The organism is Clostridium sp. BJN0001, from assembly GCF_022869825.1.
Lineage (GTDB): Bacteria > Bacillota > Clostridia > Clostridiales > Clostridiaceae > Clostridium.
Map to the genome: position 1 here is coordinate 2,500,001 of NZ_CP094971.1, position 52,500 is coordinate 2,552,500.

Below are 52,500 nucleotides of genomic sequence, written 5' to 3' on the forward strand. Positions count from 1 at the left end.
TGAATCAGATGTTTTTATATTTCTTATAATTATATCTCTGCCTTTTATGTTTATTCCTACTTTTCTTAAAGATACATTATGCTTTTTCTTCGTAATTCCATAAATAACTTGATCAATATATTTATTATTTATGAATTCATTTTCTTTGAGTATTCCCTCAATTTCAAATCCATATTCAATGAAAACTTCAGCATTAATAATAATGTCTGTTATAATATTAACTTTATAAATATTATTATTCGCAAAAATAGAATACAATATAGTAGAAATTATTCCTTTTAAGAAATCATCATCAACCAATTTATATAATTTTAAATTTAAATAGCATGTTTTATGAATTTCATCTATTTTTACTAGTTCAAACATTCCAATGCTAATTTCATTTTGATCTTTTATAATATATTCTCTATCATTGCATTTGCTTCTTACAATTTTTGATTTGTTTTTTAGTAGATTCAGTTCAATAACTTCCTTCCTAATTAATAATATTTATTTCATTCCTATTATGCTTTTAATAACCTCTCCTGCAATAATCATTCCTGCAACAGGTGGAACAAAAGACATACTTCCTGGTATCTGCCTCTTATTTGCGCATTTTCTGCTACTTTCTCCTATACATACACATGCTTCTTTGCATGTAACAACATCTTCAGTGTATGGTTTTACTGGAATTTCTTCAGAATATAACACTTTAAGCTTTTTTACATTTCTCTTTTTTAATTCATGTCGCATAACTTTTGCAAGAGGACAAACCTTTGTGTCATAAATATCCGCTATTTTAAACTGTGTAGGATCAAATTTGTTTCCAGTTCCCATACAGCTTATTATATTTATGCCATTATTATAGCAATATTCTGCTATTGAAAGTTTTGCAGAAACTGTATCTATTGCATCTACAATATAATCAGCTTCTTTGTCTACAAGTTCTTTTATATTTTCATTTGTAGCGAGTATTCTTTTATCTATAACATTGCAATCCTTATTTATAGATAAAATTCTTTCTTTCATAACTTCAACCTTAGGGCGACTTATTGTTTTATATGTCGCATGAATTTGTCTATTTAAATTTGTAAGGCATACTGTATCATCATCTATTAATGTTATTTCTCCTACTCCAGATCTTGCTAATGCCTCAATTGTATAGCTTCCAACTCCACCGACTCCAAAAACTATAACTTTACTTTTCTTTAATTTATCTATTCCCTCTTTTCCTATTAATAATTCAGTTCTTGATAAATAGTTCTGTTTTAGCAATTTAATTCTCTCCTTAAATATTAAATAAATTAGAAATTTGAATTTAAAAACTTAGTAAACGCTTTTATAGTATATTCATTATCTTTTACTGCCATAAGTTCACGTATAGAGTGCATACTTAAAATAGGTGATCCCATATCTATAACTGGAATATTTAATTTTGAAGCACTTATTGGTCCTATAGTAGTTCCCCCTCTCATATCAGAGCGATTAACAAATTCTTGACATGGCACACCTATATCCATACAAATTCCTTTAAACACAGCACTTGTAAAACCATCAGTTGAATAGCTTCCTGATGCAGCACTTTTTATAACTGGTCCTTTCCCTAAAGTTGGTCTATTCGTAGGATCCGCTTTTTCTAAATAATTTGGATGAACTGCATGAACAAGATCTGCAGATATCATTATAGATGAAGCAAGTGCCCTTTTAAATTCTTCTTTTGTTTTGTTAAACCCAAATGCAATTCTTTCAAGAATATTATATAGAAGTAGAGAATTAGCTCCCTGACTTGTAAGACTTCCAATTTCTTCATTATTAAATGCAGCAATAATCTTTGTATGTTTTGTTTTTTCTGAATTATTAATTGCTTTTAATGATGAAAAAAACATCCATAAATCATCTAATCTTCCTGAAGATACGAATTCATTTTTAGCTCCTACATATTCTGCTTTGGTTGTATCATATAAAAACAAATCAAAATCTAATATTTTTTCTTTTTTTACTTTTAATTCAGAAGAAATAAGGTCATATAAAAAATTCTTTTTAGAAGAAGATTTATTCTCCAAGTCATTTAATGCACATAAAGGAAGTGTGTCTTTTTGCATATTATATTCATAACCACTATTTACATTTCTGTTCATATGAATGCATAAATTTGGTATTATAACAACTGGTCTTTCTACTTTTAGAAGTCTTGTTTCTGGCCTAAGTGGATTTTTACCTTTCAAAATAACTCTTCCTGCAATTGAAAGTGGTCTATCAAACCATGTACTTACTATAGGTCCACCATATACTTCTGTATTAAGTTTTATATAATTATGTAAAACTTCCATCTCAGGATTAGGTTTTATTTTAAAGCCCGGGGAATCTGTATGTGAACCTATTATTCTAAAACCATCTTCTTCAATATCTCCGCTTCCAGTTACAAAAGCAATTATTGAAGATTCATTTTTTTCAATATAATATTTTTGTTCTTTTTTTAGTTCCCATTTTTTTCTTTCATCTAATCTTATAAATCCATTAGACTCAAGAATATTTTTAGCAGTATCTGCTGCATAATATGAACAAGTACTGTTATCTATAAAATTCATTAATTCTTCTATATTTTTATTCATAAAAATTTCATGGTAAAAACCATAAATTCCTCCTTTTAAATAATATTTTATTAAAACTTAAAATTATTATATCATATGAGTATAATATTAATGATGTTATTTAATATTATGCTCTTTAAAAATAACCTGATTTTATATTGACATTTTCTAAATAAGCATATATTATATTATCATAACGTGTTACTGTTAGATCAGGCATAAGTTTATTATAAGCTTATGTCTTTTTTAATATAATTTAATATATTTTTGAAAGGATATGAAATTTAATGTTTAATTTTTTTAAGAAAAAGGAAACAACTGAAAATAATAACACTTTAGTATGTCCAATAGATGGAAAAACAATTCCATTATCAAAAGTACCAGATCAAGTTTTTGCTGAAAAAATGGCTGGAGACGGAATTGCAATTGATACTACTGGAGATACAGTAGTTGCACCTGCTGATGGTGAATTAACTCTTGTATTTAAAACAAAACATGCTTTTGCAATTACTTTAAGCAATGGAATAGAATTATTAGTTCATATAGGTCTTGATACCGTTTCATTAAAAGGTGAAGGTTTTGAACAACTTGCTCAGCAAGGTGATAAAGTAAAAGCTGGTCAGCCTATTATTAAAATAGACAGAAACTTTATTAAAGAAAAAGGTTTCTCATTAATTACACCAGTATTAATAACAAATGTTGATAAAGTATCAGAAATAAAACCTTTTGAAAACATAGATGCAAAATCTGGGGAAACAGTAGTTGCAGAATATACATTAGCTTAATAAAAAGCATACCCGGATAAATATCCGGGTATTTTTTTTATATTAATTATTGACAAAACATTATAATTAAGGCTAACATTGTAATAGTAAATTTTTTAACTAGTGGAGGTTTTTTATTATTATGAGTACAACTTTACAAAGTGATCAAATCGTATCAAAAGTCTTTAATAATAATATAATACTCGTAAATTCAGAACAAAACGAAAAAATTCTTTTTGCAAAAGGAATAGGTTTTGGGAAAAAATCAGGCACTAGAATTCCAAAAGGAACTGTTATAGACAAAGTTTTTATGATTTCAGATAAACAGAATGTATCAAATCTTAATGATCTTATAAAAAAGATAGATCCTGAATTTATTGCCCTATGCGAAGAATCGATTTACTATATATCAAAAGAACTTAATACAGACTTAAATGAGCATATCCATATAGGACTTATAGATCACCTTTTTATAGCAATACAAAGACTTAAAAATAATGATAATATTGAAAATCCTTTTTTGCTAGAAACAAAAACTCTATACCCTATTGAATTTGAACTAGCAAGATATGTTGCAAAAAAAATAGGTTCATTTAGTAATGTAGAATTTCCAGAAGACGAAATAGGCTTTATAACTCTTCATATTCACTCTGCTAGAAATGATGGTAAAATATCAAATACAATAAAACTAACAAGTTTATGGAAAAGAATTCTTATATTCTTAGAAGATGAACTAAATATAAAAATAGATCCACAATCTCTTGATTATACAAGATTTTTAACTCATATAAAATTTGCAATAAAGAGAATATTAAATAACCATCCAGAGAAAAATGAATTAACTGATGTTATAAAGAAGAAATATCGTACTTCTTATGAAATTTCACAAAAAATCGCCATAATTATTAAGGATGAATTTAATATTGAAGTATCTGATGACGAAATTGCATACCTTGCAATTCATGTTGAAAGGTTTAGAATTTATAATGCATAAAATAATTAATTTATTTTTTCAAAAACCTTTACATATCGACGTTATTGTGATATTATAATAATGTAAACGAAAGACAAACAAATACATTTATTAAGGTGTAACTGGTAGAGCAGGCAAGACTTAATATAGTTTTAAAAAATTAACTTTATATGTAGGTTGATTCTTTAAGACTATAATAAGTCTTTTTTATTTATATAATTTATTTGTAGGAGGTCTTTTATATGCTTAAATACTTACAAAGAATAGGTAAAGCGATCATGCTTCCAATAGCAGCATTACCTATAGCCGGAATTTTACTTGGTCTTGGTGGAGCATTACTTGGAATTGCAGGTTTAAAGGAACCACCCGCAGTTTACGCTCCGCTTATTGCATTCGTTAATATCCCATTTGTTACAGCTGTCTTAACAGTTATGAATAACATAGGTAATGTTATATTTGGAAATCTTCCAATATTATTTACCGTTGGTGTTGCTGTAGGACTTGCCAACAAAGATAAAGGTACAGCAGCCTTATCTTCAGTATTTGGATATATCGTAATGAATGAAGTTGTTTCTACATTACTTGCTCTTGGAGTTACTCAGCTTGGAACATTAACAAATGCTGCAGAAGCTGGACAATACTCTTCATATGTTACAACAAGTTTAGGAATATTTACATTAAACATGTCAGTATTCGGAGGTATCATAACAGGTATTGTTACTGCAATATTACACAATAAATATCATGAAATTCAATTACCTCAGATAATTGGTTTCTTCTCAGGTTCAAGATTCGTTCCAATAATTACTTCTTTAGTAATGGCTGTAGTCGGAGCTATCTTAGCTTTTGCATGGCCAGTAGTTCAAAATGGTATCTTAGGACTTTCAATCTTAGTAAAAGAAGCTGGTCCAATCGGAACATTCTTCTATGGAGTAATTGAAAGAGCATTAATTCCTTTTGGTTTACACCATGTATTCTATACACCATTCTGGTATGGTTCATTCGTAAATGCGAACATACTTATAAATGGTGAATGGACTCAGGTAGCAGGAGCTAACACAGCATACTTTGCTCAGATTTCTAGTCTTTCAAGCTTAGTTGGTGCTTCTACAGATACAATGAGCACTATAGTTAGTGGTACTACAAGATTCATGGCAGGTAAATTCCCATTCATGATGTTTGGTTTACCAGCAGCAGCATATGCAATGTATAAAGCTGCTAGACCTGAAAAGAAAAAAATTGTAGGTTCATTATTATTCTCAGCTGCATTAACTGCAATGCTTACAGGTATTACTGAACCAATCGAATTTACTTTCTTATTCGTTGCACCATTATTATATGGAGTTCACTGCTTACTTGCAGGTTTATCATTCTTATTAATGGATGTATTAAGAGTATTCGTTGGTATGACATTCTCAGGTGGTATTATTGACTATACATTATTTGGTTTACTTCCAGCTGGTGCCGGAGTTCCAAACAACTGGTATATGATTCTTGTAGTTGGTGTATGTTACGCAGTAATTTACTACTTCTTATTCTCTTTCATGATCAACAAGTTTAACTTAAAAACTCCTGGTAGAGAAGCTGATGATGAAGAAACTAAATTATATACAAAAGCTGATTACAAAGAGAAAAAAGCAAACGCAAAAAATGAAGTTAAACAAAACGCTCCTGAAGTATTAGAAGCTTTAGGCGGTGAAGAAAATATCGTAAGTGTAGATGCTTGTATTACTAGATTAAGAGTTGAATTAAAAGATAACGCTAAAGTTAATAAAGCTAAGATAAAAGCTTTAGGTGCTACTGGAGTTATTGAAGTCGGAAACAGTGTACAATGTATCTTCGGTGCAAAAGCTGATGCTTACAAAAATGCAATCAATGATATTATAGGTGAAGAATAATATCAAAATATATTAATAGGAAATGGTTTAGCTTAAAAGCTATACCATTTCTTTTTTTTATTATTTTTATGTTATAATAACAAGTAAATACTTATGTTAATTTTAGGAGGATTTTTAATGATTGGAATAATTGCTGCTATGTCAGAAGAACTAGAAATTTTATTAAAAGATATTAAACTTGAAGATAAAAAAGTAAATGCTAATATGACTTTTAACAAAGGAACTCTTCATGGCAAAGACATCGTTGCTGTTGTATGTGGAATAGGTAAAGTAAATGCTGCTATCTGCACTCAGATACTTATATCAGAATACAAAGCAGACAAAATAATAAATGTAGGCGTTGCTGGAGGAATAGGTAAAGACATATATCCAGGAGATATTATTATAGCTGAAAATCTTGTTCAGCATGATATGGATACATCTGCATTTGGAGATAAAATAGGTCAGATTCCAAGACTTGATACATATGATTTTAAATGTGATAAGACAATGATTGATATTGCAGAAAAAGCATGTAAATCTATTGGAAATTTAAAATATTTTCGTGGAAGAATTGCATCAGGTGATCAATTTATTGCAGATATCGAAAAAATAAAATGGCTTTACAAAGAATTTGGTGCTATATCATGTGAAATGGAAGGTGCAAGCATAGCACAGGTATGTTATCTTAGCAGTATTCCATTCGTTGTAATAAGATCAATATCTGATAATGCTAATAATGGTGCTCATATGGATTATCAAAAATTTATACCTATAGCCGTTAAAAATTCAACACAGATTATAAATAAAATGATTGAATTAATATAAAAAAATAGCTTCTGATATAAGTTCAGAAGCTATTTTAAAAATTCTATTTATAATTTATTTTTAAAAAAGTTGTGCTACTTTCTTAGCAATTCTTTCTCCAAATATTCTTGCATCTTCATCTTCATTTTCTGAAATTTCATTTATATGAACATAACCTATATGAGTTTTAGGTTTTCCAAATGCTACTCCACCTGAATAAATTACCATTCCTTTTACCATCATATGATTTACTACTGCTAAAAGAGCTATATCAGCTCCTCCTGTAACTACATTTGCTGTTGAGAATACAGCACCAAGTTTTCCTTCAAGATTTAATGAGCCTGACTCATCAAACCATTTCTTTAATTCCCATGACATATTAGCATAATATGTTGGTGTTCCAAATATTATACCATCTGCTTCTTTTAAGTAATCTTTATCTATATTATCTATATTCATTGTTTTAACTTCAATATTATCTACTCTTTTAGTACCTTCTGCAATCAAATTTGCAACCTTTTCAGTTTTTCCTGTTCTACTTACATATAATATTGCAATTTTCATTTATATATTTCCCCCTCTAAGTTTATAATATTTTCATATTAGCATACTATAAATAATTAATCAATTTTACTCTACTATATATTATATCCTAAATCTCACTTAATTATTTTCTAAGAGTTAAAAGCTTATCTTTTAGCTGATTTTCTATATCTGTTAATTCTTTTTCTGCTTCTATTCTCTTTTGCTTACCTTCTGTCTGAATTCTAAGCACTTCATCAAGTGTTGATATAAGAGATTCATTAGTATTTTTAAGAGTCTCAATATCTACAATTCCACGTTCAGATTCCTTAGCAGTTTCAATTGTTGACATCTTTAATACTTCTGCATTCTTCTTTAAAAGCTCATTTGTCATATCTGTTACTTCTCTTTGTGCCTTAGCTGCATTAGCTGAATGAGCAACACCGAGTGCCAAAACCATCTGGCTCTTCCATAAAGGAATTGTATTTACAATTGTAGACTGTATCTTCTCTGACATAAGCGAATCGTTATTTTGCACAAGTCTTATCTGTGGAGCCATCTGTATAGAAATCATTCTTGTAAGTTCAAGGTCATGTATTTTTTTCTCAAAGCGATTACACATAGATAAAAAATCATTCATAGTCTGAGCATCTTCTGGCAGACCGCTACTTTCAGCTTTCTGTTTAAGAATTGGGAGTTCCTCATTTTGAACTTTTTCAATTTTTTTCTTTCCTGCTAAAATGTACATTGATAATTCTTTAAAATAAACCTTATTTGTATCGTACATTTTGTCTAGCATCGCAATATCTTTTAAAAGCTGAATTTGATGTTTTTCAAGCATATTGCATATATTATTTATATTTCCTTCTACTTTTGTATATTTTGTTTTAAGTGCTGCAATTTTATTTTTTTGTTTATTAAAAAAGCCAAATATTCCTTTTTTCTGATTATCATCTTCAAATGTTTTTAATTGACCTACAACATCAGTAAGCATATTTCCCACTTCGCCAAGATCTTTTGTTCTAACATTATTTAAAGCTGTTTCAGAAAAGTCAGCAATTTTCTTCTGTGCACCAACACCATATTGAAGTATAGAATTTGAATTTTTAATATCTATTTTTTCCACAAAATTATCAACCATCTGTTTTTCTTCATCTGAAAGATACTTTTCATCATCAAACTTTTTAATCTGAGTTTTTTCATTTTGTGTTTCAATCACATTTTCTTCCTGAACAAATGGATCATCGAATTTAAGCTCAGGAACTTTCATTTCCTTCTCATCATTCATAATAAAATTTTCCTTTCATTAACCAGATTTTACTTTTCAAAATCTCCTTTAGTAAGTCCTTCCTGCTTAAGTAATGTATACATAACAGAAATATCAGTAGACACGTCCATTGCAACATCTTCAAATAAATTGTCAAAAAGCTTTAAGAACGAATCATTTATAACATCTAACATGTTTTCTATTTCTTCCTTTGTCTTTACTATATTGTCAGATTGAACATCTTCGGCGTCTAATGATTTATACTCATTTAAAAGTTTTAATGTAGTAGGAAGATAATAATTTATAAACTTATCCACCTCATTAACTTTTTCAGGATTTTCTTTTATACACTCTAGTATTCTTCTTATAATATTCTGAAGTTTATTAAGCTTTTCATTCACTTTTTCATTTTTGATAAAAGAATTTATATCACTTATCTCTTTAATATACTTCTCTCCTGTTTCAACTACTAAACGAAGCTGCTTTTTTTGAGGATCAGCCATCTCTGCTTTTTCCTGCTCTTCCCTTTTGATTCTTTCTTCCTTTTCTTTTTCAAGATTATTTTGAAGGTTTATATATTCATCATAAGCACTATCATTTAGCATAAAATAAGTCTCATCTTCTGAAATATGTCCTTCAGGAAACATCTCAAGTCTAATCATATCTCTTACATCTTTTACTATAAATTTCTCTTTCTTATTTACAGATTCAGAAAATTGTTTTATAGTACAATATTCATGGCTTTGAAGTATTTCTACATATTTTTTAAATCTTTTTATTCTATTTCTTGTTTTTAATCCACTACCTATTAAAATCATACCAACTAAAGAAAATATAATAGATAAACTCATACCAGCAACTAACCACCAAAAGAATTTCATTTGCAATATAAAAAACAATACTCCTATACTTAAAATTGACAAGAAAAATAAAGTAAAAAGTATCCATCCAAAAGTCAAGTATAATATTGATGCTACATTTCCAGGAATCTTTGAACATATATAAGCTGATATTTTTACATCTTCAGGTTCAGATGAAGAATTATCATTTGTATATTCGTTTTCTTTATTACACCTATCATTAAATTTATTTTTATATCCTTTAAATGTATGCTTTATATCATGAAAAGTAGATGAATCTAAAGCCCTATCAACAGAGTTTAATATCTGCTCCTCTAAATCTCGAAAATATCTTCTATACATCTAGACGTGTTCTCTCCTCTCACTTCTTTGAATAAATTCCGTATAATTTTATTATATATTTGATTACTATTTATGTAAATAAGAAAAAAAGTCTGAATATATATAAGTAGGCAATAAATACTACGTACATAAATACATAGAGTCACCATTATCTAGCGACTTACATTTATTTTGTTTTTTACATTCATCTAGAAATTTTATAAGTGGTATTGGAAGGTTTCTAATACCTTGTTTCCAATATAATTAATTCAACCGCTTAAAATTAAAATTTATCTTTTCTTAATACACATCCCTACAATCATGCCAAGGAGAATACCAAAACTTATTCCATAAGAAAGTGTCACAATCCCTAATAAACTCAATACACTTCCAAAGCATATTCCTAAACACGTTCCAGCAGACATATAATTATTTCCATCTTCTTTATTAATTGATTTCTCCCCATTCATACCTTTCTGTTTTTTGATACTTAATTCACCTTTTTTGTTCAAATTTGATAACGCAACTGCAGCTGCAATTCCCATAACAACCCAAGGCAATGCTTCCAATAAAAAATCTGCCATTTTATTATCCTCCTTAAAATTATAATTTGTACTTTCATCCACAAAGTTTACTTTCTCATTTGAAATGTTTTGATTTTTAACAAAGCTTTATTTTCTCTTTGGGAAATGTAAAATTATTTAAGTAAATCATTTTTTCTTCTTTACATAAATTGGGGTTAAACTTCCACCCCTTTTGACTTATAGTTAAATACTTTCCTATTATTATCAATGCAAAAAATATAAAACTCCGGGCCTCGAAGGTTTCCGGAGTATGATCCAATATTATTATATTTACTTTAATTCGTGAATGAATAATCCACTTCTAAGCTTAGGTTCAAACCATGTAGACTTAGGAGGCATTACTTCACCAATATCTGCAACATTCATTATGTCGTGAACTTCAGTAGGATACATTGAAAATGCAATTTTCATATCAGAATTCACTCTTTTTTCAAGTTCCTTAATTCCTCTTATTCCACCTATAAAATCAATTCTATCAGATGTTCTTACATCTTTAATTCCTAAAATAGGAGTTAAAATATTGTTTTGAAGTATCGCAACATCTAATTGATCTATAGCATCATCAGGATCAAATGAACCTTTCTTTGCCTCTAAAGTATACCATTCATTTTCAATATCCATACCAAAAGTATGCTTCTTTTCAGGCTTTACTGGTTTATTTCCTTCAGATTTTTTAACAATAAAGTTCTCACTTATTTTGTCTAAAAGCTCTTCTTTTGTATATCCATTTAAATCTTTAACAACTCTGTTATAATCCATTACCATTAAATCATTATCTGGAAATGCAACTGCTAGAAAATAATTAAATTCTTCATCGCCAGTATAGTTAGGATTCTGTTTTCTTCTCTTTAAACCAACTTTGACAGCAGAAGCACTTCTATGGTGTCCATCTGCTATATAAAGATTATCTATTTCTTTAAATAAATCAATAAGCTCATTTATTATGATCTCATTATCTATAACCCATACAATATGAGTAATTCCATCATCAGAAGTAAAATCATATATTGGCTTTCTCTTGCTTTCATTTTCAACCCATGCTTCAATAATTTCAGAAGCTATCTGATCTTCTTTATAAGTTAAGAAAATTGGTCCTGTATTTGAATCACAATAGTCAACATGATTTATTCTGTCTTGTTCTTTATCCGCTCTTGTAAATTCATGTTTCTTTATTACATTGCTTAAATAATCATCTATTGATGCACAGAAAACTATTCCAGTCTGAGCTCTTCCATTCATTATCTGTCTATAAATATATAAACATGGCTTTGCATCCTGAATAAATTGTCCCTTATCTATCATTTCATTAAGATTACTTTTTGCTTTTTCATATACTCTTTTATCATGAACATCTATTGATGGATCTAAATCAATTTCCGCCCTGTCAACATGTAAAAATGAATATGGGTTTCCTTTAACCATCTCTCTTGCTTCTTCACTATTCATAACATCATATGGAAGTGCAGCAATTTTTGATGCAAGTTCGGGTATCGGCCTTATTGCTCTAAATGGTCTTAGTACTGTCATTTATTATTCCTCCAATCATTTAAATAAAATCAGTAAAAGATATTCTTTTACTGATTTTTAATAGCTAATATTAAAGCTTAAAAAATTCTTTTAATACTGAAACTACTTCTTCACCAATTCTTGTTTGTGCTTCTTTTGTAGAAGCTCCAATATGTGGAGTAACACTTACCTTTGGATTATTTATTAATTTTTCATTATTTGTAGGTTCTTTTTCATAAACATCGATTCCTGCTCCTGCGATTTCATCATTATCTAAGGCTTCAAGAAGTGCTGCTTCATCAACGACCTTACCTCTTGCACAGTTTATTACAAATGCAGTCTTTTTCATTAATGCTAATTCTCTCTTGCCGATTAATGATCCAGCATTTTTATCATAAGGTACATGAAGAGATATAAAATCTGAAACTTTTAATAAATCTTCTAAAGATTTAAATTCATATGGAAGCTTATCATCTTTTCCAAATATGTCAGTATAGACAACTTTCATTCCTAAAGCAGTAGCTTTTTCTGCTAAAGAACGACCAATTCTTCCCATTCCAACTATTCCTAATGTTTTTCCTAAAATTTCTACGCCTTTATACTTTTTCTTATTCCATTCACCATTTCTCATGGTAACATTTGAAATTGCAACATATCTTGCTAATGCAAACATATGAGCAAGAGCTAGTTCTGCAACTGAGTTAGAACTTGCATGTGGAGTATTTCTTACAGTTAATCCCTTACTTTCAGCATACGCTTTATCAATATTATCAATACCTACGCCTGCTCTTACTACTAACTTTAAGTTGCCCCCATTTTCAGAATCAATTACATCTTTTGTGATTTTTGTAGCTGATCTTATAACAACAGCATCAAAATCCTTTAACTTTTCTCCTAAAGAATCTTGATCAATATGATCATTTACCACTTCTACTCCTAAGTTTTTTAGTGTCTCGATAGCTTGATCCTGAAGTCCATCATTTGTCAATACTTTTAACATTTAAAAATCCCCCTCTAAAATTGCTAAAACTACTCGCTCAATACTTAAAAACTTATTACTAATTTAAAACTTAAAACTTATTCTATATTTTACTCCTTATTTGTATTAACTTCAATATCTATTTTCATTTTGATCTTCATCAAAATATAATACTGATTCTGTTTCTCTACAATATTTTACACATATACATTGTCCAAAATTTCTAGGACACTTATAGCATAAACATCTAATATCTTTTCCATCACATTTTCCACTTTTTAAATCAGGGCAATATTTACAATTCACCCCATTACCTGCTGCCATATTTATTCCTCCTTTGTTTTATATATAGTAAAACTGCTTATGATAAATATTCATAAGCAGTTCTTATTTGCAAATATTCTCAACTTTCCAAAGTCCTCTGTCACATAAATAATTGTATCACGATTAGCATTATTATACCAGGTATTCCTAAAAATCCAGCTATAAGAGCAGTTATCGCATTTATCGGAAGTGAAAAATTTATTAAACTTCCTGCAAAATTAAACGCAAAAAGCATAATAACACCAATAACTCCATTGAGTAATATTTTTATCGGCCACTTTATAAACTTTATAAATACATATAATAAAAGTATGCCAGCCAGTCCATAAATTAAATATTGTTCACCCATAAAAATCTCCTATTTTTTCTAAAGAGTATACATCCTATCAACTATATAATCTGTACTTACAGTAATACCACGTTTTCTTGCAACAGATATAAGATACTCATATCGCTTTTTAGCTGCTTCTTCCGTAAAGATAGCAAGTTCAATTAGTTTAAAATCATTAACATTATTAAACATACTTCTTGCAACATCAAGTTCCATCTTTGCATTTTCCATATCAGAAATAAGTTTCCTATCCGCATCTAGTACTGTCGATTTATTAAATAGAAATTTAAAAACGCCATCTCTATTCATAAATATCCCTCCAACATTTCTTATTATAAGTTTATCCATAATATTGGAGAAATATGACTTATATTATTTCATAATTTTTATTATATCTCTTTTCTTCCTTCAAGAGCCTTTGAAAGTGTAACTTCATCAGCATATTCAAGGTCTCCTCCAACTGGTATTCCAGCTGCTATCCTTGTAACTTTTATATCAAGAGGTTTTAATACTTTAGATATATACATAGCTGTGGCTTCGCCTTCAATAGTTGGATTTGTTGCTATAATCACTTCTTTAACATTCTGGTTCATTCTTGCAACAAGTTCTCTTATATGTATATCCTGAGGGCCTCTTCCCTGCATTGGAGATATGTTTCCATGAAGTACGTGATATACTCCATTATATTCCTTTACTCTTTCCATAATCATTATATCTTTTGGCTGTTCAACTACACATATTGTTTCCTTATCTCTATTAGGATTAGAACAGATAGGGCATGGATCTGAATCTGTAAAATTTCCACATACAGAACAGTATTTTATTGTTCCTCTTGCTTTGACTAAAGCTTCTGCAAATTCTCTAACCTCATCCTCTGGAAGATTCAGTACATGAAGAGTAAGCCTTTGTGCAGTTTTCTGACCTATGCTTGGAAGCTTAGCAAATTCTTCAATAAGCTTTTCTATAGCCACAGGATAAAAATCTAGCATATATAAATCTCCTTTTCTTTTTATAAAATTTTAAAAAAGGCTGCCTAATAGCAGCCCTTATAGATTAATATCTATTAAAATAATCCACCTGGCATTTTTCCTGTAATTTTGCCCATCTTATCTGCAGTTTCTTCATCAGCTTTTTTAAGTGCTTCATTAACTGCTGTCATAATTAAATCTTCAAGCATTTCAACATCATCAGGATCAACTGCTTCTTTCTTTATTCTTATAGATGTTATTTCTTTCTTTCCTGTAGCTTTAACAACTACAGCTCCACCTCCAACAGATGCTTCAAACTCTTTTTTTTCAAGTTCTTTCTGAGTTTCCTCCATCTGTTTTTGAAGTTTTTGAGCCTGCTTCATAAGATTATTCATGTTTCCTCCCCCAAAACCTCCTGGGAATCCGCCTCTTGCCATAAAAAGTCCTCCTTCTCAATCTTTTTAAAAATCATTTTTATTATAAATCATTTCGTTAAATTTAACAATTATTCATCAATAACATCTATAGGAAGACCTGCCATTTCATTTTTTATAAGCTGCTCAGTATTTTGAGCTGTATCTTCAGAATCTTCTATTATATATTCTATATGCAAATTTTCTTTAAGCACTTCTGAAAATACATCATCTACGATATGGCTGTTTTCCTTTTTTTCTAATCTATTTTTATTAAATCCATACATTTTATCATACTTAAGCGTAATGACCCCATTTTTAGCCTCTACAGGCTTTGCAGTAACAATTGAAGCATATACTATCATTGCCCTCTTTACTTTAAACCGTTCTAGAATTTCAGTCCACGCTCTTCTTACATCATCTATCTGTATTTTACTTTCAGAATTTTTTTCTTTCTTATTTAAATTCTCTGAACTAACTTCTTTAATATTGGATTTAATTTTATTTTTACCTGTATCAGGAATATTATTAACCTTTTTGTTTTTTATATCTTCATCTTCATCTTTTTTTGTTTCTGTCTGTACTTTTATAGCTCCTGATTTAATTTCATTCTCAAGTCTATTTATTCTAAGCAAAATCATCTCATTTGAAGTATCATATTCAATTTTACACATTTTTACGAGTGCAAGTTCTAAATAAATCCTACTTTGTTTACTTGCCTTAGAATTTGATTCTGCAGACTGAAGAATTCTTATATGTCGCATTATTTCTTCTACTCTAAAATTCTTAGACTGCTTTTTTATCTTTTCTATATTTTCAAGTGACATATCAAGCACTTCTTCTGGATTATTTGTGACCTTAACCATAAGAAGATTTCTAAAATGACTTATTATTTCTTTTATAAAAAGATACATATCTTTACCTAAAGATACCATTTTTTCTGTTATAACCATTACTTTTTGAATATTTCTTTCAGCTATACCATCTGTTATGTCAAATAAATATTCATTATTTACAAGTCCAAGCATATTAACAAGATATTCATAAACGATCTCATTTTTGCCCATAGATATAGCCTGATCAAGAATACTTACTGCATCTCTCATTGCTCCATCTGATACTCTTGAAATAAGCTCAAGGCTTTTCATATCATATGATATGTTCTTAGCTTCTGCAATCTCTTTAAGCCTATTTGTCATAGATTCTTTATTTATTCTTTTAAAATCAAATCTTTGGCATCTTGAAAGTATAGTTACTGGAAGCTTTTGAGGATCTGTTGTAGCTAATATAAAAACGATATTAGAAGGTGGTTCTTCTAATGTTTTTAAAAAAGCATTTACAGCTCCTTGAGAAAGCATATGCACTTCGTCTAATATGTAAATTTTATATTTTGCATCTTGTGGAGGATAATTAGTATCATCAATTAAATCTCTTATATTTGATACTCCATTATTAGATGCTGCATCAAGTTCTTTTACATCAATGCATGTTCCTTCATCAATTTTTTTGCACATCTCACATTCATTGCATGGTTCTCCATCTTTTAAATTATTGCAATTAAGAGCCTTTGCAAGAATTTTAGCTGTAGTAGTCTTTCCTGTTCCTCTTGTACCACAAAAAAGATATGCATGTGCTATTCTACCAGTTACTATTTCATTTTTTAAAGTTTCTGTGATATGTTCCTGACCTACTACGTCTTTAAAAACACGAGGTCTCCATTCCCTATATAACGCTTTATATCCCAAAGGCTGTCACCTCACTAGTTTTATTCTTTATTAAATATATTATACACCAATATAGTATCAATATAACGAAAATTTAATTCAAAATTATCTTCTCATTATTCCATATTCTTAATATTTTATCTTGATTTATATTATATTTCATGCTCAATTCAATTACTGTATCTTCAAGTGAACAATGATTTAGCTTTCTTTCCCTAACCTCTGATATTATTTGTAAAACTTTTTTAAATCCCATGTTTATTCCCCCATTATCCCATTTTTGAGGTGACAGAACTTTATTAATTAGCCATATTATAATTATATTCAGAGGTTTTCAAATTATTCCATTTTTAAAAAAGAAAATGAGGAAATTTTAAATCTTTACAGAAATAAAATTTCCTCACTTTCTTATCCTATTGTCCTATGTTAATCCTATTGAAGAATAACCTAATTTTATGTATCTGAAATTAAAACCTAATAACATAATAAAAGCCATGCACCCTACCTCGATGATAATATTCTATGTGGTACAATTGCAGTTAACTCAGACCAGATTTATCCACGGCACATGAAAGAGACCACTTATCGCTGCTTCTTTCCAGACCTGACGAGATTCGTGGGGTTCCATTGCGTGGGACCCAATCCTCAACATCACTTGCAAAAGTCAAACCATAAAATATTAAAACCTACGTAAGGACTTAAATCCTGCTATAGCGGATTGCAGGTTACAGGGCACCGCTAACTCCCCATCTAGCATGGCTATGGTGGAATGCTGAGGATTCGAACCTCACAAATTTAATATTCTGTCCCCTCTGGACGCGAAACCATATTCACACTATTATTATATTAAATAAAATAATTTTTTATTCATAAAAAACCATTTTAATTTGATACTTATTTATAATAACATATGAAACCTATTATTTCAAGTATGATTACTCTTTTTTTAGTTCTTTAAAAATATTATATAAAAACTGTAAAAAAGCAATAAAAACGATTATTGCTTTTCTTAATATACATTTATTCTTTTATTATTAGGCATTAATTACTTTATCTAAAAATTCTTTACATCTATCACTCTTAGGGCTTGTAAATATTTCATCTGGTGATGAATTTTCCATAATATATCCCTTATCCATAAATATAACTCTATCTGAAACTTCTTTGGCAAATCCCATTTCATGAGTAACTATTACCATTGTCATTCCTTCTTTTGCAAGATCTTTCATAACTTTAAGAACCTCTCCAACCATCTCAGGATCAAGTGCTGATGTAGGTTCATCAAAAAGCATTATTTTAGGATTCATTTGAAGCGCTCTTGCAATAGCAACTCTTTGTTTTTGACCTCCTGATAAAGTATCTGGATAAACATCCTTTTTATCCGCAAGACCTACTTTTTCTAAAAGTCTTACTCCTTCTTTTTGAGCTTCTTCTTTTGTCATTTTTTTTAACTCAACTGGTGCAAGAGTCATATTTTCAAGTACTGTAAGGTGAGGAAAAAGATTAAAATGCTGAAATACCATTCCAATATTCTGTCTTAGTTTATCTATATCTTTTGTATTTACAATGTCTTCTCCAAGTATTGAAATATTTCCTGCCTGTATTTCTTCAAGTTTATTTAAGCATCTTAAAAGAGTACTTTTACCTGAACCTGATGGTCCTATTATACATACAACTTCCCCTTCATCAACGTTGAGAGATATATCTTTTAATACTTCTACTTTTCCAAACTGTTTTTTTATGTTAGTTGCTTCTATGACCACTTTCAAGTCTCCCTTCAATATATTTTGACAATAAACTTAATACTGTAATTAATATAAAATACATTATTGCAACTATTGCATATGTTTGAAGCGGCTTGAAATTTCTTGCGACAATTATCTGTCCACTTGCTGTAAGTTCTTTTATAGTTATTACTGATAATAACGAAGTATCTTTTATTGTTACAATAAATTGGTTTATAATTGATGGAATCATTACTCTTATAGCCTGTGGAAGAATAACTTTTCTCATTGTTTTTACATAACTAAGTCCAAGACTTCTTGCTGCTTCCATCTGACCTACGTCAACAGCCTGTATACCTGCTCTGAAAATTTCTGACATATATGCTCCAGCATTTAATGTGATAGCAATTATTGCGCATATCATAGGATTTGTACGATCTGCAATAAGCGGTGCTATACCGAAATATATGAATAGTGCCTGCACCATTAATGGTGTACCTCTTATTATGTATAAGTAAACAAATGCTATTGATTTTAAAACTTTTGTTTTACTTATGCTAAATATTCCAATAATTATACCAAGAATAAATGCTAAGAAAAGTGAAATAGCTGAAATTTCAATTGTTACCTCAAGTCCGCTTATAAGACTTGACAAACTATCCTTTAGTATCTGTAAAATCTGCATTTTTTGCTCTCCTTACTATCTATTTATAATATCATCAAATCGTGGACACATATATATTTTCTCTGCATCCACGATTAATTTACATTTTCTATTTTCCTATATATTGGTTTACTATTTTATCATATTCACCATTATCTTTTATTTTCTTTAATCCTTCATTGAATTTCTTTAATAATTCTGTGTTCTTTCCTTTGTTAACTGCAAATCCATATTCAACATTTGTTATTTTGTCTCCAGCCATCTTTAATTTAGATCCTGAATCTACCTTGATTTTGTAAGCTATAACTGGGTAATCTTCTAATAAGAAATCTGAATTTCCATTTTCAACATCTAAGAACATTGTTGGAGAATCTTCAAAATAGTTTAATTTTAATCCATATTTATCTTTATTATCTTCTGCAAACTGAGAACCTGCTGTACCTTTTTTTATTGCTACTGACTTTCCTTTTAGATCAGCTTCTCCATTAATAGTTGTATTTTCTTTATTTGTAACTATTGAAAGTCCAGAATCAAAATATCCATCTGAAAAGTCAAGTGACTTCTTTCTGTCTTCAGTCATACTTATTCCTGCAATAGCACCATCTAATTGATTAGATACAAGTGCTGGAATAGTATAGAATAGCATTTTATATGATGTTAAAAAATTTAAATATCTTCAAAATAAATAAAGAGCAAGCATTATTTGCATGACTAAATTTTAGTCAAAGTATTTAATGCTTGCCTTTTTTAGTATATTATTATTTTATATTATTCTTAGAAAGGAAAAAAGCAGAGCAACACCACCGACCAAAGTTTTGTTGCTCTGCTAACCATAAATTCTATGATAACTAATATTTATGATACAAAAATCATATCTAATTTAGATTCAAAAATCAAGTCATTAACGCAAAAATCCTATGATAAATTTATTAAAGACATAGATTTTCACAAACTTACTTGTTCCTGCGGAAGGTCCGGGCAGCTTGTAAAGCATGGTTATTACAAGAGAACTGTTAAAAACAGTGATGGCAAGATATCTATAACAATTCTTAGAGCAAAGTGTACATGTTGCAATAAAACTCATGCTATATTTCCAGAGTGTATTGTACCTTATTCTCAAATTCTTTTATGTGATCATATTTCAATTATTAATGCTTATAATTCCAAAGCTTCTTTTGAACCCATTATGATAGCTAATGAATTTATCGATGAAAGCAATATTTTTTATATAATAAAACAATATCTAGAGCATTGGAAGGAACGTATTACTTCATTTAAAATTTCATTAGATTTAAGTATTTCAAAGCAATGTTTAAAAAACTTTAAAAGACAATTTATGCAAATTAAATGCATCAATAATATTTTATTTTCGTAAAACCACATAACTTAGTTTTACTGTTAATTTATGTAGATATAAGCTTATATTGTAATAAAACAAAGGAGGCTTTTTCAAAATATGGACGAAAAAACTAGAAAAGAAATAGCACTTTTCAGGTACGGAATCTTGGCTCCTCTGATAAGTGGTACTTATGATGAAAATAAAAGTGTTAAACAATTTTTCCGAGATGCCGCAGGCAAAGTATATCAGACTCCAGATGGTGAAGATACTAAGGTAGCTGCTGCTACTCTTGAACGTTGGTATTACAATTACAAGAATAAGGGCTTTGAGGCACTCATACCTGTAAAACGATGCGACACTGGAAGAACACGTAAATTAGATTCTGATATTACAGAACAGATTAAATATTTAAAACAAGAATATCCAAGAATCCCAGCAACACTTATCTATCAAAAGCTTATTAACAATGGAACTATTGTTAAAGGAGATATTTCACTTTCAACAATTAATAGGTATGTTAATGTTCTTAAGCTTGAGAATAAATATTCTAAAAATAAAGATATGAAAAGATATGAGCGTGCTCATATAAATGAAGTATGGTGTGGTGACAGCAGCGTTGGACCTTATTTGAAGGTAGATGGTAAAAAGAAACGCGTTTACATAATAGCACTTATTGATGATGCTTCAAGATACATAACAGGAATAGATGTATTTTTTAATGATAATTTTGTAAATCTTATGTCTGTTTTAAAATCTGCTGTTACACGATTCGGGAAACCTAAAATCTTAAACTTTGATAATGGTGCTTCATATAAGAACAAGCAAATGGAACTTTTAGCAGCTAGAATAGGTACAACTATTAGTTATTGTGCACCCTATACCCCACAATCAAAAGCTAAAATTGAAAGGTGGTTTCGCACATTAAAAGATCAATGGATGTCCCAGCTTAATATGAATGATTTTAATAATTTAGATGAACTTAGGATAAGCCTTATTTCATATGTTAATAGCTATAATCAGCATATACATTCTTCTCTAGATGGACTATCTCCACAGGACAGGTTTTTCAAGGAATCTCACATGATTAAAAGGCTTACAGATGAACAAATTGAAACTTCCTTTTTACTTGAATATGAAAGAAGAGTATCAGCCGATAACGTAGTTATGATAGATGAAACAGAATATGAAGTTGATTATAGATACTCAAAACAAAGAATAACCCTAAGATATTCACCTGATTTAAGCAAAATTTATGTAGTTGATAAAAACACTTCTGAACTTACAGAAATAAAGCTTTTAAATAAGCATGATAATTCTGTTATAAAAAGGGAAAAAATAAAACTTACTGGAGGTCAAGAATAATGGATTATATAAGTAGATATGGAATGGATTTTAATCCGTTTATAAAAAATTCTAAGGAAATAGTAGTAGAAACTTCTGACTATAAAGAAGTTATTTGTAGACTTAATTATTTACTTAATAATAAAGGTTTCGGAATCCTGACCGGAGGTCCAGGGCGAGGTAAAACTACAATAATAAGAAACTGGTCTAATAGCCTTAATTCATCACTTTATAAAGTTATTTATAGTTCCCTTTCTACACTTACTGTTGCAGAATTTTATAAAAATATGGCTGCCCAGCTTGGACTAGAGCCAATGTGCAGAAAAATTGATAATTTCAAAATTATCCAAAATGAAATAACTAGATATTCAGTTGAAAAACGTATAACTCCTGTAATAATTATTGATGAAGCTAATTATGTAAGTAATGGAATACTTAATGATTTAAAAATGCTTTTTAATTTTGACATGGATTCAAGAGATCGTGCAATAGTACTTCTTGTGGGGCTTCCTCAGTTAAATAATACCATGAGGCTAGTTGCTAATGAGCCTTTAAGACAACGTATAACAATGAATTATAATTTAGATAATCTCACAAAATCAGAAACTAAAGATTATATATTAGCAAAGCTTACTGGTGCTAAATGTAATACTGATATTTTTGATGATACCGCTCTTGAAGCAATTGCTAACGCTTCGAACGGAGTTCCTAGAATTGTTAATAAAATCTGTGATTCTAGCCTTATGATAGGCAATACAAAAAATATGAATACAATTGATAGTGACATAATAATGCTTGCTGTTAATGAAACTGAACTTGGATAAAAGTAAAATTTGCAAATATCAATAAGGTATTTGTGGATTTTTTTGTAATATTCAGAATATTTATCATCATAAACCGTAACGAAGTAGCCTCATTTTCATTGAAGATTTTGAAGAATATATTCATTTTTAGCATCAAATAAAGTTATGATATTAGCATCAAATAATTTGACGTTCAATAGAATAATTGCACTAAAGTCCATTGGTTTTAATTCATATTCAAATCCTTCTTCTTTTGCTATTGCATCTAAGACTTCAACATCTATTCCTACATATTTTCCATCTTTTTCTATTGAAAATGGTGCATACTTTGAATCACATGCTATTTCATCACATATATTGCTTGCTATTTTAAATTTAATATTAGAGTAATTATTTTCTTGTCCTAAAATCCACATAAGTTTTGTAACCGCAGATTCTGTAGTCATATCTTTTCCCGAAATAATTCCTGCTTTTTCTGCCTTTATACCAACACTATAAACATTAAGATCAGCTCCGTCATAAACGCACTGGCTTACTGTGACAACTGGTATGTTATATATATTGATAATTTTCTTTAGTTTATCTATTAGATTGTTATATTCAGACGGAATTCCTCCAAGCCCAAATGTTTCTATTACAACTCCTCTATATCCTTCTGATAATATAAAGTCGATTATTGATGGTCTTATGCCTGGTACAAGCTTTAATAAAAATACTTTGTCACAATAAAATGGACCCTTTGTCAAGGACACAATAAAAAAAAGGGGCTAAGAAGCTATTAAAAGATGATTTCTATATTGTTTAGGAGTCATCTTTTTCAAATTCCATTGATATCTATGATTATTGTAATAATCTATATAATCATCAATTGTTTCAGTGATTTCTTCTAATGTAGAACAAGATTTAAAATCGATTTCATCTTTCATATGACCGAAGAAAGATTCTTGAGGTGCGTTATCCCAACAGTTACCACGACGAGACATTGATTGCCCTAAGTTATTATCCTTTAATAATTTTTGGAATTTAGGACTTGTATAATGCACGCCTTGGTCAGAATGTATGAAAGCATATTTATGTAATGAATCTTTATGGTCATTTATTAGATTAGAAATAGTTGTAGTTGCAATATCTAAAGTAATTCTATCAGACACATTATATGCAAGGATATCATTGCAGCTACCATCTTTTATGGTTGATAAATAAGCCATATGCCCATTTCCATATGGTAAATATGTTATATCAGTTAATAAAACCTTACAGGGTATTCCTTGCTTGAAATTACGCTTCAATAAATTAGGAACAACATTATGCTCTTTAGTTGCTTTTGCCATTCGGCGATACGGATTAGCTTTTCTAATAGGACATACTATATTATATTTTCTCATAATACGTTGAATTTTCTTTCTACTATAAATTATGTTAAATTCATTTTCTAATGTCATTTTTATAGAACGAGACCCCTTCTTATATCCACGATGATCAAATGCTTTTAAGATGTTATCTCTAGATATAATATCATTATCTTCATTTAATTTTCTTTGCTCTGATGTATTAATGTATCTATAGTATCCCGAACGTGAAACATTTAAGAGCTCACAAAAGTGAGAAACCATATTTACATAATTATTATTAATAATTGTTTGATTAATCAATTCAAATGTTTCTTTAGTTGTTAGATTCAGGCTGTTGTTTACCAGCCTCCTTTCTATCACGTCTAATTTTTTTAGCAATTCTAATTGCTCCTCTAAAAGTTGAATTTTTGCCTCTTGTTTCTTAATTATATCGTCTTTTGATAATTCCTTTTCAGTTGGTCTTCCTGAATTTTCTTTTCGAGTATCTCTCAGCCCAATCATGCCGTCTTTTTTATAGGCTCGTATCCATCTAGCTGCCGCTTGCTCGTATCTTTTATAGCCAAGTATTTCAATATCAAAACCAGCGCCAATAAAGATAGTTTTAGGAGTTTTTCCTTTCAAATATTCATCTATAAATAAACGCTTAAATTCGTCAGAATAAGTAATCGATAATTCGCTTACTCTTTGTACGTAGTTATTTTGCTTCAGTAATTCAATTTGATCTTTTGTAAAAGTAATCTTACTCATTATATAAACCTCCAAATCATTAATATTATACACAAAAAAGACCTATAGGGAAGACACTTTTTTCTAAGTGTCCACTCTATAGGTACCATTTTACAAATATTATTGTAAAAAGTTACTTTTTTATTATAATTATCATCACTAAGGCTTGCTTTGTTTATTACTAATTTTCCATCTTTAAACATTCCCAGATAAGGATAATTACAGCTTACAAATGCATTCTGATTTAATGAATGAATCTTAAATGCTCTAGTACCCTTTATAACTTTCCCATTAAATACAAGACTTATACCACATATATCTGAAACAGCAACTTTAAATGCTTCAAGAAGATTTGAATCTGCATCGCTTCCCTCTTCTCCCATAGGAATCTGTGATCCTGTAAAAACTACAGGTATATCAAGATTCTGGACCATAAATGATACCATTGATGTTGTCTGTTCCGTGTGTAACCACAATTCCATCAAAGTTTTTAGCGCCTTCATATACTTCTTTGGCAATTATTTCCCAATCTTTTGATGACATATTGGAGCTGTCAATATTGAGTATTCCTTTAACTGTAATATTACATATAGATCTAATCTCAGGTATTTTTTCTAAAAGTAATTCTCCATTAACTCCAGGTGTAAGTCCATCATTACTTTTAATACATGCAATAGTCCCGCCTGTTGTCAGTAAAAGTATTTTTTTCATAAAATGATGCCTCCATAAGTTGTTTTTTATTCTCATAGACTCTCTTTTGCAGATGCACTAAATGATCACATATAAGTTTCTGCGCAGAATCAATATTTCTATTTAACATCTCAGATGCAATATTTATGTGTTCTTGCTTTTCATTTGAAAAAAGTAAATGACGGCTATCATAAATTAATATTCTAGAAAGATTTTCAAACACATTTTCTGCCATCTGATATAACATTTCATTATGTCCTGCTTTTATTATGGACATATGAAATTTGTCATTAAGATAATTGAATTCATCTATTTTTCTTACATCAAAATTATCAGGAAATTTTTCTGCAAGATGTAAAATACTTTTAAGTTCCTCATCCGAAGCTTTTAAAATAGCTTTCTTAGCTGATTCTTTTTCAAAAATCATCCTCATTTCAAAAGATTCCTGCATATTCTGTTCTGTAATTGGTTTTACAAAATACCCTTTTCTCGGAAAAGATGTCAAATACCCTTCTAGCTCTAATGCTGTAAGTGCATCCCTTATTGGAGTTTTGCTTACATTATATTTATTTGCAAGTTCAGACAAAGTTATGAATTCTCCATCTTTTATTCTGAGTTTAAGAATATCAGATTTTATCTTTAGGTAAATTTCTCTTGCATATGACATATGAGATTTCTGCATTTATTTTCTCCTTAAAATCCCACTGATATATCAGTTTAAATAAATAAAAAAAGCAATAAAACATTTATTTTCTCATAAATGCTTCATTGCTTTATTGGGTTTAGTATACTTTATAATTATTTATTTGTCAATATAATTATTTATTAACTATTACTTTTTTCAAAACTTTCTTTATCTACTAAAACATAAGAAGTATGTGCTGGTAAAATAACTTTTGAATTTTTAACTTCATCAAGTTTTTCTACACCTGCATTATCTTTATTAACAACAGTAACCCATCCATCTTGTGGAAGTGTAACTTCAACTGAATCATTACTTGAGTTAAACATTACTGCTATTTTAGACCATGAATCATTAGCTTTACTTCCATCTATTACATATGCAACAACATTACTTCCCTTAAAGTCTTTTCCTTCTTCTAAGAATTTTAAGTTGTTTTGTATATCTTCTGTGCTATCCATTCTAAATGCTTTATGCTCACTTCTTAATTTTAATAGTCCTTTATAATAATCATATAAACTACTAAATTCTGAAATTCTTTTCCAGTCAAGTTTATTTACGCTATCTGGTGAATTATAGCTGTTTCCATTAAATGTTCCATCAGGATTTGTTTTAGTTCTTGCAAATTCTTCTCCTGCCTGCATAAATGGTATTCCTTGAGATGTTAAAACTATTGCAGCTGACATTTTATTTCTATCTATAAGTTCACTTTGTGAAAGATCCTTGCCAGTTGTATTTAATTTATCCCATAAAGTCATGTTATCATGGCATGACGCATAATTAATTGTCTGATATGGTTCATTAGCCCATGGCTTTTCTGAATAATTAACATTTGAATAGTCTATTCCATCATGCTGAGTAGATGCTACTACACCAAATTTTATTGTATCTTCACAATTTGCTTTTCCAAGTAAAAATGCATCATCATTATCATCAAATACATTTCCTCTTAATCCATCTCTTAAATCATCACTAAATGCACCAATTTGCATTTCTCCAAATTTAGGCATATTTGCCTTTAAAGTTTGTTTAGATGAATCGAGTGAAGAAGATGAGCCTGTCCATCCTTCTCCATATAATAATATTTTATTATCAATTTTATCTAACTCAGTTCTTATTTCTTTCATTGTATCAATATCATGAACTGCCATTAAATCAAATCTAAATCCATCTATATGATATTCGTCAGTCCAGTATTTAACAGAGTCAACAATTAACTTTCTAACCATAAAACGATCAGATGCTGTTTCATTTCCACATCCAGAACCATTTGAAAAATTACCATTCTCATCTTGTCTATAATAATAATCAGGAACAGCAAGGTTAAATAATGAATCTTCTGTAGCTCCTGTATGGTTATAAACAACATCCATAATTACTTTTATACCATTTTTGTGAAGTTCTTTAACCATCTCTTTAAACTCAGTTATTCTCATCTTTCCATCATAAGGGTTCATTGAATATGAGCCTTCTGGTACACTATAATTCTGTGGATCATATCCCCAGTTATATTGACTGTTATCATCTTTTGTTTCATCAATTGATCTAAAATCAAAAGATGGCATTATCTGTACAGTATTTATTCCAAGTTCTTTAAGATGATCAATTCCTGTCTTTATATCAGTACCAGAAACCGTATTACTTTTTTGCCATACACCTTCATATTTTCCTCTATACTCTATACTAACTCCTGAATTTTCATCAATTGAAAAATCTCTTATATGCATTTCATATATTGTTGCATCAGTAGGATTTTTAAGTTCTGGTCTTTTATCTTCATTCCATCCTTCAGGATTTGTTTCTTCAAGATTAACTACCATCGATCTTTTTCCATTTACACCTACTGCTTTTGCATATGGATCTGTGACTTCATTTTCTTTTCCATTATTTTTTACAATATAATTGTAATAACATCCATCAAGGTCACCATCTACAGAAGCTTTCCAAATACCATTATCTTCTTTTTTCATCTCAATTTTCTTTTCTGCAGGACATTTATAAGTTTTTCCATTAGTCCCATAAAGATTAAGATATACGCTTTCTGCTACTGGAGCCCATAAAACGAAATCTGTTTTTTCAGGTGTATATATAGCTCCAAGTTTTCCATCATATTTAAATGTTTGCTCAAACTTACTGCTATCATATATTTTACCAAATTCAGCCTGACATTCATCACAGCCTGGTATAACAACAGAATATTTTTTATTTAAATCTAGTCCATTTACTGTCTTTATATTACCTGATATTCCATCTTTATTTATTGAGATAAAATATAAGTCACTATTAATAGGTTGTCCATTTTCTTTTAAAATAATTCCTTTTGTACTATCAAGTTTTCTATTAAGCTTAAAATTTATATTATTTGTTGTTTCAATTTTTAAAGATGTTATTTCTGTTTTCTTAATTGGCTGATCTGGTGTAGTATACACTTTTTCATCACCTTGAACTAAATATATGTTAATTTCACCTTTATTATTTGCATATGCAAGATCTACAGACCTATCTATATCTGTATCTTTTTCAGTCCATGAATCTCCACCTTTTCTCACTATAAATGATATAGATTTCTTACCTTTTACATCACTTTTAATAACTTCTGCAATTTGTCCATATTTATCACTTTTAGCAAAGCCATATCCTGCACCGTCTGAATCATCTGTCCATGACCATACATCCCAATTATCATAATTTTCATCGCCTCTGTAATAATGAACATTAAGTTTTACAGATGCAAAATCTCTATTTATCTTTTTATCAGTTCTAGAAACGTTTCCATCATTATCATTTATAATACTCTCTGTGTCTCCTAAAGTTAAGTCAACACTTTCATCACCTGTTGCTTTTTCTTTCCAGTCGCCTTTACGAACTATATAGAAAAGCTCTCCAGAATTTTTATCTGCTTCAACAATAGCAAATTTTCCTTGGTCATCCTGACCTATAAAATCAACCTGTTTTCCATCTTTTCCTTTCTCCCATGTCCATAAATTCCAACCATCATAATTAGAATCCTGTCTGTTATAACGAATTTTTACTAACACTTTTTCAGTATTTTCAGCTGCATTTACATTTTTTACAGGCATTTGAAAAAATGCAAAGAAAAAGACAGCTAATGTAATTAAAGCTATTGTCTTTTTTAACTGTTTCATAAATCTACCCCCTTTAAAACGTTTACTAAAATTATTATACCACTATTTAAATCATTTACAATACAGTATTAACTATAAATACCTTTATTTGATAAATATTAGTTTAATAAAAAAGCGTACTAATGAAAACTATCATTAATACGCTAAAAATTTTATGTATAAAACTTATTCTTCTTCGTTCATAAGTCCAAGCTTGTCAAAAATAATAAAGCTTACATTTAAAAGTATTCCAACTATTGTTGCAAGACCCATTCCTTTTATTTCTATACTTCCAAGCGATAATGTTATTCCACTTAATCCAACAACAAATATAACAGAAGCTAAAATTAAATTTCTTGATTTAGCAAAATCAACTTTTTCTTCTATAAATGTTCTAAGTCCAGATGTGGCAATTGTTCCAAATAGAAGCATACTTACTCCACCGATTACTGGGCTTGGAATTGTAGTTATAAGTGCTGATATCTTTCCTGAAAATCCTAATATAATCGAAATTACCGCTGCACCACAAATTACATATACACTATAAACTTTAGTAAGTGCCATTACACCTATATTCTCGCCATATGTAGTTGTAGGAACTGATCCAAACATTCCTGAAATTACTGTTGAAAGACCATCTCCTAAAAGCGATCTATGAAGTCCTGGATCTTCCATTAAATCATGTCCAATTATACTGCTTGTTACTTTAAGATGTCCTACATGCTCTGCTACAACAACAAATGTTGCTGGCAATATTGTAAGCATTGCATTTGAATCAAAATGTGCTACTTTTATATTTGGCATAATAAAAAAGTTTGCCTGTGTTACTGCTGAGAAATCAACTATTCCCATAATACATGAAGCTATATATCCTATTATTACTCCTAAAAGAAGAGGAATAACTTTAAGAAATCCTTTTAAAAGTACATTACACAATATGACACTTACAAGTGTTATCATTGAAATAATAACCCACTGCACATTAAGTTCTGGAGAATTACTTCCTCCAACTGGAAATCCTGCCATATCAGCAGCACTAGGTGCAAGTTCAAGACCAATTATAGTAATTATTGATCCCATTGCTGCAGGTGGAAGTAGTTTATTTATCCAGCCAATTCCTGTATAACCAACAGAAATTGCAATAATTGAAAATACTACTCCTGTAGCAACAAATCCACTTTGAATTGTTTCAAAATCATATCCCTGAGCATATAAAAGTAAAACTGGTGATATAAAAGCAAAACTTGATCCTAAATAAGCTGGTATTTTTCCTTTAGTAATAAACACATATAAAAGTGTTCCTATTCCATTAAAAAAAAGGACGGTTGCGGGGTCAATATTAAAAATTAATGGAACTAATACCGATGCTCCAAACATTGCAAATAAATGTTGGATACTAAGTGGTATTCCTTTAGTTAAAGGTAGTTTCTCATTAACTCCTACGCAATCATCTTCATTCATTAAAGTATTATCTTTATTCATTTTATCATCTTCCTTTCTTAGTTTCTCAGAACTAAATTAAAAGCACCTCACATAAAATATCACTAATAATTTATTCTGTCAAGATTTTTTAATTTGCTAAAGACATTAATTATGCTAATATTTTGCCTCCATTATGCTATTTTATGAATATATAATAATTTGATAAAAAAATCCCCAGCACTGTGCTGAGGATTTTTTTTATATTATTTTACAACATGAATATGGGATAAATTTTTTCTTTTATTCGCTCTTATTAATGTACTTTTAGAAATTCCTGTTTTTTTTACAACCTGCGTATAACTATAATTTCCACCATTTATACACAAAAGTTTTAACGCTCTATCTAACTCATCTTCAGTATAATTTCTTCTATGATTAACAGATTTTGTATTTCTATCAATTCCTTTTTCCTTTATTCCTGACTTATTAAAAAGTTTTATTGCCTTTACCTTATTAGTAATATCTTTATGTTCATCAAGAAATGTTGTAAATGCATTTTGTATAAGATTAAGTTTATCCATAGTATCTATTACCCCTATATTTAATATCTTAACCTTACCACCTTTATCTAACAGTATTTTAAATATGTCACATGCTTCCTTAATTGTTTTTCCGACTCTATTAAGGCGAGCTATTATTAAAACATCTTCTTCATTAAGATCTTTTAAAAGTTCATAAAGTCTCTCTTTTTTCTCCTGATCCTTTTCTTCGATAACTTTTTCACATCCATTATTAAATAATGAAAAAATCTCTTTCTCTCTAAGTGAACTGTTCAATATATTCGTATAACCATAAATCTTACCCATAAATTTACACCCACTTTAATCTTAATATTAGATATTACAATTATATACCTTTTTACAAATATTGGCAATAAAAAAGAACCTATAGAAATAGTCGTTTTTAAATACCTATTTCTACGGTTCAATTGCAAATTCTACATCTATTTTTTATTTCTTGTAAATTATGATATTAAACATAATTTACAAGAAATGCATACTGCTTAGCAAGTTCTTTTCTATACCAATCTGTCTTTATTATACTTAAGTATGCATCTATAACTTTCTTTATCATAGACTCTTTAGTAAGTTGTAAAATCATCGCTAAAATAAAGAATGCTACTACAGCAAGAACAATTAAATATCTTACACTTGTTGCAACTGTATCTAGAACACAAACTCCTACAGATCCTGCTATAACAGCAGCAATTGATGCATATGTACCACTTTGAATATTAGCTTTTGTAGATGAAATTTTCTTATATAAAATTTCTGTTGTATATACATCCTTAAAAAATAAATCAAGCTTGTCTCTATATGTGTCCATAAACTTTTTCTGCATATATATAAGTGCTTTATTATCTTTATCTGATGAAATTCGCATACACATTATAAGAGGATATTCATATTCTTTTATATCATGGAATTCGAATTCGTCTCTTTTTTTTAAGCTAGGAATTTTTACGCAAAGTTCATTATTTGAATCTAGTGTAAGTTCGTAATTATCATTAACTCTACCAACATAATTATCCCTAATAATATTAATACTGTTCATAATTTTTTCATTATGTGCATACTGTCCACTCATTATAGTTAATATTGTCATAAGATTCCACCACCTTCTTTTTTATGTTGTCCCAGCTATATTATATAATTAACTTAATATACATAATCTGTATTTTTCCCTAATTATATCACATATAAAACAAAAATTCATGTACGAGTTTAAATCCATCTGCAATCGTTTATGTTCTTTTAACCATAAGTACATTCTAACACATTGATATGAACTTTTTTAATGTCTATAAAATAAAAACGCAAGCATTTTATTAACGCTTGCGTTCTCATTATGGCGGAGAGAAAGAGATTCGAACTCTCGGTACCTTTAAACAAAAATACAATGATTTTCGAGACCATCGCTTTAAACCGCTCAGCCATCTCTCCTTAATAATATTATTATATTACTAAATGTTATTATTTATCAATATTGTGAATTTTACGTCTATCATTAAAAAATTCAGTCATAATGTCAGAACATTCTTTATCATACTCCCACTTAACATCAACAAAAGAATTAAGTTCTCTGCTATCAGTAATATTAATTACGGAACCACAGGCACCCATATCTTTATTAAATGTTCCTATGTGAACTCTAAGTATTCTGCTTTGAACTATAGCTGCTGCACACATAGGACATGGCTCTAAAGTAACATACATTTCGCAGCCATTAAGTCTCCAATCTCCTAGCTTCTTCGTAGCTTTATTAATTGCAAGAATTTCTGCATGTGCAATCGGATTTTTAAGCTTCTGTTTAAGATTATGAGCTTTTGCCAATATTTTTCCATCCTTTACAATCACACATCCAACAGGTATTTCTCCTTCTTTTTTGGAAATAAGCGCCTCTTTTTTTGCAATCTTCATAAAATCAGCTGATTCAATCATTTCCATCTCCATCATTTTCTTCATTATTTTCGATTTCTCTATTTACATAGACTTTTACTTTCTTAACTCTGTTCTTATCAACACTTTCAACTTTATACGTAATATCCTTTATTGTAACCTCTTCTCCCTTTTCAGGTATTCGTCCAAGTTCTCCTATTATAATTCCTCCAACAGAATCAAATTCTTCTGATTCTAAATCCATATGAAGAAAATCTCCAAGATCATTAAGTCTTATACTTCCATCAACAACATATTCGTTCTTGTTTATAACTTCTAAAGACTTTTTATCTTCATCATATTCATCTTCAATTTCTCCAACAATTTCTTCAACAAGATCTTCAATTGTGACAACACCTACAGTTCCACCATATTCATCAAGAACTACTGACATTGGATTTCTTGTCTTTTTCATTTCTTTAAAAAGTTCTACTATCTTTTTAAATTCAAATGTATAAAATGGTTCTCTTATATAATCTGTAACTTTAAAATTTTCTTTAAGATTTTCTATCATAGCAATATCTTTTATGTTTAATATTCCTATAATATTATCAATTGTCTCATCATAAACAGGAATCCTTGAAAACTGCTCATTTTTTATAACATCAAGCACTTCATCATACGTAGATTCCTTGTCTATTGCGATAACATCAACTCTCTGAACCATTACATCCTTAACTTGAAGATCAACAAAATCAAATACGTTGAAAATCATTTCCTTTTCAACGTATTCAAGAACACCTTCCTCTTCACTAACGCCTACCATTGTCTTCAATTCCTCTTCTGTAATAGACGTTTCATCTGATTGAGGTCTGCCTCCTAAAAGCCTTATAAATACCGCTGAAACTATATTAAAAATGTACACAAACGGAGTTAAAACTATAACTATATATTTTATAGGTCTTATTACTTTAAGACTTACTTTTTCACACATCTGCTTGGCAATTGATTTTGGAGTTATTTCACCAAAAATAAGTATAAGTATAGTCATAATTCCAGTTGCTATTCCAACCCCTCTACTCCCTGCAAGAGTAGTTGCAACTACAGTTGCAAGTGATGAAGCCAAAATATTTACAACATTATTTCCTATTAAAATTGCTCCTAATAGCTTATTTGGATTGTCTATAAGTTTTTCTACAAGTTTTGCATTCGGAACTTTCTCATCAACCATATGTCTTAATCTTATTTTGTTAATAGACATAAGTGCTGTCTCTGACATCGAAAAAAATCCAGATAATATTATTAAAACTATTAATATTAATATTTGTACCGTTAACGGACTGGGTTGCAAAAAAAATCACTCTCCTAAAAATATAAAAAATTAATTATTAGCTAATTGCTGTCTATATGTTATTGTAACCATTTTTTCAAATTTTTCATCTAGTGCAAGCTGAATCTTAGACTTATTAGAAAGAACTAATGTATAAATTACAAGTCCATTAATGTTTGTATTATAAAAACCTTTTTTAGAATACTGCTCATTTTTAGGTGTTTTATATACCTTTACTACTTGTTCTTTTAATATTTTCTTCTTTATTCTTCTTATGCTTGCATAATAAATTTTTGTTATTGTTATTGTTCCTTCAAACATTTCATATTCAAAATCTACATAAAATAAATAGCTTGAAATGAAAAGTAAAATTGCTCCTATTTCCATTGCTATTCCAACTACAATTGCAAGTACCAGCATTGGAAAACCTACTATCGCAAAAATAATTGCTAGTTTATGAAGCATTTTACAAAAACTTTTAGGTTTATCTGATGGTATAAATTGTTCAACTACTATTTCATCCACTCTTTTACGCCTCTCTTTTTTTACTTAAATAAAGTATCTACTTATATTATAGTATATCAAAAAATAAAACTTTCTCATAGATATATATTTAATAAGACTTTTCCATTTCCTTTATTTTTCTATAAAGAAAATGCTTTTTATGCTAAATTATGACTAAAAAAATATGTTTCCAATCCAAAATAGTAAAAAAATATGTACCGGATAAAAAATATAAAAAAGATACTTAAGCCCTATGCCTTTTTTATTATTATAAAATAATAAAAGAGGAAGTGCTCCTATCATCATCCATTGACATTGATCGTTAAAAAGACCCTTTCCTGACAAGATAGCACTTAGTAAAAAAATACTTGAAAACAATGTATATATAAGTGAAAATTTTATTTTATTTTCTTTTGTGTAATATAAAATAACTCCAAAAATAACAAAAATAAAACTTCCTTCACATAAAAGAATATTAGGAATCAAAGCGCTGAAAAACATAATTACATCTTTTAGATTTATAAACATTGATAATAATGCACATATTAATGTACTTATTATTTGAAATATAATAAACATTATTAAATATATATTACCTTTTTTCCTATTTTGCTTTCTTATATCAAATATACTACATAAAATTCCTATTAATAACAAAGTAACAAATATATTATTTGATATATACGTATATGGATTTTTATATAAATTATTACAAATAATATTCATAAGCGCCATTATAACTCCAAACATATACATTCTAGTAAGATATAATTTTCTATTATGAGTATAATAAACTCCCCATATCATGCAAAACATAAATACTGGAGCTGAAAGTCTTCCTATATAATGAAACCATATTGGAGTAAATGGAATAAATTCTGCTATATGGTCAACAAGCATTAATATAAGTGCTAGTATTTTTAATTGTGTTCCATTCATGCTTAATTTAATCAATCCTTTCATATGTATTATGCATCAATATACTACTCCTCTAAAAATTTATCCAAAATATTATTTATATATTTTTCACTCTTTTTTGATGGTATTGAGAATTTAGCCATCTTTTTTACCTGTGAATGATTAAAGTTTTTGCTGACATTTCTTACACATGAATCTCCACCTCTTGCTACATAAGTAGTAAATAAATATATATCTTTATCATTAAAATCATTTTCTTTTATAAACTCTTTCATTGCTGGAGGACAATTACTTGCCCAATTTGGGAATCCAAGTATAATTCTATCATATGTATTAGAATTAAAATTATATTCATTTAAAATGTTCTCTTTTTTAAAAAGAATCGACTTTATTCCTTTTAAATATCTAAATAATGGATCACTTGGTATTTCTTTTTTTGTTGTTATTTCTAAAATATCACATTCTAATTTTTTTGATATCATCTCAGAAACAAGTTTTGTCTGACCAGACACTGAATAATATACAACTATACTTTTCATTTTGAAATCCTCTTTCTAAATTAACATATTTTTTCATTTTTGATTATTATTATAATAAAATAATATATTTTTTCACATTATTAGGGATATATTTACTAATAAAAAATTATGCATTTTTTTATTGAATTTTTTCGAAATTAGGATTATAATAATAATCGGTTATTAACCATATAACCTCTCATAAATTCTCAATACCCTTTTATACCATAGTTGAAAGATGGATACCCACCATCTTTCTTTTTTTATTATAACGTAAAATAAAACGACTCGCATTAATAACAAGTCGTTTATTATTTTAAATTGATAATATAATCTATATTATTTTCTTATTTTAATTCTGGCCAATACTCTTTATTAGCTTCAATCATTTCATCTAAAATTTCTTTTGCTTTAGTTGTAGAAGGAATTGTTTTATTAAGTGCAAAAGCTTTTAACGCTTTATCATATGATTTTTCAATAGCTGCATCTACTAATAATGCTTCACAGGCATCCTGCTGCTCAATTAATCCTTTGTAGAATTTAGGAATTTCTCCAACTCTTACTGGTTCAGGTCCTCTTGATGTTATATAAGCAGGAACTTCTACCATTGCATCATCTGGTAGATTTTTAATTGTACCATTATTAGGCACCATTACTAATTGACGCGAACGTGAATCATTAGCTAATGATTCAACAACTTCTACAATAAATAATCCATGAACACCTACAAAGAACTGATTCAAATCAACTTCTTCACCTTTTTTATATGCGTTTGCAGCATCAAAAATATGTTTTTCTCGACCATTTATAACTTGTCTTGCTCTTGTATTATTTATGTCTTCATGTTCAAGTACTTTATCTGGAAATAAATAATACTGCATATATGTGTTAGGAAGATAATCTTTATATAAAGATACAATATATTTAGATGTTTCAAATGTACGTGCCCATGATGGCTCTTTAACTAGTGCATCTTTATAACTTGCTTCTGATAAATATCCGTACTTTTTAACATGTTCTTTCAATTTATCTGTCACATCAATTCCATTTTCTCTAACTTTTGTAAACCAGCCAAAATGATTAAGTCCAAAATAATCAACCTCTATATCTTGTAATTTGCATCCTAATATTTCAGCCATTCTTGCTTCAATTTCTACAGGCATATCACATATATTTAATATTCTAGCATTTGGTCTTAACTTTTGTGTCGCCTTAGCTACAATTGCAGCTGGATTTGAATAATTTACAATCCAATAATTTTTTGATGCATACTTTTCACAGTTATCAATTAATTCAACCATTGGATAAATTGTTCTCATTCCATAAGCCATTCCTCCTGCACCACATGTTTCTTGACCAATAACACCATGTTTAATCGAAATCTTTTCATCTACTTCTCTCATTTTTAATTTTCCAACACGCATTTGTGCCATAATAAAATCAGCATCTTTAAATGCCTCTTTGGGATCTATAGAAACTTTTAATGGAATTTCAGGTCCAAACTGTTTCATAACTTCTTTAACAATAATTGAAACATTATCCTGTCTTTCTTTATCTATATCATATAACCATAATTGGTCTATACCTATTTTTTCTTTTTGCATAAGTAAACTCTTAACTATTCCTGGAGTATAAGTACTTCCTCCACCACATATTACTATTTTTTTCTTCTTCATTTTTAATACCCCCATTTGTTTTTATATTTTAATTATGGATTATTTCTAAATTAATACAATAGATTCAAGGGTTTTGTGATATAAAGTAACAAAAAGAGCTTTAAAAATTAAATGCTCTGTTACTTTTAGTAACAATATAATATAATTTATTTGATGAATTTTTAACTAAGGGAGGCTTTTTTATATGCTATTAGATAAGATGAACGAGAAAAATCTTTTTAATCAAACAGAACAAGCAATTTCTGAATATCTAATAAAAAATATTGATAATATAGACGATTTAACAATTCATAAACTTGCAAAAGAAACATTTACTTCAAACACAACAATCATCAGATTTTGTCATAAACTAAATTTTTCAGGATTTAAAGATATGAAAATACAGTTAATAAAAGAATTAGAAAATTCATATAAGTTCCATAATAATATAAATTATAATTTGCCATTTAAAGAATCCGATTCGGTGAAAGATATTACATTAAAGCTTGCTGAATTATCAAAAGAAATTATTGATTTATCAAGTATTGAATTAAATCAAAAAGATCTTCAAAATGCTCTTGTAAAAATAAATGAAGCAGAAAGAATCTTTATTTTTGGAAAAGGAGATTCTTATATCAGTGCATTATACTTTGCTAATAATATGAAAAGAATCAACAAATATATAATTTTAGCTGATACTCTTCATTCAAGTGCATCAAATGTATTAAATATAAGAAAAAAAGATGTTGCTATTTTCTTAACTTATAGTGGCAATCATTATGATTATACAAAATATTCTATTTTGCTTAGAAAAAAAGGAATATTTTCTATTTTAATAACTTCAGCTAAAAAATCTATTTTAACTAATATCGTTAATTTAACTCTTTTTATTCCTAATCGCGAATCAATAGATTCAAAAATTGCTCCTTTTTCTTCTGAGCTTTCATTTACTTATATTCTAAATATTATATATTCATATATCTTTAAAGAAAACTATTACATAAATTATGAAAATACAAAAAAGAAAGAAAAAAATTCCCAGGAAATATTAAAAAATAATAAGTAATATAAAAATAATAGTGACATAGAGTTTTAATTTATAAAACTCTATGTCACTACTATTTTGGTGTCCTTGCCCGGATTCGAACCGGGGGCCTTCCCCTTAGGAGGGGGACGCTCTATCCAGCTGAGCTACAAAGACAAATAAAAAAATAAAATGCTGATTATTACATTAAAATTCAATGTAATTACTCTATCTATTACAGTATAGAAGAGAAGTCAACAATACTGATTGTATTATATTTAATCAGCATTGTCAACTTTAGACTTAGCTAGTTTAAGCTTTATATTTTTGTTTACTATATTTCTAATTGTATCAACTATTTTTGTTATACATGGGCCCGAAATTCCTATTATAAGAAGAGATATTACCCAGTATTTTAGTATTATTCTATTTAAACTGAATATGAATCTTCCAATTGGAGTTAAAAACGCAAGTAATATTATTCCAAACATTAACATACACAAAATAGTTTTAAACTTTGTAAGCGGTCTTGCTACTCTAAACAAAATAACTATACTTATTCCTGAGAACATTAAAAGCGCAAGTGTTCTACTATATCCAAGTGGAATTTTTCTATATAAACACATTATAAACATTCCAAGTGTAAAAGCTGCAAGTATTATTCCATTAGGAATACTTACTGTAAGAACTCTTCTTAAAAATCCTTTTTTTACTGCACCTTTACTTGGTAAAAGAGCTAAGAAAAATCCTGGTATCCCTATTGTACAGCTTCCTACAAGTGATAACTGTATTGGAAGTATCGGAAAAGGGATCATGAGTATTGAACAGATAAAAGCAAGAATAACTGAATAAACAGTCTTTGATAGAAATAGTTCTGCAACTCTTTCTACGTTGTTTATCTGTTTTCTTCCCTCTTCAACAACTTTTGGAAGTGCAGAAAAATCTGACTTCATTAAAACAAGCTGTGCAACTGCTTTTGTAGCATCGGAACCATTAGCCATTGCAATACCGCAATCTGATGCTTTTAGTGCAAGTACATCATTAACTCCATCTCCAGTCATTGCAACTGTATGCCCTAATTTTTTAAGTGCAATTACTATTCTTTTCTTTTGATGTGGAGTTACTCTTCCAAATATAGCTGTATTTTTTACAGTTCTAAGAAATTCATCTTCATCTTCTGGAAGCATTCCTGCATTTATGTATTTATCAGAATTTTTTACTCCGGCACGTCTTGCAACTTCTGCTACTGTAACTGGATTATCTCCTGATAGAATTTTAACATCAACAGAATGTTCATTAAAATATCTTAATGTTTCTTCTGCTTCGTCTCTTATGATATCTTCAATTACTATAATCGCTTCAGGTTCAACTATGCCTTCTAACTCCTCTGTTATAACATCTTTTTTAATATGTGCAAGAAGCAGAACTCTTTTCCCTTTTTTTGCCTCTTCATCAACAGAATCTCTAATTATTTCATAATTATTTTTTAATACTATTTCAGGTGCTCCAAGTACCCATGTACCTAATTTTTCAAATGTTGCTCCGCCCCATTTACGTTTTGATGAGAACGGAATCTTAGATATGCATTTATCACTTGTCTGAAAATCTGAATACTTATCTAATATCGCATTTTGAGTAGGATTTTTGCTTGGAAGGTTATTTACAAGTAAAGCAAGTACATTATCTATTGTCTCTTTCTTCTCTTTTCCTATATTCTTTATAGAGCTTAATTTTAGTTTTCCCTTAGTAAGGGTACCTGTTTTGTCAAGACATAATACATCTACTCTTGCAAGTATCTCTGTTGCACAGAGCTGCTGAACAAGTGTATCAAACTTAGACAGTTTTATTACTGCCACTATAAAAGTGGCGCTTGTGAGAAGTACAAGTCCTTCAGGAATCATTCCTATTATGCCTCCAACTGTACCAATAACAGCTGCCTGCCATGTTGTTCCTTTTATATTAAGCTGTGTTATAGTAAGAAGTATAGAAAGTGGAATTACTATCCATATTATTACTTTGAAAATTTTATTTATTGATGTCTGAAGCTCTGAATTAATTATTTTAAACTGTTTTGCCTCTTCTGCAAGACTTGATGAATATGTTTCTTTTCCAACTTTTGTTACTGAAATAAAACCTTCTCCTGCAACTACAAAACTTCCTGAATAAAGCTTATCCTTAGGATTTTTAAATATTGAATCAGATTCTCCTGTAAGCATCGATTCATCTATTTCTATTCCATCGCCATCAATAAATTCAGCATCTGCAAGTATCTGCATCCCTGATTCTATGTATAATATGTCTCCAAGAACTATTTTCTGTGCTGGAATTTCTATTATATGTCCGTTTCTAACAACTTTTGCTTTAGCTAAACTTATAACTGAAAGCTTTTCTAATATGTCTTTTGCTCTTACTTCCTGAGCAACTCCTATAATCGTATTTACTACTATTACTCCTACAAATATAGAATTTTTAGGAGAACCTGCTATTATTACAACTATTGCAAGTATTATATTAATAAGATTAAAACTCGTAAATAAATTTGCCCTAAGTATCTGCCATATTGTTCGTGATGGTGCTTTTGGTATATAATTTACTTTGCCATCTTTTATAAGGCGCTTAACTTCTTCATCGTTAAGTCCCTTTATATTAAATTTTTTTAATTTTTTATCTTCTAAAGTCAATATTTTTTCCTTTCCCTAATTAATACTTTATATAATATAAGCTTACATATTTATATTATATCCAATTTTAATTATTTTTGTCTTAATTAATACTTAAACTTTTAAATTAATAAAATATATAATATAATTTTTATACTGGGTATTATAAAGTTATGAGATATTTTCTACTAAAGGATGTGTAAAATAATGATAAGAAACATTATATTTTTCCCATTACTACTACTTAGTCTAGTTTTAGTATCAATCCCTATACCTTTAATCAAATACTATGAACGTAAGGGACTTAACGAAAAAAAATTAAAATTTGTTCATAAATATACCTCAAAATGGGCAAACTTCGTAATAAGGATTACTGGAGCTGAGGTAACAGTAAAAGGTCTTGAAAATATACCTAAAAATCAGACAATATTATTTGTTGCTAATCATCAAAGCGATTTTGACATTCCTCTTTTAATAAGCTCAATAGACGTTCTAAAAGGATTTATAGCTAAAAAAGAAATGGAAACTTGGCCTATTATAAGCACATGGATGAAATTATTAAACTGTGTATTTATGGATAGAAGCAATTTAAGACAATCTGCCCATTCAATTATGCAGGGAGTTACTAATTTAAAGAATGGATATTCTATGGTAATTTTCCCAGAAGGTACTAGAAGTAAAGGAGGTCCTGTCGGAGACTTTAAAGGTGGCAGTTTTAAATTAGCTACTAAATCAAAATGTCCGATTGTGCCTATTACAATAAATGGATCTAGTAATCTATTTGAAGGAAATAATAATAAAATACATTCTGCAAAGGTAAATCTTATAATTCATGCTCCAATTTATGTTACTAATTTATCAAAAGAAGAAGAGGAAAATTTAAAAATAACAGTAAGAAACACAATTATATCAGGAATGTAATCTTTAATAAACTTATTCTTTCTTAATTCCTTATTTAATGGTATAATGGTATGATATGACTGATAATAAATCACACAATTTAAAGTATAGAAACGAGGATAATTAATGAACGAAAATACATTTAAAGATCTTGGTCTTAATGAATCCATTTTAAAGGCAGTTACTGATCTAGGATTTACTAAACCATCACCTATTCAGGAAAAAAGTATACCTGCAGCACTTACCGGAGCAGACCTTATTGGGCAGGCACAAACAGGTACAGGAAAAACAGCAGCATATGGTTGTCCTATTCTTAATAATATTAAAAATTATGATAATAATGGAATAAAGGCACTTATTATAGCTCCTACAAGAGAACTCGCTGTTCAAGTAAAAGAAGAACTCGGAAAGCTTTCTAAATATGAAAAGGTAAATACTTTAGCAGTTTATGGAGGAGACTCTATTGAAAGGCAGATAAGAAGTTTAAAAAAGGGAAATATTGATATTGTTGTTGGAACTCCAGGAAGACTTCTTGATTTAATAAAAAGAAAATGTCTACATCTTGAACATATAAAACATCTTGTTCTTGATGAAGCAGATGAAATGCTCAATATGGGATTTATTGAGGATATTGAATCAATATTAATACATACTCCACAAGACAGACAGACTCTTCTATTTTCTGCAACAATGCCAGATCCTATTGCTAAAATAGCTAAAAAATATATGAAGGCAGATGCAGAAACAATAAAAATAAAGAAGAAATCACTTACTGTATCAAAAATTAAGCAAAGTTATTTTATGGTCAACAACAAACATAAGTTCGAAGCATTATGCAGAATACTTGATTTGGATGATCCAAAATGTGCAATTATTTTCTGCAGAACAAAAAGAGGCGTTGATGAACTTGTTCTTCAGCTTCAAGCAAAAGGATATATGGTTGAAGGAATGCATGGTGATATGACACAGACTCATAGACTTGCAACTCTTGATAAATTTAAAAAAGGTGCTTTAAGCATACTTATTGCAACTGATGTTGCTGCAAGAGGAATTGATGTTGAGGATGTTACACATGTAATAAACTATGATCTTACACAAGATGTTGAATCTTATGTACATAGAATAGGAAGAACAGGAAGAGCAGACAAAGATGGTATTGCGTATTCGCTTATAACACCAAAAGATTTCTCAATGCTTAAACAGATTCAGAAATATACTAAGAGTGAAATTAGCCAAATTCCTGTACCTACTGCTAAAGAAATTGCAGAGAAAAAATCTCTTAAAATTATATCTGATGTGGAAGAAGCTGTTAAAAAGGACGAATTTTCAAAGTTTATTCCAGCTGCATCAAATCTTTTGGAAAAATATAATCCTGAAGATATAATAGCATCACTTTTAAAGATTAAATATGATGAACTTAACATTTTTGAATACACTTCTAATAAACTCGATTCTCCAGCTGCTAGCAAAAATGAAACTCGTTTATTTTTCTCAGTTGGAAAAAGAGATAGAATTAATCCAAAGATGTTAATAAAATTCATAATAGAAAAAACAAGTATAAATTCTTCATTAATAGGACAAATAGATCTTATGGATAACTTCTCTTTTGTAAGCGTTGATTCAAAGGCTTCTGAGAAAATCTTAAATAAATGTCCTGGTAAAAAATTAAATAACAAAAAAGTAAATGTAGAAATTGCTAATAAAAAAAGAAAATAAGCTAATAAAACAGGCAGTTTATTATAGATTAAAATCTATAATAAACTGCCTTTAATTTAATAGAATCTTTATTTATTTCCTTCAATATAATCAACATCTACTACATTATTAGAACTTTCAATAGCTGCATATTTTTTAGGCATTAATATTTTTAGTACTCCATTATCAATAGACTTGACAAGCTTTGAAGTATCTATATCCTCTATATTATTAAAATCTTTGCTATATCTACGCTTTATATATTTAGGATAGTAGTAGTCATCATTTTCTTGTTCTATTTTATTTAGATTGATAGTAATGATTCCTGGATCATATTTTATACTGACTTCCCTTAAATCAATTCCAGTCAAATCTATAGTGAGTATATACATATCTCTATGTTTCTGAAGATCAATGAATGTATCATCATAAGATATCCTTGGAATAGACTCCTTATATTCATCATGAAACGTGTCTTCATTGTAAGGATAATTTGAGTAACCACTTATAAATATATTTATATCCACACTTCCTATAACAGAACTAAAAAGATCCGATAATCCATTCAGTCCTGATCCAAAAGGAAATAATCCAAACATTTTAAACCTTCCCTAAAAATACTATCTCTTTAATATATTATTTTTAAAGGTAAATTTTGTTCGTATATTTTATATAGCTGAATTTCCTCTTTCACCTGTTCTGATCCTTACACATTCTTCTATATTTGTTACAAATATTTTTCCGTCTCCAACTTCACCTGTTCGTGCCACTTCTGAAATTAATTTTATGACTTCTTCTAAACGTTCATCTTCAATTACTATTTTTACTTCGATTTTAGGAAGCACATTTGTTATTACTTCACTACCTCTATAATATTCTTTCCAGCCATGCTGTTGGCCACATCCCATTACTTGACTTATTGTAACACCATTTATCTTATTTTTCTTTAAAGCATCTTTTATCTCAACAAGTTTTTCAGGTCTTATAATTGCCTCAATTCTTTTCATTTCGAATTTCCTCCTGATTTTAATCTAATCCATTAAATGCAGGATAAGCAGATTCACCATGTTCACATACATCAAGTCCACTTGCCTCTTCATGCTGTCCTACACGTATATCCATAAATAATTTTATAACTTTTATTATAATAAATGTCATAACGCCTGCAAATACGATTGTAAAAACTATACTTATTATTTGAGCCACAAATAAATGATAATCTCCATATATTAATCCATTCCATGTAGCTACATCATTAACAGATTTATTTGTAAATATTCCAGTAGCAATACCTCCCCATACTCCTCCTATTCCATGGCATCCAAATGCATCTAAAGAATCATCATATCCAAATTTATTCTTTATCTTTCCCATGAATAAGAAACATATTGGAGATACTAGTGCTCCAATTATAATTGATGACCATATTGGTACAAAACCTGCACCAGGTGTAATAGCTACAAGTCCAACAACACATCCAGTTGCAGCTCCAAGTAACGTTGGTTTTCCATGTTTAACTTTTTCAATAAGCATCCATGTAAGCATTGCAGCACCAGCTGAAGTATTTGTAGTCATAAACGCATGAGCAGCTAACGGACTTGCAGAAAGAGCACTTCCAGCGTTAAATCCAAACCATCCGAACCATAAAATAGACGATCCAAGTACAACTAAAGGAATATTATGAGGCTTATATGAAACCATTCCATATCCCCTTCTCTTTCCAAGCATAATACATGCAACAAGCGCAGAAATTCCTGAACTTATATGTACAACATTTCCTCCAGCAAAATCAAGTGCTCCAAGTTCTTTTAAAAATCCGCCTACTCCCCATACCATGTGAGCAAGAGGATAATATACAACAATAAGCCATATAGTTATAAAAATAAACAAAGCTGAAAATTTCATTCTTCCAGTAAGCGCTCCTGTTATAAGTGCAGGTGTTATAATACTGAACATCATCTGAAATATAGCAAATAAAAGCTGAGGAATATTAGATGCATAATCTGCATTAACTTCTGCCCCAACTCCATTAAGTCCAATAAAATTAAATCCTCCTATAATTCCATGAAAATCAGTACCAAATGATAAAGAATAACCTATAATAACCCAAAGTACAGATGCAAGTCCGCAAATAAAAAATGAATTCATTATAGTATTTAGTACATTCTTTCTTCTAACCATTCCACCATAAAAGAAAGCAAGTCCTGGTGTCATAAAAAATACAAGTGCTGATGAAATTAGTATAAAAGCACAATCACCTAAATTAATATTCATTAAAAAAACCTCCGAATTCCGCATATTAATTCTATGGAAATTTATGTATAAATTTCAATAAAAAAAGAGCCCAAAAGGAGATAACCCTTTTTGAACTCCATTGTTCTCTTTCATTTTATATAGTATAGTAAGTCATCATCTCTTGTCAATAACTTTTTTAAAACCTATTCTTTTTAAGTAATTTTAGATACTTTATTTAAATTCTTAGCTTAATATTTAATTTTTATTTATTTTATTATTTTTTGTAATATTAAAAAACTCTTATACTAAAACTAGTTCAGTATAAGGTTTTTTAGTCAGTTATTCTATTTAATTATTTATTTCAAATGATTCACAATCAGTACATTGATCCATTTTAGGACTAGCTTCATGAGTTCCTATTTGAATTTCGTTTAATGTACAATACTGCTCAGATCCATCATGATACTTGCAGTTGTGAACTGAACATTTTATGCTTTGATTTATACTCATTTATATCAACTCCTTATTATTTTTTACAATAAGTAGTTTATACTTTTTCGTATATTTTATTCATTCTATTTTAAAATTCTATCTAATTCTTTTTTAAGATCATCTGTAATATTTACAAGAGGAAGTCTTACCTCATCACTATCTATAAGACCTAATTCCTTTAAACAATATTTAAGTGGTGTTGGATTAGGCTCACTAAATAACATTGGTATAAATTTATATAATTGTTTCCATTTTACTAATGCCGCTTTTAAATCATTTTTCTTAACTAAATTAAATACATCTATAAATTCCTTTGTTCTAAGACTTGCAGATGCCATTATTCCTCCATCTCCGCCCAGTGCAAGTGTTGTATAAAATAATGCATCTTCACCAGTAAGAACTGAAAAATCATCTGGTTTATTAAGTAAAAATTCTGTAGACTGTTTTATATCTCCTGAACAATCTTTCATACCTACCACATTTTTTAGCTTTGAAAGTTTATACAAAGTTTCATTTTCAATATTAATGCCTGTTCTATATGGTATATTATAGATAAGCATATTTAAATCAGTTGATTCAGAAATTGCTTTAAAATGCTCATATATTCCTCTTTGACCAGGTCTTGAATAATATGGAGCTACAGACAATATTCCGTCCACCTTACTATTTTCAGCTATCTTTAATTTTTTTATAACTGTGCTCGTATTGTTTCCACCAAGTCCTACTATAACCGGTACTCTTCCTTTATTATATTCCATTGTTTTTTCTAAAATTTCCTGATATTCATCATCAAGAATAGTTGGACATTCTCCGCTTGTCCCAAGAGGAATTAAACCACTAACCCCTTGATTTATATAATAATCTACAATTTGTTTGTATGATTTAAAATCAACTTTTCCTTCCTTAAATGGCGTTATTAACGGTATAAATACTCCTTCAATCTTCATAAATATTACTCTCCTATTTCTAAAATTTTAAATAAGAAAACCCGCCACAAATACTGACGGGTAGAGTTTTACTGCATAAGTAGCAAAATAGAATTTTACTATTCCTTTTGTAGCTCTCCACTTTCGTGACAGTTATGCACATATTATATACATACCCAAAAATATAACTTTGCATGAAATATTTCTTCGGCTAATTACACCTTTTTTTATTACTCATTGTCTGCCGACTCGTAATAAATACTATTTATAAAAAGCACCTCTACCTTAGGCTTTCATTATTCATTTATTCTTGGAATTAATTATATCACTCCTTACCTATATAATCAAACATTATATTTATTTAAAAAATAATTGGAATTTCATTCTAATAATGCTACAATTATAATAAAACAGTTATAATATTATAATTATATAGATTTATCTATGGGAGTGATAATTATGAACCTCAAGAAAAGAAATAATAATACCAAAGTAAAGAAACAAAAAACTATAAAATCAAAACTAATATTATTAATGCTTTCAATATCAATTATTCCTATTGTAATCGTATCTATTATTTCATTATCCCAAATTAATTCAATAACTTCTTCAAATTTTGAATCAACAAGTACAGAAACGACTGAGAATTCAAAGGATTTATTAGATATACAATTTCAATCAATTATAAATTCAATAAAATCGTTTGCGGATGATGATCTTTTTTCTTTTGGGGCTTTTGAAAACGATACTACTATTGATTCTATGCCTCAAATTAAAAATAATTTACGATTAATTAAAAATTCAAATAATTCAATACTGTCATGTACTTTTACTCTTGCAAAAAGTAAAAGCACTTATACGTATCCTGAAGAAATGGCTATTGATTCAAAAGATCCAACATCAATAGAAAGTTATAAAGGTGGTCTATCATATGCTTCATCGCATAATCCTTTTATTACTAACATCTATAAGAGTTCAATAACTGGAAATGACTGTGTAACTATTTCTTACGGAATCAGAACTAACAATGAAAATGTTGGTGTTATATCTGTTGATCTAGATCTTCAAGGATTATCAGAATCATTAACTAATATCCTTGGAGCAAATAATAATTATACTTTTATCCTTACTGATAGTAATGGAGAAATAATTGCAAGTACAGATGAAAATATAGTAACTGCAAATGACGTTAAGAATTATTCTATATGGGAAGAGATTGCATCAAATGTAAGAGGAACAGATACATTTTCATTAAATAGCAAGAAATATTTTGCATCATATGAAACATCTGATACTACCGGATGGAAATTTATATGCACTATTCCTGAAAGTGTTCTTACAAAATCACAAAGATCATTATTTGTATATTTTCTTTTAATTTTAATACTTGCCATTACATGCATAGTACTTGTAAGTGGTATATTTTCAAAAAAGATTGCAAATAATATTCAATTAATAAAGAAATCACTTATTGAAGCATCAAAAGGAAACTTTAATACTTCAATAAAAGTTAATTCTGGTGATGAGTTCGATGAACTTGCAGAAAGCTTTAATAAAATGTCGACTAACATTTCTTCATTACTTGGAAATGTTAATTTATCCGCTCAAAACGTAAGTTCTTCGTCTGTAAAATTAAATGATATGAGCAAAAGTTTATCAAGTTCAATATCAACTGTAAATGATTCAACAAGTAAAATTGCATTAGGGACAAGTAAGTCTACAGAAGATATCGATATACTTACATCAAGCATGAATAATGTTTCTGACTCAGTTAACAGTATCGATAGCCTAACTGAAAATGTAAATGCCATGGCAAATAAAGCTAATATACTTTCAAATGACGGTCTTGAAATAATAAAATCATTGATAGAAAAATCAACTGAAACTAAAAATAATACATCACAAGTTGATTCAATTATAAATTTAATATTCAAAAGCGTACAAAAAATAGGTAAAATGAATGAAAGCATCACCAAGATAACAGAACAAACTAATATGTTATCATTAAATGCATCAATTGAAGCTGCAAGAGCAGGAGAATCTGGAAAAGGATTTGCAGTCGTTGCAAATCAAATTAAAAAGCTTGCAGAAATGACAGCTGATTCTGCCTCTAATATTAATGCAACTGTTAAAGACATTAATCAAAATGTTCTAAATGCAGTTAATAAATCAAAGCAAACTGTACAAGCTGTTGAGCATCAAGAACATTCGGTAAAAGAATCAGAGACAATATTTACGAATATAATTTCTTCAATAAATTCATTAAGTCTTAAAGTTAATAATATTGCTAATGACTTAAATACCTTATCATCTAAGAAAGATGAAGTATTAAATCAAGTTTCAAATATTTCAAACATTGTTAACGACACTTCAGAAGGTGCATCTAAAGTATCATCATCTTGTGAAAAAGTTAATGATACAACAGTGAAATTCTTTGAAGCATCAAATAAACTTAAAGAGCTTTCAGACAATCTTGAAAAAGAACTTAATAAATTTACTTATTCATCAAATAAGTAATTTTAAATCAAAAAAGATGTTACACTTCATTATGTGTAACATCTTTTTTGATTTATTATATAAATTCCAAAATAATCTTAAACAGCAGAAGAAAAACTACAAGAAGTATTACCGGCTTAATAAACTTTACTCCTTTTTTTATAGCAAGATGTGCCCCTACGTAATTACCAAGTATAGAACATATAGCGGCTGGTATACCTATATAAAATAATACTTTTCCATGATATATGTATACAACAAGTGCTGCAAAATTCGATGCGAAATTAGTTATTTTAGCATTTCCTGAAGCTGTTACTATGTTAAAATTCAATAATGCAGTATATGCTATTACTAAAAATGTTCCCGTTCCAGGTCCAAAAAATCCATCATATCCTCCAATAAAAAATCCTATAATAAATGATAGTATATTCACTTTTTTACTACTTATTTTTTTATCAGAACTCACTTTACCAAAATTTCGATTAAAAAGTAAAAACAAAGCTACAACAGGAAGTATAACCATTAAACAATATTTAAGATACTTCTCATCAAGAATTATTACAAGCTTTGCACCAAACCATGAACCTATCAATCCTCCTGTAGCTGATATAAGTGCAGATTTAATTTTTATTTTTCCACTTTTAAGAAACTTTAAAGATGCTATGCTTGAACCTATACAGTTTGCAAACTTATTAGTTCCATAGGCTATATGAAGCGGCATTCCTGAAAAAACATACGCTGGCAATGTTATAAGTCCACCACCACCCGCAGCTGCATCTATTACTCCTCCAATAAATACAAGTGGACATACTAAGAAAAAAATACTTATTGCTGAATCCATTTATACACCTCTTTTTAAAATAATCCACATATTCTTTTGATTTTTAAGTCTATCTGTGGATTATTTATATTATTTTGTTAATATCTTTTAATATATATTTCATTTAAAACTATGCAAGCTTATAAGTATAATATTATTAAATTTTATATATTTTCTAAATTTAAATATATATAAAAAAAAGGCAGCTATAAGCTGTCTTCTTTTCTAGTTAATCACCCGGCGACGTCTTACTCTTCCACACAGTCACCCATGCAGTACCATCAGCGCTATAGACCTTAACTGTCCTGTTCGGTATGGGAAGGAGTGTTACCTCTACGCCATCATCACCAGATATTTTTGAAAGATTTGTTCTTTCAAAATTGCATATAAATCATGTATTACAACTTTTTTAATTTGGTCAAGCCCTCGACCTATTAGTATCAGTCAGCTAAATATATTACTATACTTACACCCCTGACCTATCAACCTTGTCGTCTTCAAGGGGTCTTACTAGCTTACGCTATGGGAAATCTTATCTTGAGGTGGGCTTCACACTTAGATGCTTTCAGTGTTTATCCCGTCCCGACTTAGCTACCCAGCTATGCTTCTGGCGAAACAACTGGTACACCATAGGTCAGTCCATCCCGGTCCTCTCGTACTAAGGACAGCTCCTCTCAAATTTCCTACGCCCGCGACGGATAGGGACCGAACTGTCTCACGACGTTCTGAACCCAGCTCGCGTGCCGCTTTAATGGGCGAACAGCCCAACCCTTGGGACCTACTTCAGCCCCAGGATGCGACGAGCCGACATCGAGGTGCCAAACCTCCCCGTCGATGTGAACTCTTGGGGGAGATCAGCCTGTTATCCCCGAGGTAGCTTTTATCCGTTGAGCGATGGCCCTCCCACGAGGTACCACCGGATCACTAAACCCGACTTTCGTCCCTGCTCCACCTGTATGTGTCGCAGTCAGGCTCCCTTCTGCCTTTGCACTCTTCGAACGATTTCCGACCGTTCTGAGGGAACCTTTGGGCGCCTCCGTTACATTTTAGGAGGCGACCGCCCCAGTCAAACTGCCCACCTAACAATGTCCTGTCACCAGTTTCATGGCATCCAGTTAGAACTTCAGTACTGTCGGGGTGGTATCCCAACAACGACTCATTCAGATCTGGCGACCTGAATTCCCAGTCTCCCACCTATCCTGTACAGACAATACCGAAATTCAATGCTAAG

At 29.3% G+C, this 52,500-nt stretch carries 48 protein-coding genes, 2 tRNA genes, 2 rRNA genes, 1 other RNA gene, 4 pseudogenes and 1 riboswitch (2 of these 58 only partly in view); of the genes and pseudogenes, 11 read left to right on the forward strand and 46 right to left on the reverse strand.

The genetic code is table 11. From position 1 onward, the window contains the following. The 3 genes from MTX53_RS12095 to MTX53_RS12105 form a co-directional block, all read right to left on the reverse strand. Positions 1-366, reverse strand: partial view of a GNAT family N-acetyltransferase gene (locus tag MTX53_RS12095; protein ID WP_244834007.1) — the beginning only. It extends 486 nt beyond the left edge of the window; the window shows 366 of its 852 coding nt (coding positions 1-366); it begins with the start codon at positions 364-366; its stop codon lies off the left edge, out of view. A 123-nt stretch (positions 367-489) separates the two neighbouring features. Continuing rightward, positions 490-1,254, reverse strand: a complete 765-nt coding sequence (locus MTX53_RS12100; protein ID WP_244834008.1) for a tRNA threonylcarbamoyladenosine dehydratase — start codon at positions 1,252-1,254, stop codon at positions 490-492. A gap of 29 nt (positions 1,255-1,283) precedes the next feature. Beyond that, positions 1,284-2,591, reverse strand: a complete 1,308-nt coding sequence (locus tag MTX53_RS12105) for a M18 family aminopeptidase (protein ID WP_244834009.1) — start codon at positions 2,589-2,591, stop codon at positions 1,284-1,286. 266 nt (positions 2,592-2,857) lie between these two features. Here MTX53_RS12105 and MTX53_RS12110 point away from each other — a divergent pair, with 266 nt between their 5' ends. The 4 genes from MTX53_RS12110 to MTX53_RS12125 all read left to right on the forward strand — a co-directional run bounded on the left by MTX53_RS12110 (position 2,858) and on the right by MTX53_RS12125 (position 7,012). Then, complete coding sequence (locus MTX53_RS12110; protein ID WP_244834010.1) at positions 2,858-3,355, forward strand: PTS glucose transporter subunit IIA; 498 nt, start codon at positions 2,858-2,860, stop codon at positions 3,353-3,355. Between the two features lie 121 nt (positions 3,356-3,476). Further along, a complete protein-coding gene (locus MTX53_RS12115) occupies positions 3,477-4,328 on the forward strand; it encodes a PRD domain-containing protein (RefSeq protein ID WP_244834011.1) in 852 nt (283 codons plus the stop codon). Between the two features lie 221 nt (positions 4,329-4,549). Continuing rightward, entirely contained in the window at positions 4,550-6,205 is a 1,656-nt protein-coding gene (locus MTX53_RS12120; protein WP_244834012.1) for a PTS transporter subunit EIIC, read from the forward strand. Between the two features lie 117 nt (positions 6,206-6,322). After that, positions 6,323-7,012: a 5'-methylthioadenosine/adenosylhomocysteine nucleosidase gene (locus tag MTX53_RS12125; protein ID WP_244834013.1), complete on the forward strand. Its 690-nt coding sequence runs from the start codon at positions 6,323-6,325 to the stop codon at positions 7,010-7,012. A gap of 60 nt (positions 7,013-7,072) precedes the next feature. Here MTX53_RS12125 and MTX53_RS12130 read toward each other — a convergent pair whose 3' ends face one another. The 17 genes and pseudogenes from MTX53_RS12130 to MTX53_RS12210 all read right to left on the reverse strand — a co-directional run. Then, positions 7,073-7,555, reverse strand: coding sequence for an NAD(P)H-dependent oxidoreductase (locus MTX53_RS12130; RefSeq protein ID WP_244834014.1), 483 nt, complete (start codon positions 7,553-7,555; stop codon positions 7,073-7,075). Positions 7,556-7,658: 103 nt separating this feature from the next. Further along, entirely contained in the window at positions 7,659-8,801 is a 1,143-nt protein-coding gene (locus MTX53_RS12135) for a toxic anion resistance protein (protein ID WP_244834015.1), read from the reverse strand. Positions 8,802-8,830: 29 nt separating this feature from the next. Beyond that, positions 8,831-9,982: a 5-bromo-4-chloroindolyl phosphate hydrolysis family protein gene (locus MTX53_RS12140; RefSeq protein ID WP_244834016.1), complete on the reverse strand. Its 1,152-nt coding sequence runs from the start codon at positions 9,980-9,982 to the stop codon at positions 8,831-8,833. A 269-nt stretch (positions 9,983-10,251) separates the two neighbouring features. Beyond that, entirely contained in the window at positions 10,252-10,545 is a 294-nt protein-coding gene (locus tag MTX53_RS12145) for a hypothetical protein (protein ID WP_244834017.1), read from the reverse strand. A gap of 270 nt (positions 10,546-10,815) precedes the next feature. Next, positions 10,816-12,072, reverse strand: coding sequence for a DUF1015 family protein (locus MTX53_RS12150; protein ID WP_244834018.1), 1,257 nt, complete (start codon positions 12,070-12,072; stop codon positions 10,816-10,818). Between the two features lie 70 nt (positions 12,073-12,142). Beyond that, positions 12,143-13,051 carry a D-2-hydroxyacid dehydrogenase gene (locus MTX53_RS12155; protein WP_244834019.1) on the reverse strand — a complete coding sequence of 303 codons (909 nt, stop codon included), beginning with the start codon at positions 13,049-13,051 and terminating at the stop codon, positions 12,143-12,145. A 111-nt stretch (positions 13,052-13,162) separates the two neighbouring features. Continuing rightward, positions 13,163-13,354 (reverse strand): hypothetical protein, encoded by a 192-nt coding sequence (locus MTX53_RS12160; protein WP_244834020.1) that lies wholly within the window; start codon positions 13,352-13,354, stop codon positions 13,163-13,165. A gap of 100 nt (positions 13,355-13,454) precedes the next feature. Further along, on the reverse strand, positions 13,455-13,703 hold the full coding sequence (locus tag MTX53_RS12165) for a pro-sigmaK processing inhibitor BofA family protein (RefSeq protein WP_244834021.1): 249 nt from the start codon (positions 13,701-13,703) through the stop codon (positions 13,455-13,457). An 18-nt stretch (positions 13,704-13,721) separates the two neighbouring features. Then, positions 13,722-13,994, reverse strand: coding sequence for a YaaL family protein (locus MTX53_RS12170; protein ID WP_244834022.1), 273 nt, complete (start codon positions 13,992-13,994; stop codon positions 13,722-13,724). An 80-nt stretch (positions 13,995-14,074) separates the two neighbouring features. Then, a complete protein-coding gene (gene recR / locus MTX53_RS12175; protein WP_244834023.1) occupies positions 14,075-14,674 on the reverse strand; it encodes a recombination mediator RecR in 600 nt (199 codons plus the stop codon). A gap of 74 nt (positions 14,675-14,748) precedes the next feature. Then, positions 14,749-15,090 carry a YbaB/EbfC family nucleoid-associated protein gene (locus MTX53_RS12180; RefSeq protein ID WP_244834024.1) on the reverse strand — a complete coding sequence of 114 codons (342 nt, stop codon included), beginning with the start codon at positions 15,088-15,090 and terminating at the stop codon, positions 14,749-14,751. Positions 15,091-15,158: 68 nt separating this feature from the next. After that, positions 15,159-16,811 carry a DNA polymerase III subunit gamma/tau gene (gene dnaX / locus MTX53_RS12185; RefSeq protein WP_244834025.1) on the reverse strand — a complete coding sequence of 551 codons (1,653 nt, stop codon included), beginning with the start codon at positions 16,809-16,811 and terminating at the stop codon, positions 15,159-15,161. 73 nt (positions 16,812-16,884) lie between these two features. Continuing rightward, positions 16,885-17,046, reverse strand: coding sequence for a hypothetical protein (locus MTX53_RS12190; protein WP_244834026.1), 162 nt, complete (start codon positions 17,044-17,046; stop codon positions 16,885-16,887). Between the two features lie 236 nt (positions 17,047-17,282). Next, an RNA gene (gene ffs / locus MTX53_RS12195) (signal recognition particle sRNA large type) lies at positions 17,283-17,549 on the reverse strand. A 275-nt stretch (positions 17,550-17,824) separates the two neighbouring features. Further along, positions 17,825-18,553, reverse strand: a complete 729-nt coding sequence (locus MTX53_RS12200) for an amino acid ABC transporter ATP-binding protein (RefSeq protein ID WP_280527250.1) — start codon at positions 18,551-18,553, stop codon at positions 17,825-17,827. Next, positions 18,534-19,199 (reverse strand): amino acid ABC transporter permease, encoded by a 666-nt coding sequence (locus MTX53_RS12205; RefSeq protein WP_244834028.1) that lies wholly within the window; start codon positions 19,197-19,199, stop codon positions 18,534-18,536. Before MTX53_RS12205 ends, MTX53_RS12200 begins: the two co-directional genes overlap by 20 nt. Positions 19,200-19,287: 88 nt before the next feature. Next, positions 19,288-19,809, reverse strand: a pseudogene (locus MTX53_RS12210) (transporter substrate-binding domain-containing protein); the annotation flags it as partial. Positions 19,810-20,019: 210 nt separating this feature from the next. Here MTX53_RS12210 and MTX53_RS12215 point away from each other — a divergent pair. The 3 genes from MTX53_RS12215 (at position 20,020) to MTX53_RS12225 (ending at position 22,682) form a co-directional block, all read left to right on the forward strand. After that, positions 20,020-20,553, forward strand: a complete 534-nt coding sequence (locus MTX53_RS12215) for a DUF6431 domain-containing protein (protein ID WP_244833335.1) — start codon at positions 20,020-20,022, stop codon at positions 20,551-20,553. An 81-nt stretch (positions 20,554-20,634) separates the two neighbouring features. Further along, a complete protein-coding gene (locus MTX53_RS12220) occupies positions 20,635-21,879 on the forward strand; it encodes a DDE-type integrase/transposase/recombinase (protein WP_244833926.1) in 1,245 nt (414 codons plus the stop codon). Then, entirely contained in the window at positions 21,879-22,682 is an 804-nt protein-coding gene (locus MTX53_RS12225; protein ID WP_244833337.1) for an AAA family ATPase, read from the forward strand. The genes MTX53_RS12220 and MTX53_RS12225 overlap by 1 nt, the downstream gene beginning before the upstream one ends. A gap of 179 nt (positions 22,683-22,861) precedes the next feature. Here the strand turns inward: MTX53_RS12225 and MTX53_RS13115 are convergent. The 16 genes and pseudogenes from MTX53_RS13115 to MTX53_RS12300 all read right to left on the reverse strand — a co-directional run. Further along, positions 22,862-23,005 (reverse strand): annotated as a pseudogene (locus MTX53_RS13115) (transporter substrate-binding domain-containing protein); the annotation flags it as partial. Between the two features lie 90 nt (positions 23,006-23,095). Then, a pseudogene (locus tag MTX53_RS13120) lies at positions 23,096-23,413 on the reverse strand (asparaginase); the annotation flags it as partial. 15 nt (positions 23,414-23,428) lie between these two features. Continuing rightward, a complete protein-coding gene (locus MTX53_RS12235; protein WP_244834030.1) occupies positions 23,429-24,760 on the reverse strand; it encodes an IS3 family transposase in 1,332 nt (443 codons plus the stop codon). After that, positions 24,760-25,486 (reverse strand): annotated as a pseudogene (locus MTX53_RS12240) (asparaginase domain-containing protein). Before MTX53_RS12240 ends, MTX53_RS12235 begins: the two are co-directional and overlap by 1 nt. After that, positions 25,401-26,111: a GntR family transcriptional regulator gene (locus MTX53_RS12245; protein ID WP_244834031.1), complete on the reverse strand. Its 711-nt coding sequence runs from the start codon at positions 26,109-26,111 to the stop codon at positions 25,401-25,403. The pseudogene MTX53_RS12240 and the gene MTX53_RS12245 overlap by 86 nt, the downstream one beginning before the upstream one ends. Before the next feature lie 143 nt (positions 26,112-26,254). After that, entirely contained in the window at positions 26,255-29,257 is a 3,003-nt protein-coding gene (gene pulA, locus MTX53_RS12250; protein ID WP_244834032.1) for a type I pullulanase, read from the reverse strand. Positions 29,258-29,422: 165 nt separating this feature from the next. Then, on the reverse strand, positions 29,423-30,718 hold the full coding sequence (gene uraA, locus MTX53_RS12255; protein ID WP_244834033.1) for a uracil permease: 1,296 nt from the start codon (positions 30,716-30,718) through the stop codon (positions 29,423-29,425). 203 nt (positions 30,719-30,921) lie between these two features. Further along, on the reverse strand, positions 30,922-31,524 hold the full coding sequence (locus MTX53_RS12260; protein ID WP_244834034.1) for a recombinase family protein: 603 nt from the start codon (positions 31,522-31,524) through the stop codon (positions 30,922-30,924). A gap of 166 nt (positions 31,525-31,690) precedes the next feature. Continuing rightward, positions 31,691-32,323: a hypothetical protein gene (locus MTX53_RS12265; protein WP_244834035.1), complete on the reverse strand. Its 633-nt coding sequence runs from the start codon at positions 32,321-32,323 to the stop codon at positions 31,691-31,693. A gap of 244 nt (positions 32,324-32,567) precedes the next feature. Next, positions 32,568-32,661: transfer RNA gene (locus MTX53_RS12270), tRNA-Ser, on the reverse strand. 30 nt (positions 32,662-32,691) lie between these two features. After that, positions 32,692-33,165, reverse strand: coding sequence for a nucleoside deaminase (locus MTX53_RS12275; protein WP_244835499.1), 474 nt, complete (start codon positions 33,163-33,165; stop codon positions 32,692-32,694). After that, positions 33,152-34,375: a hemolysin family protein gene (locus tag MTX53_RS12280; RefSeq protein ID WP_244834036.1), complete on the reverse strand. Its 1,224-nt coding sequence runs from the start codon at positions 34,373-34,375 to the stop codon at positions 33,152-33,154. Before MTX53_RS12280 ends, MTX53_RS12275 begins: the two co-directional genes overlap by 14 nt. A 102-nt stretch (positions 34,376-34,477) precedes the next feature. Further along, a complete protein-coding gene (locus MTX53_RS12285) occupies positions 34,478-34,951 on the reverse strand; it encodes a hypothetical protein (protein WP_244834037.1) in 474 nt (157 codons plus the stop codon). Between the two features lie 153 nt (positions 34,952-35,104). Then, positions 35,105-35,893 (reverse strand): TraX family protein, encoded by a 789-nt coding sequence (locus MTX53_RS12290; RefSeq protein ID WP_244834038.1) that lies wholly within the window; start codon positions 35,891-35,893, stop codon positions 35,105-35,107. A 20-nt stretch (positions 35,894-35,913) separates the two neighbouring features. Next, positions 35,914-36,387 (reverse strand): flavodoxin, encoded by a 474-nt coding sequence (locus tag MTX53_RS12295; protein WP_244834039.1) that lies wholly within the window; start codon positions 36,385-36,387, stop codon positions 35,914-35,916. A gap of 326 nt (positions 36,388-36,713) precedes the next feature. After that, entirely contained in the window at positions 36,714-38,042 is a 1,329-nt protein-coding gene (locus MTX53_RS12300; RefSeq protein ID WP_244834040.1) for a 6-phospho-alpha-glucosidase, read from the reverse strand. 184 nt (positions 38,043-38,226) lie between these two features. On the opposite strand from MTX53_RS12300, the gene MTX53_RS12305 reads away from it, so the two are divergent. After that, a complete protein-coding gene (locus MTX53_RS12305) occupies positions 38,227-39,087 on the forward strand; it encodes a MurR/RpiR family transcriptional regulator (RefSeq protein WP_244834041.1) in 861 nt (286 codons plus the stop codon). Positions 39,088-39,145: 58 nt separating this feature from the next. Here the strand turns inward: MTX53_RS12305 and MTX53_RS12310 are convergent. Both MTX53_RS12310 and MTX53_RS12315 read right to left on the reverse strand, forming a co-directional pair. Next, positions 39,146-39,222: transfer RNA gene (locus tag MTX53_RS12310), tRNA-Arg, on the reverse strand. Positions 39,223-39,323: 101 nt separating this feature from the next. Beyond that, complete coding sequence (locus MTX53_RS12315; protein ID WP_244834042.1) at positions 39,324-41,726, reverse strand: cation-translocating P-type ATPase; 2,403 nt, start codon at positions 41,724-41,726, stop codon at positions 39,324-39,326. A 186-nt stretch (positions 41,727-41,912) separates the two neighbouring features. Between MTX53_RS12315 and MTX53_RS12320 the strand changes: the two genes are divergently transcribed. Both MTX53_RS12320 and MTX53_RS12325 read left to right on the forward strand, forming a co-directional pair. After that, positions 41,913-42,626 carry a lysophospholipid acyltransferase family protein gene (locus MTX53_RS12320; RefSeq protein WP_244834043.1) on the forward strand — a complete coding sequence of 238 codons (714 nt, stop codon included), beginning with the start codon at positions 41,913-41,915 and terminating at the stop codon, positions 42,624-42,626. Between the two features lie 105 nt (positions 42,627-42,731). Then, the gene (locus MTX53_RS12325) at positions 42,732-44,321 is read left to right on the forward strand and encodes a DEAD/DEAH box helicase (protein WP_244834044.1); all 1,590 of its coding nucleotides are present in this window, start codon (positions 42,732-42,734) and stop codon (positions 44,319-44,321) included. Positions 44,322-44,389: 68 nt separating this feature from the next. Here the strand turns inward: MTX53_RS12325 and MTX53_RS12330 are convergent, their stop codons facing one another. The 5 genes from MTX53_RS12330 to dapA form a co-directional block, all read right to left on the reverse strand. After that, positions 44,390-44,899, reverse strand: coding sequence for an Hsp20/alpha crystallin family protein (locus MTX53_RS12330; protein ID WP_244834045.1), 510 nt, complete (start codon positions 44,897-44,899; stop codon positions 44,390-44,392). Between the two features lie 69 nt (positions 44,900-44,968). Next, positions 44,969-45,307 (reverse strand): P-II family nitrogen regulator, encoded by a 339-nt coding sequence (locus tag MTX53_RS12335; RefSeq protein WP_244834046.1) that lies wholly within the window; start codon positions 45,305-45,307, stop codon positions 44,969-44,971. A gap of 19 nt (positions 45,308-45,326) precedes the next feature. After that, positions 45,327-46,574, reverse strand: coding sequence for an ammonium transporter (locus tag MTX53_RS12340; RefSeq protein WP_244834047.1), 1,248 nt, complete (start codon positions 46,572-46,574; stop codon positions 45,327-45,329). Between the two features lie 309 nt (positions 46,575-46,883). Continuing rightward, positions 46,884-47,045 (reverse strand): DUF1540 domain-containing protein, encoded by a 162-nt coding sequence (locus tag MTX53_RS12345; protein WP_244834048.1) that lies wholly within the window; start codon positions 47,043-47,045, stop codon positions 46,884-46,886. 65 nt (positions 47,046-47,110) lie between these two features. Then, complete coding sequence (gene dapA / locus MTX53_RS12350) at positions 47,111-47,974, reverse strand: 4-hydroxy-tetrahydrodipicolinate synthase (protein ID WP_244834049.1); 864 nt, start codon at positions 47,972-47,974, stop codon at positions 47,111-47,113. Between the two features lie 102 nt (positions 47,975-48,076). Then, a riboswitch (Lysine riboswitch) is annotated at positions 48,077-48,244 on the reverse strand. 168 nt (positions 48,245-48,412) lie between these two features. Here dapA and MTX53_RS12355 point away from each other — a divergent pair. After that, positions 48,413-50,470 carry a methyl-accepting chemotaxis protein gene (locus MTX53_RS12355; protein ID WP_244834050.1) on the forward strand — a complete coding sequence of 686 codons (2,058 nt, stop codon included), beginning with the start codon at positions 48,413-48,415 and terminating at the stop codon, positions 50,468-50,470. A gap of 55 nt (positions 50,471-50,525) precedes the next feature. On the opposite strand, the gene MTX53_RS12360 is transcribed toward MTX53_RS12355, so the two are convergent. From MTX53_RS12360 to MTX53_RS12370, 3 genes are all read right to left on the reverse strand, one after another. Further along, on the reverse strand, positions 50,526-51,290 hold the full coding sequence (locus MTX53_RS12360) for a TSUP family transporter (RefSeq protein WP_244834051.1): 765 nt from the start codon (positions 51,288-51,290) through the stop codon (positions 50,526-50,528). 214 nt (positions 51,291-51,504) lie between these two features. Then, positions 51,505-51,621: ribosomal RNA gene (gene rrf / locus MTX53_RS12365) — 5S ribosomal RNA — on the reverse strand. Positions 51,622-51,683: 62 nt separating this feature from the next. Then, positions 51,684-52,500: ribosomal RNA gene (locus tag MTX53_RS12370) — 23S ribosomal RNA — on the reverse strand; it runs 2,092 nt beyond the window's last position.

Excerpts from the sequence above, each read along its gene's own strand:
- MTX53_RS12140 (WP_244834016.1), bottom strand. The coding sequence starts at position 9,982 with ATGTATAGAAGATATTTTCGAGATTTAGAGGAGCAGATATTAAACTCT.
- MTX53_RS12345 (WP_244834048.1), bottom strand. The coding sequence starts at position 47,045 with ATGAGTATAAATCAAAGCATAAAATGTTCAGTTCACAACTGCAAGTAT.
- MTX53_RS12280 (WP_244834036.1), bottom strand. The coding sequence starts at position 34,375 with ATGTCAGAGACAGCACTTATGTCTATTAACAAAATAAGATTAAGACAT.
- MTX53_RS12275 (WP_244835499.1), bottom strand. The coding sequence starts at position 33,165 with ATGGAAATGATTGAATCAGCTGATTTTATGAAGATTGCAAAAAAAGAG.
- MTX53_RS12220 (WP_244833926.1), top strand. The coding sequence starts at position 20,635 with ATGGACGAAAAAACTAGAAAAGAAATAGCACTTTTCAGGTACGGAATC.
- MTX53_RS12170 (WP_244834022.1), bottom strand. The coding sequence starts at position 13,994 with ATGAATAGAGATGGCGTTTTTAAATTTCTATTTAATAAATCGACAGTA.
- MTX53_RS12155 (WP_244834019.1), bottom strand. The coding sequence starts at position 13,051 with ATGTTAAAAGTATTGACAAATGATGGACTTCAGGATCAAGCTATCGAG.
- MTX53_RS12110 (WP_244834010.1), top strand. The coding sequence starts at position 2,858 with ATGTTTAATTTTTTTAAGAAAAAGGAAACAACTGAAAATAATAACACT.
- MTX53_RS12145 (WP_244834017.1), bottom strand. The coding sequence starts at position 10,545 with ATGGCAGATTTTTTATTGGAAGCATTGCCTTGGGTTGTTATGGGAATT.
- uraA (WP_244834033.1), bottom strand. The coding sequence starts at position 30,718 with ATGAATAAAGATAATACTTTAATGAATGAAGATGATTGCGTAGGAGTT.
- MTX53_RS12125 (WP_244834013.1), top strand. The coding sequence starts at position 6,323 with ATGATTGGAATAATTGCTGCTATGTCAGAAGAACTAGAAATTTTATTA.
- MTX53_RS12135 (WP_244834015.1), bottom strand. The coding sequence starts at position 8,801 with ATGAATGATGAGAAGGAAATGAAAGTTCCTGAGCTTAAATTCGATGAT.
- MTX53_RS12180 (WP_244834024.1), bottom strand. The coding sequence starts at position 15,090 with ATGGCAAGAGGCGGATTCCCAGGAGGTTTTGGGGGAGGAAACATGAAT.
- MTX53_RS12340 (WP_244834047.1), bottom strand. The coding sequence starts at position 46,574 with ATGAATATTAATTTAGGTGATTGTGCTTTTATACTAATTTCATCAGCA.
- recR (WP_244834023.1), bottom strand. The coding sequence starts at position 14,674 with ATGCTAGATTTTTATCCTGTGGCTATAGAAAAGCTTATTGAAGAATTT.
- MTX53_RS12265 (WP_244834035.1), bottom strand. The coding sequence starts at position 32,323 with ATGACAATATTAACTATAATGAGTGGACAGTATGCACATAATGAAAAA.
- MTX53_RS12130 (WP_244834014.1), bottom strand. The coding sequence starts at position 7,555 with ATGAAAATTGCAATATTATATGTAAGTAGAACAGGAAAAACTGAAAAG.
- pulA (WP_244834032.1), bottom strand. The coding sequence starts at position 29,257 with ATGAAACAGTTAAAAAAGACAATAGCTTTAATTACATTAGCTGTCTTT.
- MTX53_RS12355 (WP_244834050.1), top strand. The coding sequence starts at position 48,413 with ATGAACCTCAAGAAAAGAAATAATAATACCAAAGTAAAGAAACAAAAA.
- MTX53_RS12260 (WP_244834034.1), bottom strand. The coding sequence starts at position 31,524 with ATGGGTAAGATTTATGGTTATACGAATATATTGAACAGTTCACTTAGA.
- MTX53_RS12150 (WP_244834018.1), bottom strand. The coding sequence starts at position 12,072 with ATGACAGTACTAAGACCATTTAGAGCAATAAGGCCGATACCCGAACTT.
- MTX53_RS12295 (WP_244834039.1), bottom strand. The coding sequence starts at position 36,387 with ATGAAAAGTATAGTTGTATATTATTCAGTGTCTGGTCAGACAAAACTT.
- dapA (WP_244834049.1), bottom strand. The coding sequence starts at position 47,974 with ATGAAGATTGAAGGAGTATTTATACCGTTAATAACGCCATTTAAGGAA.
- MTX53_RS12305 (WP_244834041.1), top strand. The coding sequence starts at position 38,227 with ATGCTATTAGATAAGATGAACGAGAAAAATCTTTTTAATCAAACAGAA.
- MTX53_RS12225 (WP_244833337.1), top strand. The coding sequence starts at position 21,879 with ATGGATTATATAAGTAGATATGGAATGGATTTTAATCCGTTTATAAAA.
- MTX53_RS12330 (WP_244834045.1), bottom strand. The coding sequence starts at position 44,899 with ATGTTTGGATTATTTCCTTTTGGATCAGGACTGAATGGATTATCGGAT.
- MTX53_RS12360 (WP_244834051.1), bottom strand. The coding sequence starts at position 51,290 with ATGGATTCAGCAATAAGTATTTTTTTCTTAGTATGTCCACTTGTATTT.
- MTX53_RS12160 (WP_244834020.1), bottom strand. The coding sequence starts at position 13,354 with ATGGCAGCAGGTAATGGGGTGAATTGTAAATATTGCCCTGATTTAAAA.
- MTX53_RS12320 (WP_244834043.1), top strand. The coding sequence starts at position 41,913 with ATGATAAGAAACATTATATTTTTCCCATTACTACTACTTAGTCTAGTT.
- MTX53_RS12215 (WP_244833335.1), top strand. The coding sequence starts at position 20,020 with ATGATAACTAATATTTATGATACAAAAATCATATCTAATTTAGATTCA.
- MTX53_RS12290 (WP_244834038.1), bottom strand. The coding sequence starts at position 35,893 with ATGAAAGGATTGATTAAATTAAGCATGAATGGAACACAATTAAAAATA.
- MTX53_RS12205 (WP_244834028.1), bottom strand. The coding sequence starts at position 19,199 with ATGCAGATTTTACAGATACTAAAGGATAGTTTGTCAAGTCTTATAAGC.
- MTX53_RS12300 (WP_244834040.1), bottom strand. The coding sequence starts at position 38,042 with ATGAAGAAGAAAAAAATAGTAATATGTGGTGGAGGAAGTACTTATACT.
- MTX53_RS12105 (WP_244834009.1), bottom strand. The coding sequence starts at position 2,591 with ATGAATAAAAATATAGAAGAATTAATGAATTTTATAGATAACAGTACT.
- MTX53_RS12190 (WP_244834026.1), bottom strand. The coding sequence starts at position 17,046 with ATGGGATTTAAAAAAGTTTTACAAATAATATCAGAGGTTAGGGAAAGA.
- MTX53_RS12325 (WP_244834044.1), top strand. The coding sequence starts at position 42,732 with ATGAACGAAAATACATTTAAAGATCTTGGTCTTAATGAATCCATTTTA.
- MTX53_RS12115 (WP_244834011.1), top strand. The coding sequence starts at position 3,477 with ATGAGTACAACTTTACAAAGTGATCAAATCGTATCAAAAGTCTTTAAT.
- MTX53_RS12335 (WP_244834046.1), bottom strand. The coding sequence starts at position 45,307 with ATGAAAAGAATTGAGGCAATTATAAGACCTGAAAAACTTGTTGAGATA.
- MTX53_RS12165 (WP_244834021.1), bottom strand. The coding sequence starts at position 13,703 with ATGGGTGAACAATATTTAATTTATGGACTGGCTGGCATACTTTTATTA.
- MTX53_RS12120 (WP_244834012.1), top strand. The coding sequence starts at position 4,550 with ATGCTTAAATACTTACAAAGAATAGGTAAAGCGATCATGCTTCCAATA.
- MTX53_RS12245 (WP_244834031.1), bottom strand. The coding sequence starts at position 26,111 with ATGCAGAAATCTCATATGTCATATGCAAGAGAAATTTACCTAAAGATA.
- MTX53_RS12235 (WP_244834030.1), bottom strand. The coding sequence starts at position 24,760 with ATGAGTAAGATTACTTTTACAAAAGATCAAATTGAATTACTGAAGCAA.